Below are 48029 nucleotides of genomic sequence, written 5' to 3' on the forward strand. Positions count from 1 at the left end.
TGCCGAGGCCGCGGATGGCCTGCAGCGACCGGTGCAGATGCGGACCTGCCTCCGCATGCACGGTGATGTGGTCGCAGCCGGCTTTCGCGAAGGCCTCGAGGTAGGGGTCGCAGGGCGAGATCATCAGATGCGCGTCGAAGATCTTCTTCGTGTGCGGGCGCATCGCCTTGATGACGTCGGGGCCATACGAGATGTTGGGAACGAAGTGTCCGTCCATCACGTCGAGATGGATCCAGTCGGCGCCGGCGGCGTCCACCGCGCGCACCTCCTCGCCGAGCCTCGAGAAATCCGAGGCCAGGATCGAGGGCGCGATGGCCAGGGGGCGAGGGGGGAAGGCTTGGGTCATGGCGCGTTTCCCGTGGCGGACGGACGACGAATGGCCTCGCCTAACATGGGCCTCCGTGGCGGGCAATGCAGGAGGGGCGGGCTTTCTGTGGGCGGAAATTTCTGCCGCCGGCGGCATGAATTGCCGATGTTCCACCGGCCTGCAAAGCCTGCTGGACGCGGATTTCATTGAGCTTTTCGCGATGGCACGTCGCTTGCTGATCTCACCTGACAGAACATTGGCCGCGGCATGCCGCATCGGTTGGAGTTTGTGCAATGTTGTTTGCCCTTGGCGCCGTATCGAGTGCGCTCGGCGCGATCCAGTCGCTGACGAACTCGAAATCGTCGTCGGCGACGCAGAAGACGGGATCTTCCCAAGGCGCAACCAATCCGTTCGCAATCGACAGCGGCAGCAACACGACCAGCGGCGCGACCTCATCGGTCAATTCGGGCAGATATCCGCAGATTTCGGCGGAGACGATGAACGCGCTGTTCGCGGCGCAGAGCCAGTCGGCGGACACGAGCGGCGCGACCAACTCATCCTCGACGGGGTCGACGTCTTCGGTATCGAAGAGTCGCGAGGATGCGCTGAAGGACCTGTTCTCGCAAATCGATGGGGACGGCGACGGGAAGATCACCAAGTCCGAATTCGAGGACGCGCTCGGCGCGGGCGGCACCAATCTGGCCAAGGCCGACGAGGTGTTCTCGAAAATGGACGCGAATGCGGACGGCGACATCAATCTCGGAGAGATGACGAAGGCGCTGCGGGGCGGTCACGGCCATCACGCGCAGGGTGCCGGCGGCTCGGGCGGCGGTTCGGAGTCCTCGTCGCAATCCGGCGGCGGCTCGACGTCGACCACGACGACCAATGCCGATGGCTCGACCACCACCACCGTCACCTACGCCGACGGCTTCAAGATGTCGACCACGGTGCCTGGCGCCTCCAGCAGTTCGAACGCCAACGGCGGCGGTAATTCGCCTTATGACTGGTTCGGGCAGATGATGCAGCGTCAGGCGCAGGCTTCCGCGGGATCGGCGGGTTCATCGATGTCGATGAGCGTGTGAAGGCGCCCCGAGGCTAACCGGCATACTTATGCGTGATGTCACGGTAGACATAGTGGTCGCGGATCTCGCGATTGAAGTACGTCCCCTTTGAGCGCGCTTGCCTGAATGCGGCGGCGACCTCGGGCGGAACGTCCTCGTAGACGTAGAGCCGTCCGCTGACGAAAGTCACCTTCAGCTCGCGCGTGTCTGGCGCATATCGAAAGAAGCGGATCACGGACGACGGCATGGCGGAACAGCTCAGTCCGCCGGGACAACGCCGTGTCCGCCGTTTCGTTTTTCGTCAGGTTGTTGTTTACGCATGATCCTTTCGGAAAACCGCTCGCACTTTTCCGGATCATGCGTTAGCCGAACTTGTCCTTCCACGCCGGCAGTGCACCGGGGAACGGTAGCGCGGTCGCGTTGTACACGCCGCTTGCGATCGCGCGTGCGACCACGTTGGCGGCGACCATGCCGAGCTCGGTGAGGCCGACCAGCGGCTCGATCGGCTTCTCGCAGGTGGCCGCGGCAAACAGAACGTCGCCGTCGAGCGGAGCGTGCACCGGATAGATCGCGCGGGCGAAGCCGGTATGCGCAATCATCGCCAGCCGTTTGGCCTGGGCTTTGGTCAGCACCGCATCGGTCACGACGGCGCCGATGGTGGTGTTCTCGCGCGAACTCGGCGAAGGGCCGCCCTTGATGCGCATGAGCAGCATGTCCTCGGTGAACTTGTCAGGCAGGCCCCGTCCACCGAACTCGCCGTCCACCTCGAACGGCGCCGCCCAGAACCACGGACCGTTGCCGACGGTGACGCTGCCGACGGCGTTGACGGCGACGATCGCTGCGACCTTGATTCCGCTCGGCGTCACGGCCGACGCCGAGCCGAGGCCGCCCTTGAACGTCGCTGTGGTGGCGCCGTAGCCAGCGCCGGCGTTGCCGAGCGCGAAGCCCGCGCTGGTGGCAGCGGCAGCCGCGGCGTAGCCGAGGTCGCGATAGGGCGAGAAGCGCCCCCAGGCCTTGTCGCCGCCGTTCAGCAGGTCGAACAGGATCGCCCCCGGCACGATCGGGATCAGCGCCTCGCGAATCCGGTGGCCGCGGCCCTGCTCGGCGAGCCAGGCCTGCACGCCGCCGCCGGCATCGAGGCCGAAGGCGGAGCCGCCCGACAGCGCGATGGCGTCGATGCGTTCGACGGTGTTGGCAAGGTCGAGCAGTGCATCCTCGCGTGTGCCGGGGCCGCCGCCGCGAACGTCGATCGCGGCGACCGCGGGAGAATCGAACACGACCGCTGTCGCGCCGGAACCGACTTTCGCGTCTTCGGCGTGGCCGACCCGGACGCCCGCGATATCGGTGAGAAGGTTTTTCAAGATGGCCTCGTCATTGGAGCAATTCGCGATCTGCGATAGCGCAGTGATGCCGTGGGCTCAACCGGCGAGCGCGGTCCTCAGCATCCTGGCAAGCTCGGACTTGCGGTAGGGCTTGACCAGCAGCAGCACGCCGGAATCGAGCCGGCCGTGATGGACGATGGCGTTCTCGGTGTAACCCGAGGTGAACAACGTCTTCAGGCCGGGGCGGCGCCGGGCCGCCTCGTCAGCCAGCTGGCGGCCGTTCATGTTGCCGGGCATGATGATGTCGGTGAAGAGCAGGTCGATCTCCTTGTCGCTGTCGACGATGGCGAGGGCTTCGGCCGCGTTGGCGGCTTCGAGCGCGGCATAGCCGAGGCTCTTGACCTGCGTCACCACATACTGCCGCACCAGCGCGTCGTCCTCGACGATCAGGATCCTCTCGTTGCCGCCGGCGATGGGCGCATTCTGCAGCGCCTCGAACTCGGTCTCCTGGACGCCGTTGCAGCGCGGCAGGTAGATCTTCACGCTCGTGCCGTGGCCTTCCTCGCTGTAGATCTTGATGTGGCCGCCGGACTGCTTGACGAAGCCGAACACCATGCTCAGGCCGAGGCCGGTGCCCTTGCCGACCTCCTTGGTGGTGAAGAAGGGATCGAACACCCGGTCGATCAGCTCCGCCGGGATCCCGCTGCCGGTGTCGCTGACCGCGATCATCACGTAGTTGCCGGCGACGACGTCGGGATTCATGCTGGCATAGCCGTCGTCGAGGAAGACGTTGCGGGTCTCCAGCACCAGGGTGCCGCCGTCTGGCATGGCATCGCGCGCGTTCAATGCGAGATTGAGGATCGCGGTTGACAACTGGCCCGGGTCGACCAGCGTCGGCCAGGCATCCTCGGTGAGCTGCGGCATGATGGTGATCTGCTCGCCCAGCGTCGGATGCAGCAGCTTGGCGGCTTCGAGCGCAAGCGCATTGACATCGATCTCGCGCGGCTGGAGCGGCTGCTTGCGGGCGAAGGCGAGCAGATGCCTGGTCAGCTGCGCGCCGCGCTCGGCGGCGTCGTCGATCAGCTTGGTGATGGCGGCAAGCTCGGGCCGGTCGGCGACCGCGTCGCTGAGAATGCCGATCGTGCCGGTGATGACCGTCAGCACGTTGTTGAAGTCGTGGGCGACGCCGCCGGTCAGCTGGCCGATGGAGTCCATCTTCTGGACGTGCCTGAGCTGCGCCTCGGCGGCCTGCTTCTCGGTGAGGTCGCGGCCGATGAAGAAATGCCGCTTCACCGGCTCGGACCAGGTGCCCATCCAGTGCAGCGTGACCTCGTGACCGTCGTAGTGATAGCAGCGCGCCTCGAAGCTCCGCTTGATCGCGCCGCGGCGCGCCGCGCGCATCTCCTTCCGCGTCTTCTCGAGGTCATCGGGGTGAACGAACTCGGTCGCGCTGCGCCCGATCAGGTCTTCCGGGCTGAAGCCGAGGATGTCCTTTACGCTCGGGCTGACCTGGACGAAATTGCCGAAGCCGTCGGTGACCAGGATCAGGTCCTGCGAAGTCTCGAAGATGCGCCGGCGCTCCTCGGTCTCGCGGCGAAGCTTCTCCCGCGCCTCCTTCTCCTCGGTGATGTCATGGGCGATCTTGGACGCGCCGATGATTTCTCCGTTGTCCGATTTCAGCGGAGAAACGTTCAGGACGACGTCGAGCGCGCGGCCGTCCTTTCGAATTCGAACGGTCTCGTGCTGGGCGATCGTCTCGTTGCCGGCAATCCGGTTGAGGATGCTCCAGACCTCGGCCTTGCGGTCCGGCGGCACGATGATGTCGATCGGCTTGCCGACCGCCTCGGCGGAGGAATAGCCGAACAGACGTTCGGCGGCCTTGTTCCATCCGGTGACGATGCCGTCGAGCGTCTTGGTGATGATGGCATCGTTGGAGGACTCGACCACCGCGCTGTAGAGGGCGAGACGCTTGACGTAATAGTCGCGCTCCGAAGCCGATTGCTCGCGCAGCTTGCCGACGAGGCCGACCGTGCGGGTCTGGAGGCGGACATTCTCCACCAGGAGCACCGCCAGAACGAATGTCGCCGCGCCGAGACCGTAGAGCCGGCCGGCATAGAAGCCGAGATCGAACCGCGCGACATTGACGATTGCGGACAGCGCGATGTCGAACAGCCAGGCAAACATCACGACCATGAGCCAGACGTCGACGACCGAGTGCGGCCTGCGGAACCAGAGCGAGACGAGCGCGGCGAAGCTCAGCGACCACACGAGGGATACGACGCCCATCATGGTCGGCGTGTAATGGCCGTCGCGCAGCAGCACCGGCAAAAGATCGTGCTGGGCGGTGACGATCCAGGTGAAGGCGGCAATGGCGGCGATCACGCCGAACACGCTGGCGCAGATCGCGCCGCGCGTTGTGATCCGGATCCTGGCACCACCGTCGGCATCCTTCAGCCAGGCATAGCCCAACACGCAAAGCGGGAAGCCGGCGTGCCAGATCATGTAGAGCCAGACCGTGGTCTGCCGGCCCGCGCCGAACAGCCCGGTGGGTGTGAACAGCCCCGGGAAGGTGAGGGCATGGACCAGCGCCGCCGCGGCAGTGAACAGATAACCTGTGGCGAGCCACAGCAGCGCACGGGTTCGCAGCACCGCGAATTGCGTCATCAGCAGCACTGCCGTGACGATGTCGCTGACGGCGAGCGCCGACTGATAGCTCGCGACGAAAGCCGGGACGGGTGGGAGCGGGATACCTGCAAAAGGCACCGCGATTGCGAACAAGACCGACGATACGCCGATGATCGCTAACGCCGCGGCGCGGTCGGTCGAGGTCGCCGGCAAGGTGGAAAGAAAGGTGCTTCGGTCGATCGATGCAGGCACGTCCACCTCTCGGGGGTCGGTCTTGAGCAGGTCGGTTTTGAGCATATCCGCTGGTCTCATTCGGCCGGCCGCCTGTTCATGGTAGCGGGTTCTGGGAGCGCATCGCGAACGGAACGCGCTTCGACTCAACCGAAGGTTACAGCTTTCTTAATCTCGGCGGGAACACGGAATGGCGATCGGGTAAGGAGCGCTTTACGGGGGGGTGTCATAATGCCCCGCCGCTGCGGCGGGTTCCAGATTTGAATTGGGCGATTTGACAGCGATATCGAAAGTTTTCCCCATGCCTCGCGTTCTCATCATCGACGACCAGAAGGACGTCCGCGCGATGGTCGCAATCGTGCTTCGGGTCAATCATTTCGAGGTCGTCGAAGCCGAGAGCGGAGCAGCCGGGCTGAAAGCTTTCGCTGATGGCCCTTTTGACGTGGCGATCGTCGACATCTTCCTCGGCGATACCAGCGGCGTCGACGTCATCTCGTCCCTGCGCGAGCGCGCGCCTGCGCTTCCCGTCATTGCGGTGTCGGGGATGACGACCCTCGACTTCATGGAACAGTCGCCCCACCTCGCCAACGTGGTCTGCCTGCAAAAGCCGTTTCGGCCGAACGATCTCCTGCAAGCACTGCGGAAGGCCCAGTCGGCGGCGGGCGACGAGCTGCCCGCAGCCGTGTGAGCCCGCCGCAAGAACAAACGCCCCGGCGTAAGCCGGGGCGCGATGGTGGTGGGATGGCGGCCAAAGGCCCGCCCAGCGGACTTAGGTCCCGTTGCCCTTGATCTCGGCGTAGCCGCCCTTGGCGTCCCATTTGTAGACGACGTAGTCGATCTGCTTGATGTCGCCCTTGGCGTCATATTCGATCGGGCCGATCACGGTGTCCCATTTGCCGGCCTTCATCGCCTCCATGACCTTCTTGGCGTCGGTGGTGCCGGCCTTCTTGACCGCCTGCGACCACACTTGCATCGCTGCATAGGTGTACAGGGTGTAGCCCTCGGGGTCGATGTTCTTGGCCTTGAACGCCTCGACGATCTTCTTCGCGGTCGGCTTGTTGCGCGGGTCGGGGCCGAAGGTGAACAGCGTGCCTTCGCCGGCAGGGCCGGTGATTGAGGCGTACTCCTTGTCGGCGAGCGCGTCGCCGGCCATCAGCACGGTCTTGAGGCCCTGGTCCCGCATCTGGCGCAGGATCAGGCCGCTCTCCTGATGATAGCCTCCGACATAGACCAGATCGATGTTGTCGCGCTTCAGGCGCGAGACGATCGCGTTGAAGTCCTTGTCGCCCTTGTTGTAGGACTCGTACATCTTCTCGGTGACGCCGGCCTTGTTGAGCGCCTTCTTGGTCTCGTCGGCAAGACCCTTTCCGTAGGTGGTCTTGTCATTGAGGATGGCGATGTTCTTGCCCTTGTAGTTCTTGGCGATGTACTGCGCAGCAATCAGGCCCTGCTGATCGTCACGGCCGCAGACGCGAGCGACGTTCCAGAGCTTGCGCTCGGTGAACAGCGGGTTGGTCGAGGCCGGCGTGATCTGGAGCACGTTGCCGTCGGCATAGGCTTCCGAGGCCGGGATCGACGATGACGAGCAATAGTGCCCGGCCACGAACGGGATTTTCGCGCCGGCGATCTTCTCGGCGATCGATCGCGCCTGCTTCGGGTCGCAAGCGTCGTCTTCAACGGAGAGCGCGAGCTTCTTGCCGTTGACGCCGCCAGCGGCATTGATATCGGCCACGGCCATCTCGGCGCCGTTCTTCATCTGGCGGCCGAAGGCGGACTCGCCGCCGGTCATCGGGCCTGCGACTGCGACGGTGACATCCTGCGCGAATGCCGCGCCCGACAGCGCGAGCGATGCGCCGAATGCCAGACCGATGAGCTTCAGTGATTTCATGAGATACCTCGCGGGTGGTCGCCTGTGGAAGTTGCCGGGAATGCCCGGTTCAAACCGGCGCCATTCTTGAATGATTTCGAGGAGAAGTCACCGGCAAAATACGGGCATATGCGGAGATATCTCGCCGCATTCGGCCGCACTTGCCGGCACGGGCTCGGTCAGCCGTGGCGGCCGCCTTCCAGATAGGCGGCGCGAATCTCGGGGCGCTGCAACAATTCGGTGCCGGTCCCGGCCAGCGTGATCAGGCCGTTGACCATGACGTAGCCGCGGTGGGCGAGCTTGAGGGCATGGTTGGCGTTCTGCTCCACGATCAGCACCGTCAGCCCGTCCTGGCGGTTCAGGGTGCGGATCGCGTCGAAGATCTGGCGCGCGATCAGCGGCGCGAGGCCGAGCGAGGGTTCGTCGAGCAGCAGGAGGCGCGGGCGGCTCATCAGCGCGCGTCCGATCGCCAGCATCTGCTGCTCGCCGCCGGAGAGCGTGCCGCCGCGCTGGGTGTAGCGTTCCTTCAGCCGCGGAAACAGCGAGAACACGCGCTCGAGCGTCGCCGCGCGTTCGGCCTCGGTGCCGCCGGTGGCATCGGCCCCCATCTGCAGGTTCTCCGCCACGCTCATGCGCGGAAAGATGCGGCGACCCTCCGGCGATTGCGCGATGCGCAAGTGCGCGATCTCGTGGGTGGGCACGCCGGTGATGTCGCGGCCTTCGTAGAGGATCTGGCCGGCGCGGGCGCGCGGCTTGCCGAAGATCGTCATCATCAGCGTCGATTTGCCGGCGCCGTTGGCTCCGATCAGGGCCACGATCTCGCCGGCATTGATCTCGACGTCGACGCCCTTCAGCGCCTCGATCTTGCCATAGGCGGCGCGAAGACCGCGGATCGCAAGCAGGGGGGACGTCACGACCCGCTCTCCATCACGGCCACAGCCTCGTCCTCGTCGGTGCCGAGATAGGCGGCGATCACCTTGGGATCGTCGCGGACCTCGCGCGGCGTGCCTTCGGCGATCTTGACGCCATGGTCCATCACCACGATGTGGTCGGAGATTTCCATCACCACCGACATGTCGTGCTCGATCAGCAGGATCGAGGTGCCGAGTTCGTCGCGGATCGAGAGCAGGAGCTCGCTCAAGGCCGCGCTCTCGCGCGCATTGAGGCCGGCTGCGGGTTCGTCCAGGCACAACAGGGCGGGCTCGGTGCACATTGCGCGCGCGATTTCCAGCCGGCGCTGGTCGCCATAGGCGAAATTGCCGGCGGCGTCATCGGCGCGGTCGAGCAGGTTGACCCGCCTGAGCCAGTCGGTGGCGAGATCGATCGCGCGTTTTTCGGCGTCGCGGTAGGCAGGAACGCCAAGGAGACCGAGGAGGGTGAATCCGGAGGCGCGCATCAGCGCGTTGTGCTGCGCCACCATCAGGTTTTCCAGCGCGGTCATGCCGGGAAACAGGCGGATGTTCTGGAAGGTGCGCGCGACCTTGGCCTGCTTGGCGATGCGGAAATCGTTGAGCCGCTCCAGCGCGAACACCCCGCCGTCGTCGTGGGCGAGACGGATGCTGCCACCGCTTGGCTTGTAGAAGCCGGTAATGCAGTTGAAGACCGTGGTCTTGCCGGCGCCGTTGGGCCCGATCAGCGCGGTGATCTTCTTCCGCTCCGCCGAAAATGACAAGTCCTGCACGGCGACGATGCCGCCGAAGCGCATGGTGAGCCGGTCGACGCCAAGAATCTTGTCGTTCATCTTGTCGGCGCTCATCCGTTCCCTTCCTTGACGAGATCGGAGGAGATCGTCTGCGCCTTGGTCAGATACACGGTGGGTGCGCGATGGCCGATCAGGCCGCGTGGCCGCCAGACCATGATCAGCACCATGGACATGCCGAACACGAGCATGCGGTAGTTCTCGAGGCCGCGGAACAGCTCGAAGCCGCCGATCATGGCGAGCGCGGCAAGCGCCACGCCGAGCTGCGAGCCCATGCCGCCGAGAACGACGATCGCGAGCACCAGCGCCGATTCCTGGAAGGTGAAGGATTCCGGGCTGATGAAGCCCTGGCGCGTCGCGAAGAACGCGCCGGCGAAGCCGCCGAACATGGCGCCGGTCGCGAACGCCGTGAGCTTGGTGGTCGTGGTGTTGATGCCGAGCGCGCGGCAGGCGACCTCGTCCTCGCGCAAGGCTTCCCAGGCCCGGCCGATCGGCAGGCGCCGCAGCCGGATCGTCACCCAGTTGGTGAGGAGGGCCAGCGCCAGGATCAGGTAGAACAGGAAGATGATGCGGTGGGTCGCCGAATATTCGATGCCGAGCCTGGCGGCGAGCCCTTCGTCGCTGTTGTCGAGGGGGATGCCGAAGAAGGAGGGGCGCGGAATGCCGCTGACGCCGTTGGGGCCGCCGGTGAGCTCCTGCCAGTTGATGATGACGAGGCGGATGATCTCGCCGAAGGCGAGCGTCACGATGGCGAGGTAGTCGCCGCGCAGACGCAGCACGGGAAAGCCGAGGAGGACGCCCCAGAACGCCGCGAGGATGCCGGCGAGCGGCAGGCAGATCCAGAACGACCAGCCGAAATTGGTGGCGAGCAGTCCGTAGGAATAGGCGCCGACCGCATAAAAGGCGACGTAGCCGAGATCGAGCAGGCCGGCGAGCCCGACCACGACGTTCAGGCCCCAGCCCAGCATGACATAGGTGAGCACGAGGATTGCGAGGTCGAGGATGTAGCGCTGGTTATAGAAGATCACGGGTACCAGCAGCGTGAAGATCAGGAGCGCCGGTGCAAGGTAGCGGCCGATGAAGGAGATGCTGCTTTGCACCGCGGGCGGGACCAGCCTCTCGGCGCCGGTCGGACCGATCCACCGCCGCAGCAGCTCGATCACGATCGAGCCGCCGAACACCACGGCGACCAGCGAGGCGAGCTCGCCGAAACGCGTCCAGTAGGTGAGCTGGCCGTCGGAGCCCGCCTCGGTGCGGACGCCGACCATCAGCGAGAACAGCACCAGCGCGATCAGCGCGTTGATCACGGCCGTTTTCAGGAGGGCTGGGATGCCCGTTGCGGATTTGGCCGTCTCGGTCGAGGGAGCTGTCACGCGGCCGGTCCGTCAGACTTTTTCGACTTCGGGGCGGCCGAGCAGGCCGGTCGGCATGAAGATCAGCACGACGATCAGGATCGAGAACGCCGCGACGTCCTTGTACTCGACCGAGAAATAGGCCGACCAGAACGTCTCGATCAGGCCGATCGCGAGTCCGCCGAGCATGGCGCCGGGCAGCGATCCGATGCCGCCGAGCACGGCCGCGGTGAAGGCCTTGATGCCGGCGACGAAGCCCATGAAGAAATCGACCAGGCCGTAATAGAGCAGGTACATCAAGCCCGCGACCGCGGCCAGCGCGGCACCGATCACGAAGGTCATGGAGATGGTGCGGTCGACGTCGACGCCGAGCAGCGCCGCCATGGTCTGGTCCTGCTCGCAGGCGCGCATGTCGCGTCCGAGCCTTGTGCGCGACACCAGCCAGGTGAAGATCGCCAGCAGCACGATGGTGGTGATGACCACGATGATCTGGATGTTGGAGAGCTGGATGACGAAGCCGTCCGCGCTCTCGTGCAGGGTATAGCCGCCGGTGATGACGGGCGGGATCGGCTTGACGCGCGCGCCCTGCGCGACCTGCGAATAATTGGTCAGCACGAAGGACATGCCGATCGCCGACAGCATCGGGGCGAGACGGAAGGAATGGCGCAGCGGCCGGTAGGCGATGCGTTCGATGGTCCAGCCGTAGAGCGCGGTGATCGCCATCGAGACCAGGAGCACGACCAGCAGGATCACGGGGATTGCGGTCAGGCCGAACGAGATCAGGATCAGGAAGGTGATCAGCGCGATGAAGCCGCCGATCATGAAGACGTCGCCATGGGCGAAGTTGATCATGCCGACGATGCCGTAGACCATCGTATAGCCGATCGCGATCAGGCCGTAGATCGAGCCCAGGACGAGACCGTTGATGAGCTGCTGGGCGAAATAATCCATGGGCTGCCGTTACCAAACCTGACGCGGCTCGAAGGAAGCTCTTCGAGAGAGTTCTCAAGTTTCTTCTCGGGCCCCGGCAGCCCTTGAGCATTCGTGGTTTTGTAACAGGAGGGAACTGGCGGCCGCAACTGGCCAAGCCTCGACACAAAGGCTTGTACAGAGATCATTTGACGACCGGGTTCCCCGTTGTGGAAGGAACCGGGTTCCCAGGCAACCAAGGTGCATGCTGGGCGTTGCTTCTTTCCTGTCGTCCAACAAGGGAGTTTCCCGAATGACGAAGCAGCAGAACCAGAATCCGGGTCAGCAGAATCAGAACCCCGGACAGCAGCAGGGAGGCGGCCAGAAACCCGGCCAGCAGCAGCAGAACGACCCGATGCGCCAGGGCGATCGTCCCGGCCAGCAACAGGGCGGCCAGCGCGGTCAGGAGTAGCGAGTTTGCGTAGGGAAAGCCCCGCCGAAAGGCGGGGCCTTTTCCTTGATGGGGCGGCCCCGCCGGGCAGTTAAGGTAAACAAAGGGTTTAAATTGCCGCCACAGTCGGATGCGAGTTAGCTCCGCGAAGCCGCCGTCTTCGCCGAAGGCGTCGGCAAACCAGGCAGGAAGCGGCATGTTCAGGAATTGGCGGATCGGTTCGGTCAACGGCGCGCTGCTGGCGGCCTATTTCATTCCGGCCTGGGCACTTGTCGCCTTCAACATCGTGGTCTCGCCGGTGCATGGTCTCTATGAGCGACCGAGCGTCGCAGTGGCGTTGTTTCTCAGCGACCATCTCGACATGGCGGGGATGAGCACGGTGCGGGCAGCCTGGTTGCTGGCCCTCGGCCGCCTGACCGTGGTGGCGTTCTTTGCGATCTACCTCGTGCTTCTGTGCATCCCCCGTGTCCGCAGGAGCAGCGGCAGCGACGAAGCGCTCGGCATTGCGCTGGCGATCGGCAGCCTGATCTCCTTTGCCAGCATGGTGATGGCCTCGAAGGTCGGCGAGATGGCCGCACTGCGACTGCACGCCACCGAGCTCCTGCTCTTGCTCGGTGCCGCCATCGTGGTGGTGATCGAGAAGCCGGCGGCAGCGCCGAAGAGGGTCGAGACCGCCGCGCCGCCAAGTCTTCAGCCGCCAAGTCTTCAGCCGCTAGGTCTTGAGCAGGCCGAGCTCCTGCACAATCGCTGAAGCTTCCTTCACGGCGTGGTTCGCGGCCGGCACGCCGCAATAGATCGCCTGCTGAAGCAGGATTTCCTTGATGTCGTCGGGCGTGAAGCCGCCCTCGGCGAGCGCCGCGCGCACATGCAGGCGGAACTCGTCCCACTGCCCGAGCGCCACCATGGTGCCGATGACGAGCACCCGCCGCGTGCGTTCGTCGAAGTGCGGCCGCGTCCAGATCTCGCCCCAGGCGTGGCGCGTGATCATGTCCTGGAAGTCGGTGTTGAAGGCATTGCGGTTCGCGATCGACTTGTCGACCCAGGCATTGCCGAGCACTTTTCGGCGCACGTTCATGCCGGCATCGCGGCGCTTCTGGTCGTCCATTGTGTTTCTCCTCTCGTCATTGCGAGCGCAGCGAAGCAATCCAGTGTCTTTCCGCGGAGGAATTCTGGATTGCTTCGCTGCGCTCGCAATGACGCGTTGTGAGATCAGCGCTGCGTCAAGAACCCCACCACCGCATCCGTGAATGCGTGCGGCTGCTCGACGTTGGAAATGTGGGCGGCGTCGATGATGGTCATGCTCGCGCCGGGTATCTTTGAGCGGATCAATTCACCGGCCGAGATCGGCGTCGCCTGGTCGTGGCGGCCGGCGATCACCAGCGTCGGGCTCTTGATCCTGGGCAGCAGCTCACGCTGGTCGAGCGTCGACAGCGCCTCGCAGCAGGCAAGATAACCCTCGACCGGGGAAGCAAGCAGCATCGACTTCATCTTCGCGGTGATCGCGGGCTCCCGCTCGCGGAAATCCTGGGTGAGCCAGCCCGCGATCACGGCATCGGCGACCGCGGCGATGCCGCCCTTCTTCACGGCCTCGATGCGTTCCAGCCATCTGGTCGGCTCGGCATAATAGCAGGAGGTGTTGGCGAGGATGATCTTGCCGAAGCGTTCCGGCGCGTTCGCGCCGAGCCATTGCCCGACCATGCCGCCCATCGACAGGCCGCACCAGTGCACTTTCTCGATGTTGAGATCGTCGAGGATCGCCAGCACGTCGCGGCCGAAGCGCTCCATCGAGTAGGGGCCGGGCGGAACGTTGGACTTGCCGTGGCCGCGGCGGTCGTAGCGGATGACGCGGAACACCTGCGTCAGCGCCTTCATCTGCGGCTCCCACATCTGCAGCGTGCAGCCGAGTGAATTGGAGAGCATCAAGGTCGGTCCACCGTCGCGGCCCTCGACGGAGACGTTGAGCAGGCATCCGTCGGCATCGATCATGGGCATGCGGCGTCTCCGTATCTATTCGCGCTCAAGGCTGTCGAGCAGGCGGTCGATCAAGGCCTGCGAGGCCCCTTGATAGGCCATCGGCTCGAACAATGCCGCAATTTTTTCCGGCGAAAGGTGCGCGGTCACCCGCGAATCGGCCGACAAAATCTCGCGGAGATGCTTCCTCTCGGCGACCGCACGCTTGCTCGCAGCTTCAATGAGATGATGCGCATCGCTCTTGCCGATCGTCTCGGCCAGCGCGAATGTGACGGCTTCGGCCATGATCAGCCCCTGCGTCGCATCGAGATTGCTGCGCATGCGCGCGGCATCGACGTCGAGGCCCTCGGCGATGTCGACGATGGCGGCCAGCGCCCCCGAGGTGACCAGCATCAATTGCGGTAGCGTCGGCCATTCCGCGTGCCAGGGGCCGGCGCTGCGCTCGTGGTCCTGCACCTGTGCGGCGAAAATCGTCGCGGCGAGCTGCGGGGCCATGGTGGCGGCGCCCAGCGCGCTCGCGGCAGCGACCGGGTTGCGCTTATGCGGCATGGTCGAGGAGCCGCCGCGGCCTTCGCCGGCGGGCTCGAACGCTTCGGCAACGTCGGTCTGCATCATCAGCGAGACGTCCCGTGCGATCTTGCCGCAGCTGCCGGCGAGAATTGCGAAGCAGGATGCAGCCTCGGCGATGCGGTCGCGATGGGTATGCCAGGGCGCCTCGGGCAGCGGCAGATCGAGCTCCTGCGCCAGCCGTTCGGCCACCGCGAGCCCCTTGGCGCCGAGCGCTGCGAGCGTGCCGGCGGCGCCTCCGAATTGCAAGGCAAGGCCCTCGCGGGACAGCCGCCGCAGGCGGCAGCGGGCGCGGGCAAGGCTCGCGGCATATTCGGCGGCCTTCAGCCCGAACGGCATCGGCAGCGCATGCTGGAGCCAGGTCCGCGCCACCATCGGGGTGTTGCGATGGCCGCGCGCCAGTGCGGCAAACCCCTTGATGGCGCGGCTGAGGTCCACGTCCAACGCATCGATGGCGGCGCGCAGCGTCAGCATCGTTGCGGTGTCGATGACGTCCTGGCTGGTCGCGCCCCAATGCACGTAGCGCGCGGCCTCCGCGTCCGCCTTGCCGACATTGGCGGTCAGCGCCTTGACCAGGGGAATCGCGAGATTTCCCGATCGCGTCGCAGCCTCGGCCAGTGCGGCGATGTCGAAGGATTCGGCCTTGCACGCGGCCTCGATCGGGCCGACGGCGGATGCCGGAATCACAGCCGTGGCGGCCTCGGCGCGGGCCAAGGCTGCCTCGAAATCGAGCATGTTCTGCAGGGTAGACCGATCGTCGCAGACCGCGCGCATGGCAGCGCTCGACAGCATCGGCGCGAGCAGGGGGGAGAGGGATGTGCTCATGTTGCGCGCGACCTAATCATCATGGCCCGGCCGTGCCAATCCCCAACCGCCCGCACAGGTCTTTTTGCAGTTGCGAATATGCATTGCACGTGACCGGACCACGCCCTTTCCTTTGCCGCGTGCCTGCGTTACTTGATCGGCACTATAGTTAGGCGATCCGGGAGGCACCTCATGGCCATGACGATGAACGGCGAAGTCCAGCTCGCGGCGCCGCGCGAGGCCGTGTGGGCCAAGCTCAACGACCCCGAGGTGCTGAAGGCCTGCATCCCCGGCTGCGAGGAGCTGGAGAAGACCGACGATGGCGGCTTTCGCGCAACGGCGAAAATGAAGGTCGGTCCGGTGTCGGCGCGCTTCAAGGGCAAGGTCACGCTGTCCGATCTCGACCCGCCGAACGGCTACAAGATCTCAGGCGAAGGCGAGGGCGGGGTGGCCGGCTTCGCCAAGGGCGGCGCGGTGGTCAAGCTCGCGGAGAAGGACGGCGGCACGCTGCTCTCCTATGACGTCGAGGCGCAGATCGGCGGCAAGTTGGCGCAGCTCGGCCAGCGCCTCATCAACGGCACCGCCAAGAAGCTGGCCGACGAATTTTTCGCGAACTTCGCCAAGGCGGTACAAGGCTGACACCTATCGCTTTCGGCATGGCGCCTTGTGTCCCGGGCGATGTTGCCCCCGGGCATATTGGCCCATATGATGGGTTGGAATAATTATAAGAACCGCTTCGACGGGACCCGTCGGGGTGCTGATAGAGAGTGCTTATGGCAAAGATCTCCCTCATCGTGAACGGCAATCCAGTCACGGCCAACGTCGATCCCCGCACGCTTCTGGTGCAGTTCCTGCGCGAGAACCTGAAGCTGACGGGCACCCATGTCGGCTGCGACACCTCGCAGTGCGGCGCCTGCGTCGTGCATCTCGACGGCAAGGCCGTGAAGTCCTGCACCACGCTCGCGGTGATGGCCGATGGCCACGAGATCAAGACGATCGAGGGGCTCGCTGCCGACGGCGCGCCGCTGCATCCGATGCAGGAGGCCTTCCGCGAGCACCATGGCCTGCAATGCGGCTTCTGCACGCCGGGCATGATCATGACCGCGATCGACATCGTGCACCGCAAGGGGCACGAGCTCGACGACCACACGATTCGCGAGGAGCTCGAAGGCAATCTCTGCCGCTGCACGGGCTACCAGAACATCGTCGCCTCGATCGCCGCCGGCGCGAAGGCGATGGCGAAATCCGACCTCGCGTAACGCGCATCCCGCGATCAGGACATTCAGATGTACGAATTCAAATATCATCGCCCTGGGACCGTCCGCCAGGCGGCCAACCTCCTGGTGAAGAACGAAGACGCCAAGGTGATCGCCGGCGGCCACACGCTGATTCCCGTCATGAAGCAGCGCCTCGCAAGTCCTCCGCATCTGGTCGACCTCTCCCATATCGAGGGGCTCAACGCGATCGAGATGAAGGGCCGCTCGCTGGTGATCGGCGCCACCGCCAAGCACGCCGAGGTCGCGACCTCCGCCATCGTCGGTGAGGCGATCCCGGCGCTCGCGGACCTCGCCGGCCAGATCGGCGATCCGGCCGTGCGTCACAAGGGCACGATCGGCGGCTCGCTCGCCAACAACGATCCGACCGCCGACTATCCGGCCGCGGTGCTTGCGCTGGGGGCCACCATCGTCACCAACAAGCGCCGCCTCAAGGCGGAAGAGTTCTTTCAGGGCCTGTTCACGACGGCGCTCGAAGCCGACGAGATCATCACCAAGGTGATGTTCCCGCTGCCGAAAAAGGCAGCCTACATCAAGTTCCGCAACCAGGCCTCTCGCTACGCGCTGGTCGGCGTGTTCGTGGCGCGGCGTCCTTCGGACGTGCGCGTGGCCGTCACCGGCGCGGGCTCCGAAGGCGTCTTCCGCGTCACCGCATTCGAGGAGGCCCTGAAGAAGCGCTTCGCCTCGAAGGCGCTGGAAGGCATCGCGGTGCCGGCGGAAGGTCTCAACAGCGATATCCACGGCAGCGCCGAATACCGCGCGCACCTCATCGGGGTGCTGACGCGGCGCGCTGTCGACGCCGCCAACGCCAAAGCGTGAGGTGACCTCACGCTTTGGCCCCAAACTTGTCCCGATGAGGGCGTAGTAAGACTGGCTTTCTCATGACTTCAGCGCCCAACTCGTCCGGTGCTTTGCCGGCATCGGTCGATGCGATGCTCGAACTTCTGACGTCGCGGGGCTACCTCGCCGAGCGGTCGCTGGCGACGGTGACCTACCTCTCCTTGCGCATGGGCAGGCCGCTGTTCCTGGAGGGCGAGGCCGGCGTCGGCAAGACCGAGATCGCAAAGGTGCTCTCGGCGGCGCTGGGGCGGAAGCTGATCCGACTCCAGTGCTATGAAGGCCTCGACGTCTCCTCCGCGGTCTACGAGTGGAACAGCGCCGCGCAGATGATCGCGATCCGGATGGCGGAAGCCGCCGGCGACACCGATCGCGACCAGCTCGCGAGCGACATCTTCGCCGACCGCTACTTGATCAAGCGGCCGTTGCTTCAGGCGCTGGAGCCCGACGTGGCCGGCCCGCCGGTGCTTCTCATCGACGAGCTCGACCGCGCCGACGAGGCGTTCGAGGCCTATTTGCTCGAAATCCTCAGCGACTTCCAGGTGACGATCCCCGAATTCGGCACCGTGAAGGCGCCGCATCCGCCGATCGTCATCATCACCTCGAACCGCACCCGCGAAATCCACGACGCGCTGAAGCGGCGCTGTCTCTATCACTGGGTCGACTATCCCGCCGCCGAGCGCGAGCTTGCGATCGTCAAGTCGCGCGTGCCCGGCATCTCCGCGAAGCTGTCGCAGCAGGTCGTGCGCTTCGTGCAGGCGCTGCGCAACCAGGACTTCTACAAGTCGCCGGGTGTCGCCGAGACCATCGACTGGGCCACCGCTCTGTCCGAGCTCGACGCCCGGTCGCTGACCCCGCAAGTGGTCGGCGACACGCTCGGCGCGCTGCTCAAGTATCAGGACGACATCACCCGGATGCAGGGCGATGCCTTGCAGAAGGTGCTGAAGGAAGCGACGAGCGAGAATTGATTTTCCGTCATTCCGGGGCGCGCGCAGCGCGAACCCGGAATCCATTGGGCCGCAGAGTTGGTGGATGGATGGATTCCGGGTTCGCGCCAAGGGGCGCGGCCCGGAATGACGGTTGAGAGTGTTGCACCCATGGCCATCAACCACCTGGCGCCCGAGCAGACCGAACAGTTCGCCGACAATATCGTCGGCTTCGCCCGCGCGTTGCGCGCCGCCGGCATGCCGGTCGGGCCCGGCGCGGTGATCGATGCCATGAGCGCGCTGCAGGTGATCGACATCGGCAACCGGTCTGACGTCTTCACCACACTGGAGGCGATCTTCGTCAAGCGCCACGAGCATGCGCTGGTCTTCAGGCAGGCGTTCAACCTGTTCTTCCGCGCCTCGGAAGAATGGAAGCACATGCTGGATTCGGTGCCGCTGCCGGAGCAGGCCAAGAAGAAGCCGCAGGCGGGCGCGCGCCGCGTGCAGGAGGCGATGTCGCAGCCGCGCATGACGGAGACGCCGCAGCACCAGGAGCAGGATCTGCGCCTGTCAGTCTCCGACAAGGAGATCCTTCAGAAGAAGGATTTCGCGCAGATGAGCGCGGCCGAGATCAGCGAGGCGCTCCGCGCCGTCGAGCGGATGCACCTGCCGCAGGCCGAGCTTCTGACGCGCCGGCAGCGGCCCGACGCCCGGGGCATGCGGCTCGACCTGCGCCGCACGCTGCGGGCATCGCTCCGCACGGGCGGCGACATCATCGACATTCATCGCCTCGGGCGGATCGAGAAGCCGGCGCCGATCGTCGCGCTGCTCGATATCTCGGGCTCAATGAGCGAATACACCCGCCTGTTCCTGCATTTCCTGCACGCGATCACCGACGCGCGCAAACGTGTCTCGGTGTTCCTGTTCGGCACGCGCCTGACCAATGTCAGCCGCGCGCTGCGGCAGCGCGACCCCGACGAGGCGCTGGCGAGCTGCTCGGCCTCGGTCGAGGATTGGGCCGGCGGCACGCGGATCTCGGCCTCGCTGCACAACTTCAACAAATTGTGGGCGCGCCGCGTGCTGAGCCAGGGCGCCATCGTGCTGTTGATTTCGGACGGGCTGGAACGGGAGGCCGATTCCAAGCTCGCCTTCGAGATGGACCGGCTGCACCGGTCCTGCCGGCGCCTGATCTGGCTCAACCCGCTGCTGCGGTTCGGCGGCTTCGAGGCCAAGGCGCAGGGCATCAAAATGATGCTGCCGCACGTTGACGAATTCCGCCCGGTACATAATTTGAGTTCGATCCAGGAGCTGATCACCACGCTCTCCCGGCCGCTGCCGCCGCATCACCGCAGCCTGATCCGCTCCGCAGCTTGAGAGGCCCACCATGCTCGATCGCGACGAGGATATTCTGAAGGCGGCGGAGGACTGGCAGAAGGCCGGCCGTGGCGTCGCGCTCGCCACCGTCGTGGAGACCTGGGGTTCGGCGCCGCGCCCGGCGGGCTCGAGCCTCGTCATCAACGACGAGGGGACCTTTCTGGGTTCGGTGTCCGGCGGCTGCGTCGAGGGTGCCGTGGTGACCGAGGCCATGGATGTGATCCAGAGCGGCAAGCCGAGGATGCTGGAGTTCGGCGTCGCCGACGAGACCGCCTGGAATGTCGGGCTGTCCTGTGGCGGTACCATCCGCGTCTTCGTCGAGAAGGTCGGTTAGCCGTGAAGCTCGAGATTCTGCACGAACTCAATGCCGAGCGCGCCGCGCGCCGGCCTGTGATCCTGGTGACCGACACCGAGAGCGGCGAGCAGCGGCTGGTGAAGGCGAAGGATTTCGCCAAGGATCCCTTGCGCACTGAGCTGGAAAAGCAGCTTCGCATGGGCAAGAGCGCCAGTGTCGAGGCCGGCGACAAGAAGCTGTTTCTCAACGTCTACGCGCCGACGGCAAAGCTCGTCATCGTCGGCGCGGTCCATATCAGCCAGGCGCTGGCGCCGCTGGCGCGCTCGCTCGGCTACGATGTCACCGTGGTCGATCCGCGCACGGCCTTTGCAAGCCCGGAGCGCTTTCCCGACATTCCGCTGATCGCCGAATGGCCGGACACCGCGCTGCCACCGCTCAACGTCGATGCCTACACCGCCTTCGTCGCGGTGACGCACGATCCCAAGATCGACGACCCCGCGCTGTTGCACGCTTTCGAGCGCAACTGTTTCTATATCGGCGCGCTCGGCTCGCGGAAGACGCATGCCAAGCGGGCCGAACGGTTGCGGGCGCAGGGCTGTCTCTTATACACATCTCCGAGCGCCAAGGAAAGCGACATCGGACGCATCCACGCGCCTATTGGCCTTCCGATCGGTGCGGTCTCGCCGTCCGAGATCGCGGTGGCGATCATGGCCGAGATCACGGCCGTGCTTCGGCTGCCGCCGAAAGAAAAAGAAGAAGCGGCATGAAGTTCGGCCCGGCCAGCCCCAGGGATGCGATCGGCGGAGTGACCGTCCACACCCTGCGGCAGGGTCCGCTGGTGCTGAAGAAAGGCACGACGATCGGCCCCGCCGAGGTCGAGGCGCTGGAGCGTGCCGGCGTCAAGGACGTCGTCGTGGTGCGCATGGAGGCGTGCGACGTCTCCGAGGATGTCGCCGCCGCCAGCATCGCGCTCGCCGTCGGCGGCGAGGGCATTCATGTCGAGCGCGCCTTCACCGGCCGCGCCAATCTGTTTGCGGCCCGTCCGGGCGTGCTGGTGGTCGACCGCGCCGCCGTCGACCGCATCAACAATGTCGACGAGGCCATCACCTTCGCGACGCTCACCGCGTTCAAGCCGGTGGTCGAGGGCGAGATGGTCGGCACCGTCAAGATCATCCCGTTCGGCGTCGAAGGACGTTTGCGCGATGCCGCCGTTCAGGCCGCCGGCAAGGACGTCCTGAAGGTCGCGCCTTACGTCATCAAGCGCGTCGGCGTGGTCTCGACGCTGCTGCCGGGCCTGTCTTCCAAGGTGATCGACAAGACGCTGCGCGTCACCGCCGAGCGGCTCGCGCCGGCCGGCGCCGGCATCGTCGCCGAGCGGCGTGTCCCACACGAGGAGCAGGCGCTGGCGGCCGCGATCAGGGAAGTGCTGGGGCTCGGTGCCGAACTCGTCATCGTGTTCGGCGCATCCGCCATCGCCGACCGGCGCGACGTCATCCCGGCGGCCGTCACCGGCATCGGCGGCGAGATCGAGCATTTCGGCATGCCGGTCGATCCCGGCAATCTGCTTCTGATCGCCCGCGCCGGCGGCGTCCCGGTGCTGGGCGCGCCGGGTTGTGCACGCTCCCCGGTCGAGAACGGGTTTGACTGGGTCCTGATGCGGCTCCTCGCCGGCATCAGGGTGACGCGGTCCGAACTGATGGGCATGGGCGTCGGCGGCCTCCTGATGGAGATCGTGACCCGGCCGCAGCCGCGCGCCAAGCCGGAAACCGAAGGCAACCGCCAGGTCGCGGCCATCGTGCTGGCCGCGGGCCGCTCCACCCGCATGGGCGGGCCGAACAAGCTGCTCGCGGAGCTCGACGGCAAGAAGCTGGTGCGGATCGCGACCGAACAGGCGCTGGCCTCCAAAGCGTCCGAGGTGATCGTCGTTACCGGGCATCAGGCCGAGCTGATCGAGCAGGCGTTGCACGGCCTGAAGGTGAAATTCTTCCGCAATCCGGATTTCACAGGCGGCATCGCCAGCTCGGTCAAGGCCGGCATCGCCGCCGTGCCCGAGGCGTGCGACGGCGCCGTGGTGTGCCTCGGCGACATGCCGCTGATCGACGCCGGCCTGATCGACCGCCTCATTGACGGCTTCGCGCCGGACCGCGGCAATCTCATCGTCGTGCCCGTCAGCGAAGGCCGTCGCGGCAATCCCGTGCTGTGGTCGCGCCGCTTCTTTAGGGAATTGATGACGCTCGACGGCGACGTCGGCGCGCGGCATTTGATCGCCAAGCACGCCGAGGCCGTCGCCGAAGTGCCTGTGGACGGCGAGAGCGCGTTCCTCGACATCGACACGCCGCAGGCGCTGGAAGCGGCAAGAGGCGGGTGAAATCCACCTCGCAGTTTCAACCCTCCGTTCACCATCTGGAAACGACCGCCGCTTAGAGTCGCCTTCACCTGCCTTGGGGGGAGGGGTTTTTCCATGGCTTCGAACGTCGTCGCGCGCCGTTGCGCGATGTTTTTCTTTGCGCTGTCCGTCTGTGTCGCCGGTGCCCGTTACATCACTGAAGCCCATGCTGCCGGCGCCTTTGCGGTCGGCAAATGCGGCGCCTATGGTCAGGCCTATGATTACGGCCACGAGCACGAGGCGCGCGCTGCGGCGCAGAAGCAGTGCAAGGGCGATTGCACGACCGTCACGATGAAGCGCGCCTGCGCTGCGATGTCGGTCGATCTTTCGAATCCTTGCGGCGCCTATGGCTATGCCGTGAAGCCGAAGATATCGGCCTCGCTCAATGCCGCCACGCGCGAATGCTACAAGTACGGCGGCAAGGAATGCGTGATCCGCGCCTGGGCCTGCGACGCCAAGGGTTGATTCTTGGAGCGTTGATTCCTCTTGCTGTCATTCCGGGGCGATGCGTAGCATCGAGCCCGGAATCCACTCGTGCACTTGCTGGGTAGCGCGATGGATTCTCAGGTGCGCAATTGCGCACCGTAGCTCGCGCCGAGTGGCGCGCCCCGGAATGACACTGAGGAACCATATGCAGTTCGACACCAAGATCGCCGTGGTGATCCGTACCGATCTTCAGACCTGGCAGAAGCTCAACGTCGCTTCGTTTCTCACCAGCGGCATCGCCGCCGCCTTTCCGGAATGCATCGGTGAGCCCTATGAAGACGCCTCGGGTACGACATATCACGCGCTGATCGGCCAACCGATCCTGATCTACGGCGCCGACGGGCCGGCGCTGTCGCGCGCGCTCGATCGCGCGCTGACGCGTGCTGTAAAGCCGGCGGTGTACACCGAGGACATGTTCAAGACCACGCACGATGCCGCCAATCGCGAGGCGGTGAAAGCGGTGGCACGCCCCGACCTCAACCTCGTCGGCATTGCCATGCGCGCCGAGCGCAAGGTGATCGACAAGATCGTCGATGGATTGAAGTTCCACAGTTGATCCCGCTTCGCGTAGCGCGTCATCGCAACGTCATGATTGCGATCGGCCTGCGCAAACTTTGGGCTGTTTGACGCCCGTCAAAGGAGCCGGGTCCGCCATCGCTAGTCTGCGCCCAGGATGCAAGGGAGCAGATCGATGCCCACCATGAAAGCTGCAATCGTCAGACAATTCGGCAAGCCGCTGGTGATCGAGGACGTGCCGGTTCCGCAGCCCGGCCCCGGTGAGGTCCTGGTCAAGGTCAAGGCCTGCGGCGTCTGCCACACCGACCTCCATGCGGCGTCGGGCGACTGGCCGGTGAAGCCGGTGCCGCCCTTCATCCCCGGTCATGAGGTGGCCGGCATCGTCGCTGCACTCGGACCCGGCGTGAAGAATCTGAAGGTCGGCGATGCCGTCGGCGTCGCCTGGCTGCATGACGCCTGCATGGCTTGCGAATATTGCGAGACCGGCTGGGAGACGCTCTGCGAGCACCAGCACAATACCGGCTATAGCGTGAACGGCGGCTTCGCCGAATATGTCATCGCCTCGGCCGCCTTCGCTGCAAAACTGCCGGCGACGGTCGATTTCGCCGCCATCGCGCCGATCCTGTGCGCCGGCGTCACCACCTACAAGGGTTTGAAGGAGACCGAGGCCAAGCCCGGCGAGTGGGTCGTGATCTCGGGCGTCGGCGGGCTCGGTCACGTCGCAATCCAGTACGCCAAGGCGATGGGGCTCAAGGTCGCGGCCCTCGATATCGCCGAGGACAAGCTCAAGCTCGCACGCGAGACCGGCGCCGACCTCGCCGTCAACGCGCTCGCGGACGGCGCGGTGGATCAGGTGCTGGCGGCGAGCGGGGGAGGGGCGCACGGCGTGCTGGTGACGGCGGTGTCGACCGCGGCCTTTGCGCAGGCGCTGAAGATGGTGCGCCGCAAGGGCACCGTCAGCCTCGTCGGCCTGCCGCCAGGTGAATTCCCGACACCGATCTTCGACGTCGTGCTCAAGCGCATCACCGTGCGCGGCTCCATCGTCGGCACGAGGCGTGACCTCGACGAAGCCATCGCGTTTGCCGCCGACGGCAAGGTCAAGGCCGAGGTGACGAAGGTACCTCTCGCGCAAATCAACGACGTCTTCGACCGGATGAAGGCCGGCAAGATCGACGGCCGCATGGTGCTGGACTTCGCCTGAGGCTTCATCCCGGCGGCATGCCCGCGAACGTCGTGAGGCTGGGGTCGAGATGATCCCAGCCGAGCCCGCGTGCGGCGTAAGTGACCACCTGCGGTTTGTAGCGGGCGGGCTCGTCGAGGCTCGCCGCGCGGATTGTGAAAATGTCGGGCATTGCGGAGAAGGTCAGGTAGACCGGCACGCCACATCGCGCGCAGAAACTGCGCGTCTTCACGTTGCCGCTGTCGGCGGTCATGTCCCAATGCTTCGCTTCTCCGGTCAGCGAGACGCCAGCGCGCGCGAAAGTCGCGTACGAGCCGTGGCCGCTGCCGCTCTCCTGCTGGCAATCCCGGCACTGGCAGTGATTGCTGAATAGCGGCTCGCCGGAAATCGAATAGCGGATCGCGCCGCAGGCGCAGCCGCCGGTATAGGGCTTGTCCATCACGCGGCCTCCTTACTTGTCTTCGCCGGCGACGGCGTCGAGCCGCTGCACAACCTTGACCCAGCCGTCACTCATGTTGCGATAGGCGGTGTCGTTCTTCGGCGTCACGAAGCCCGAATGCACCACACGCACGCGCGTGCCTGCTTCAACCGGCGTGAGCGACCAGGTGACGATAGTGTCGAGCGCCGAGCCGTAACCGGTATTGCTCTCGTCGCCACCCTTCCAGGCATAGACGAAGCGCTGGTTCGGCACGACCTCCAGAACGCGGCAATGGATCGTGCCGTCCCAGGCGCCCGCCGGGTTGGTCTTGAACGTGAAGGTGTTGCCTTCGACGGCCTCGAAGCCGGTCGGTGGCATCAGCCAGCGCGCAATCAGCTGGGCGCTGGTCAACACCTTCCAGATCGTCGCGGTTGCGTGAGGGAAGACTTCGTCGATGACGATGTCTTTGGTTTGGTCTGGGGCTCGAATGTTGGAAGCAGCAGCACTCACGGATCGATCTCCTTCAAGAGGTCACGCAGGTTCTGGAAGCGCTCGCGCCAGAACACGCCGTAATGGTCCATCCAGGTGACCAGGGGCTCGAGCCCTTGCGGCGCGGCGCGGTAATAGACGTTGCGGCCCTCGGCGCGCTCGGCCACGAGACCGGCCTGCTTGAGGGACTTCAGGTGCTGCGAGATCGCACCCTGGGTGACGCCGCTGCCGCGCGTCAGCTCGGCGACGCTGATCTCCGTGCACTCGAACACGCGCTCGAATACGGCGCGGCGGGTCGGATCGGCGAGGGCGCGCATCACGGTGGTGACAGGACTTGGGGCGGCTTCAGTCATGAAGTTAAATTAGTGCGTGCTAATGCATTAGTCAATACTAATTTGTTTCTGCGAGCCAGAGTTCTGGCTAGATTGACTATGACTGACTAGTCAGTCATATCATTGCGAATGATTAGGAAGCCGACGAAGGGCGCCTTGCCGCCAGCAGCTCGCGCCAGTGCGAAGGGCCCTGTGCCCGCTCGCAGCGAAGAGGCGCCTGCCTCGAACCGCGCGAGGCGTGCGGCGGAGCGGCGCGCGGCGATCGTGGAAGCGGCGATGGAGGAATTCATCGCGCGCGGCTTTGCAGCGACGCGGCTCGACGACATCGCCAAGCGCGCCGGCGTGGCAAAGGGCACGATCTACCTGCACTTCAAGGACAAGGAATCGATGTTCGAGGAGTTGGTGCGCATCGTCATCGTTCCTGTGGTCGCGCGGCTGGCGACGCTGCCGCCGCCGGCAGGCTCGGTGCGCGACCTGATCGAGGCGTTCGCAGGAAACTTCCTGAAGGAGGTCATCGGCACGAGGCGCGGCGACCTGGTGCGCCTGATCGTGGCGGAGGGCCCGCGCTTTCCGTCCGTCGCCGACTTCTACTACCGGGAGGTCGTCTCGCGCGGGATCGCCGCCATGCGCGCTCTGATCGAACTCGGCATCGCCCGCGGCGAGATCCGGCAGAAGGACCTCGCGCGCTATCCGCAGATCCTGGTCGCACCCGCGATGATCGCGGTGATCTGGCAGAGCCTGTTTGCGCGGCACGCGCCGCTGGACGCGCAAGAGATGCTGCGCGTCCATCTCGATTTGATTTTTGGCGAACGGAGGACGACATGACGTCGTCGCAAGCAATTTCTGTATTGGCATTGGTCGCCGTGCTCGCAACCGGCCTTGCCGGGTGCAAGGAAAGACGCGATCCCGGCTTCCAGGGCTGGGTCGAGGCCGACATGATCTTCGTCAGCCCGGACGAAGCGGGGCGGGTCACCAATCTCAACGTCCGCGAAGGCGACGAGGTCAAGGTCGGCGATCACCTCTATTCCGTCGATGACGATCTCCAGCGCGCCGATCTCAACCAGAACAAGGCGACACTCGCGAACGCGCAGCAGACCTATGACCGCGCGGCCTCGCTGAGCAAGACCGGCTCGGGCACGCAGGCCAATCTCGATTCCGCCGTGTCCGCCTTGCGCGTCGCGGAAGCGCGGGTGGTGACGTCGGAGACGCGGATGGCGCGCCGCAAGGGCTTTGCGCCGGTCGCCGGCACCATCCAGCAGATCTATTTCCGCGAGGGCGAGATGGTGGCGGCGCAGCGGCCGGTGCTCTCGATCATGCCGCCGGGCAACATGAAGCTGCGTTTCTTCGTGCCGGAGACCGAATTGCCGAAGCTCGCGATCGGCGACACGGTGCGCGTCGCCTGTGACAATTGCGCGGCCGATCTCACCGCAAAGATCTATTTCATCGCGACCTCGGCCGAATACACCCCGCCCGTCATCTACAGCCTCGAGGAGCGCAGCAAGCTGGTCTACCTGATCCAGGCGCGGCCCTCGCGGCCCGACGCCCTGCGGGTCGGACAGCCGATCGACGTCTATCTCAATCCCAAAATTTCCGAGATCAAGACACCGGTGGCGGACAAGCGATGAGCAGCGGCAACGGCATCGCGATCGACGTCAAAGGCCTGACGAAGTCATTCGGCGGCCGCGAGGTCGTGCACGATCTCTCGATGCAGGTGCGGCGAGGCTCGATCTACGGATTCCTCGGACCCAACGGGTCGGGCAAGACCACCACGATCCGCATCCTCTGCGGCCTGCTCACGCCCGATAGTGGCGAGGGCACCTGTCTCGGCTACGATATCCGCCGCGATGCCGAGAAGATCAAGCGCCAGGTCGGCTACATGACCCAACGCTTCAGCCTGTACCAGGATCTCTCGGTGCGCGAGAACCTCGAATTCGTCGCGCGCCTCTATGGCGTCACTGACGCGCGCGGCGCCGCACGCGACATGATCAAGCGGCTCGGACTCTCCGGCCGCGAGGAGCAGCTTGCGGGCGAGCTTTCCGGCGGCTGGAAGCAGCGGCTGGCGCTCGGGGCCTGCACGCTGCCCAATCCACAATTGTTGCTGCTGGACGAGCCCACCGCCGGCGTCGATCCCAAGGCGCGGCGCGATTTCTGGAACGAGATCCACGCCCTCGCCGCCGAGGGCCTCACCGTGCTGGTCTCGACCCACTACATGGACGAGGCCGAACGCTGCCACGAGATCGCATACATCGCCTACGGCCATCTGCTGGCGCACGGCACGGTTGAAGAGGTGATCGCGACATCCGCGCTGACGACCTACACCGTCACGGGCGAAGGCCTGAACGAGCTTGGGGCCTCGCTCACGGGCAAGCCCGGCATCGACATGGTGGCGCCGTTCGGGACCTCGCTGCATGTTTCCGGCCGCGACGTCGCGGCGCTCGAAGCCAGCATCGCGCCCTGGCGCGAGAAGCGGGGCCTGCGCTGGCAGAAGTCGCAACCTTCGCTCGAAGACGTGTTCATCGAGCTGATGGTGCGCTCCAAGGACAATTTCCAATGAGCGCAGTCGACCATCGCGCACCGCGACACGAAATCCGCGAGCGCTTCGGCTTCCTGCGGCGCTCCTATGCGATGCTGATCAAGGAATTCATCCAGCTTAAGCGCGACCGCGTTTCGTTCGCGATGATCGTGATGCTGCCGGTGATGCAGCTCATGCTGTTCGGCTATGCCATCAACACCACGCCGCGCCATCTGCCGAGCGCGGTGCTGCTCCAGGAGGACTCCGACCTCGCGCGCTCGATCCTCAAGGCACTGGAGAACACCGCCTATTTCCGCTTCCTCTACGAAGTGCACGACGTCGACGATTTCGACAACCTGCTGAAATCCGGCAAGGTGCTGTTCGGTGTCGAGATCCCGCGCGGCTTCGAGCGGGCGGTGCGGCGCGGCGACAAGCCGGCGCTGCTGGTCGCCGCCGACGCCACGGATCCGGTCGCGGCGAGCGCGGCGATCGGTTCGCTCGGCATGGTCGTGCAGACCGCGCTCAAGCACGATCTCTACATCGGCGATCCCCCGGAGATGCCGTTCGAGATCCGCGCACATGCCCGCTACAATCCGGCAGCTAGCTCCAGCCTCAACATCGTGCCGGGGCTGGTCGGCACCATCCTCACCATGACCATGCTGATCTTCACCGCGCTGTCGGTCACGCGCGAGGTCGAGCGCGGTACCATGGAGAGCCTGCTCTCGATGCCGATCAGGCCGGTCGAGGTCATGCTCGGCAAGATCATCCCTTACGTGCTGGTCGGATTCGTCCAGGCCTTCCTGATCATCAGCATTGGCGTCGGACTGTTCGGCGTGCCCGTGCTCGGCAACCTCGTCCTGCTGGCACTGCTCTCGACGCTGTTCATCACCACCAATCTGTCGATCGGCTACACCATCTCGACCCTGGTGCAGAATCAGCTCCAGGCCATGCAGATGTCCATGATGTTCTTCCTGCCGAGCATCTTGCTGTCCGGCTTCATGTTCCCTTTCGCGGGCATGCCGTCCTGGGCGCAATATCTCGGCGAGGGCCTGCCGCTCACCCACTATTTGCGAATCGTCCGCGCAATCATGCTGAAGGGCGCGACGATGGAGAATTTGCGCTTCGACACGCTGGCGCTGGCCGCGCTGATGCTCCTCGCGATGACCGTCGCCGTGACGCGCTTCCGCCGCACGCTGGATTGAGGCACAATATCTCCTTGAGAGTCATTCCGGGGCACGCGAAGCGTGAACCGGGAATCTCGAGATTCCGGGGGAATGATGGTCAGGTTTGCGAGCAGGAAAGCGCGGCAGCACGCCGTTCTATCGAAGGATTTCGAGCGTGAGCTGACGCGCGAGGTGCTGCGCACCGAGCTGCTGCGGGTGCGGGCGCTGATCATGACCGGGTGCGTCATGATGCTGTTCTTCACAGCGGTCTATCTGATCGACCCCGCTGTGGTGAACCGGGTCTGGCGCGGGACGGAAGGGCTCATCGAGGTCTACGGCCTTCTCGTCGGCTTCATCCTGTTCGAGGTCTGGGTCCATACCCAGATCAGGAAGAATCTTCGCCTCGATCGCGATCTGCCGGTGATCCGGCGCTACATCGGTACGCTGATCGAAACATCGCTGCCGACGGTGATTCTCATCCTGCAAATCCGGACGATGGGCGCGAGCCAGGCGCTCGGCTTTGCCGTGCCGATGATGTACTTCATCTTCGTGATTCTCTCGACGCTGCGGCTCGATTTCTGGCTCTCCACGTTCACGGGCTTCGTGGCTGCAGCCGGACTGCTGATCGTCGGAATCTACTACAACGCGGCGAGCGAAGCCGGCGACCCCCTGATCTACTTCCACGCGGTCCGCAGCGTCGTCATCCTGATCTGCGGCGTGCTGGCCGGCGCAGTCGGCGCGCAGCTGCGGCGGCAATTTGCTGCGAGCATCGCGGCGGCCACAGCGCGCGACCGGGTGACCAATCTGTTCGGCCAGCACGTCTCTCCTCAGGTGGTCGAGCGGCTGATGGCGGCGGGAACGAGCGCAAGCGGTGATATCCGCCGCGTCGCGGTCATGTTCGTCGATTTTCGCGGCTTCACCGCCGGCGCGCAGTCGCGCACGCCACAGGAGGTGGTCGACCGGCTCGACGGCGCCTTCGCCGTGCTGGTCGACATTCTCGACCGCCAGGGCGGCATCGTGAACAAATTTCTGGGCGACGGTTTCCTCGCGCTGTTCGGTGCGCCGCTGGAAGCCGCCGACGCTGCGCAGCGTGCAGTCGCCGCCGGCCGCGAGATGCTGAGGGCGATGGATCGCATCAACGCAGAGACCAGCTGGCCGCTGCGGATCGGCATTGGCATCCATTTCGGCGAGGTCGTCGCCGGCAATATCGGCTCGCCCCGGCGCAAGGAATACACCGTGATCGGCGACACCGTGAACTTCGCCTCGCGCCTGGAGGCGCTGAACAAGGAGTTCGGCTCGCAACTCCTGATCTCCGCGTCCGTGCGCGAGGCGCTGGGCGACGACGGCAACGACGCCGTCGCCCTCGGTGAGGTCGAGGTGCGCGGTTACGAGCGTCCCGTGGCGGTGTTTCAACTGGGGTAGGACGCATCATGCTTCCATCATCGGCGATTGCTCCGAATGCTCCGAATTTTGGGGCATGACGAGCGATGTCGCATGCTTGTAGACTGCTGCGCGATGCGGCCGGTCGCGGCCGTACTTGCATGAGGAAGAGACGATGCAGCGCCGTTACGTCACCGTGGACGTATTCACCGACCGCGCTTTCGGCGGCAACCAGCTCGCCGTGGTGCTCGATGCCGGCGGCCTGTCGACGGCGCAGATGCAGGCGATCGCCACCGAGTTCAACTATTCCGAGACGACCATCGTGTTGCCGCCCCGCGACAAGGCCAACGATGCCGAGGTGCGTATCTTTACCCCCGTCAGGGAGCTTCCCTTCGCGGGTCACCCCAATGTCGGCACCGCCTTCGTGCTGGCGACGATCGCGAAAGAGTCGAAGCCGCGGCTGCTGTTCGAGGAGAAGGCGGGTCTGGTCCCGGTCGATATCGTGCGGGAGCAGGGCAGGGTGATCAGCGCCGAGCTCACCGCGCCGCAGCCCCTGGCGAGGCTTGCACATCTTTCCCCGGCCGACGTCGCCGCCTGCATTTCCCTGGCGGCGGATGACATCAAGACCGATCACCATGCGCCGCAAGTCGTCGGCGTCGGAACGCCGTTCGTGGTCGCGGAGGTGCGATCGCGCGAAGCCGTCCGCCGCGCCAAGCCTGACGCAGCGGCGTTTGGCCGGATGCTGCCGCGCGACGGCGCTTTCTCGGTCTACTTCTACACGCGCGACGTGCCGGCAGCGGAAGCGCCCTGCGAGCGTCAGGCGCGGATGTTCTTTCCCGGCGCGAGCGGCCTGATCGAGGATCCCGCTACTGGCAGTGCGACGGTCGCCGCTGCCGCGCTGTTCGCCGATCTCGATCCCACGCGTGACGGCGAATTGAAGCTCACCATTGGCCAGGGCTTTGACATGGGCCGTCCGAGCATTCTCCTGACCCGCGTGCGCAAGCAGGACGGCAAGATCGTCTCCGCCCATGTCGGCGGGAGCTGCGTGCAGATGATGGAGGGGACGTTCAAGCTGGCGGGCGAGGGGTAGGCTGTCATTCCGGGGCACGACGAGGTTGCGTCAGCATGACGGCTACGGCGGCGGCTACACCTGCCGTCCCGCCAAATTCTTCACCGCCACCCCGTCGCGCTCCTCGATGATCTCCGCGATCATCTGGCGGTGGCAGTGGGTGTGGTCGCGCTCGTAGCAGAGCAGGCACACGGGGCCGGCCTTCTTCACCAGCGCCGAGAGCTCGTCCATCTCTTCCCGCGCCTGCGGCGTTTTCAGGTGCTTCGCGTAGATTTTCTCCAGCACATCGTACTGCCCGCTGCGGGCGGCGAGGCGGCCCTCTTTCGGCGTGCCGAGCGCGGCGAGATGGACGTAGGCGATGCCGCGCTCGTCGAGGCCTGCCGAAAGCTGCTTCTTTGAAAAGCCCGGTCGGCGCGACGACGTCACCGCGCGCACGTCGACCACGAGCTTGACGCCGGCTTCTTCCAGTTCGTCCAGCACGGCCTTGGGCGGCGTCTGCTCATAGCCGATGGTGAAGAGCTTCCTCGCCTTTGCCATGGAGCCCTCAGCTCACCCGCGCGATCAGTTCCATGGCGCCGTGCGGCGCACGCACCTTGCCCTCGTGAATGACGTAGGCGAACACGTCGCGCGGTTCCTTCTTCGGCTTGGACTTGTCTACCTTCGGCAGGTCGTCCGGTTCGCTGCCCGAAGCCCAGTCCTGGAAGCGCTTGGCCCAGGCATCGAGCTGCTTCGGCGGATAGCAGGTCTTGATCTCGTCATTGCCCTTCTGGAGCCGCGCATAGACGAAATCGCCGGCGACGTCTGCGATGGCCGGATATTTGCCGTGCTCGGCGAACACCACGGGCGTCTCGAACTCGCGGATCAGCGCGACGAAGTCAGGCGTGCAGAAGCTGTCATGGCGGACCTCGACGACATGGCGTAACGCGCGCCCGTCGAGCTTGCGCGGCAACAGCTCTAGGAACTTGCCGAAATCGGCCCCGTCGAATTTTTTGGTTGGCGCGAACTGCCACAACACCGGTCCGAGATGATCGCCGAGTTCCAGCACGCCGGAATCATAGAATCGCTTGATGGAGTCGCCGGCCTCCGCGAGCACGCGCCGATTGGTGGCGAAGCGCGGTCCCTTCACCGAGAACACGAAGCCATCAGGGACTTCGCTCGCCCATTTGCGGAAGCTCTCCGGCTTTTGCGAGCCGTAATAGGTGCCGTTGATCTCGATCGAGGTCAGCTTCGAGGCCGCATAGGACAGCTCCTTCGCCTGCGTGAGCTTCTCCGGATAGAACACGCCGCGCCAGGGCTCGAAGGTCCAGCCGCCAATGCCGATGAAGATGTTGCCGGATTTTCTTGACGCGGTTTTTGATTTGGCCACGGGATGATCTCGCATCGACAGGAGGAGCCTCATCCTAGTCAAACCAGTTGTGATTGGCCAGTTGCGCCGTCCCCTCTAAGCTCGCGAGGGGGCCCGCGAAGAAGGAGACCAAGATGCGGATGCTGATGGTGGGAGCGGCGCTCGTCATGATGACATCTGCTGCCATGACACGTTCAACCTTGGCGGATGACGACGACGCGAGAAGCGCACAAAAGCTCGCCCAGCAGGGCCGCGACGATTACTGGCATTGCCTCGCGCGGGAATATTCGCGCGACGCCAATCAGGGCCTGTCGGAGCAGGGTTTCGGCCGCTCGGTTGCGGGCGCCTGTCCATCGGAGCGACAACATTACCGGGTCGCGCTGCTCGATTATCTCACCACGCAGTATCCGACCATCGATTCCGGCGCCCATCTCGCCACCGCGAACAGGGCGGTGGAGGCGGCGCAGAAGGACATCGTGACGGCCTTCGTCAAGCGCCGGTCGCCCGCCAGATAGCGAGCAGGGAGTGGCGAGGAGCGAAGAGGGGCAGGAGGCCGGTTTCCCCATTCGCTACTCGCCCATTCCGCAGCTCTTCCGGGCGCGCGCTCATCTGTGGTATCAGCGCGCATCGGGAGCAGGGAAGGACTTGCATGTCGTCTGAGTCGATGGGGGGCATTCTGGGGGCGATCGTCGCGGCGATCGTGCTTGCGGCTGCCGTCGTGTTCGGGCCGATCGGTCAGTACGGCAAGCCGCCCAAGCCGGCGAAAGTCGAGCCGGCTCCGGCCGCGGCGCCGGCGGTCCCCGCCACGCCTGCGCCGCGTGGGCCGATCATTCGGGAAGTGCCCAACCAATAGGGCGCGAAAATGAGGTTTCTGCCCCCTTGCGAAGCGGTCTTGCCGCCCCCATCTAGCCTGTAACGGTGACGTTGAGTTAAGAACTCCGTCGCTGGGACGACCTTGGAATAGCTCAGACCTGCGCCGGATGTACGCGCGGTCCGCCGTTCCGGGGTCGTTGGCATTTTAGGGCCCCTTTTCGGCCGTTCCCCTGAGACCCCGGCTTGGCAGCGCAGGACGCGGCGGATATACGCTGCCGTCATGAACGAAGCGATCAGACCGGGCGCCGACATCCCGCTGCAGGCTCAAGAGGGGCCGGAACTGTCGGTCATCGTCCCGACCTTCAACGAGCGCGACAACGTCACGGTGCTGTACCGGCGGCTGGAGGCGACGCTCGCCAACGTCGCCTGGGAAGTCGTGTTCGTCGACGACAATTCGCCCGACGGCACCTGGGACGTCGTGCGCGCGCTGGCGCAGCGCGACAGCCGCGTGCGCTGCATCCGCCGCATCGGCCGTCGCGGCCTCTCGGGCGCCTGCATTGAGGGCATCCTCGCCTCGAGCGCTCCCTATGTGGCCGTGATCGACGCCGACCTTCAGCACGACGAGACGCAACTGCCGAAGATGCTGTTGCTCCTCGCCAGCGATCAGGCCGACCTCGTGGTCGGCAGCCGCTACATCGAGGGCTACAAGAGCGAAGGCTTCAACAAGCAGCGCGCCGGAGCCAGTGCGCTAGCGACCGAGTTCGCCAGGAAAATGCTGCGGGTCGAGATCGCCGACCCCATGAGCGGCTTCTTCATGATCCGCCGCGACCGTTTCGAGCAGCTCGCGCCGAAGCTCTCCGTGCACGGCTTCAAGATCCTGCTCGATGTCGTCGCGACGGGGCACGGCAGCTTGCGGGCGGTCGAGGTTCCCTACACCTTCGGCGCCCGCCAGCACGGCGAGAGCAAGCTCGATTCCATGGTCGCGCTCGACTTCCTCGGTCTGGTACTAGCCAAGCTGACCAACGACATCGTCTCGCTGCGCTTCATCCTGTTCGCCATGGTCGGCGGCATCGGCCTCGTGGTGCATCTCGCCACGCTGTTCATCGCCCTTCAGCTGTTCAACGCGCCGTTCGCGGAGGCGCAGGCCGCCGGCGCCATCGTCGCCATGACCAGCAATTTCATTCTCAACAACTTCCTCACCTATCGCGACCAGCGGCTGAAGGGCTTTGCGCTGCTGCGCGGCCTGATCGCCTTCTACATCGTGTGCAGCGTCGGCCTGCTCGCCAATGTCGGCGTCGCCTTCTCCGTGTACGACCAGGAGCCGATCTGGTGGCTTGCCGGCATGGCCGGTGCGCTGATGGGCGTGGTGTGGAACTACGCGATGTCCGGACTGTTCGTCTGGCGCAAGAAATAGCGCGTGATGGGCGGAGCCGACGGGCGGATCGTCCGCAACACCGCGCTGCTGATTCTCGCGCTGGTCGGATTGCGGCTCGTCGCGGCCGCCTTCACGCCGATCACGTTCGACGAAGCCTATTACTGGATGTGGTCGAAGAGCCTCGCCGGGGGGTACTACGACCACCCGCCAATGGTCGCCTATGTGATCCGCGCCGGCACCATGATCGCGGGCGACACCGAGCTCGGAGTCCGTCTCGTCTCGATCCTGCTGGCGCTGCCGATGAGCTACGCCGTCTATCGCTCTGCCGCGATCCTGTTCGGCGGCGTGCGTGTGGCCGCGACCAGCGCCATCCTGCTCAACGTCACGATGATGGCCTCGGTCGGCACGCTGATCGTCACGCCCGATGCGCCGCTGCTGGTCGCCTCCAGCTTCGTGCTGTTCTTCCTCGCCAAGGTGCTGGAGACAGGTCGGGGGCCCTGGTGGCTCGCGGTCGGCGCGGCGGTCGGCGCGGCGCTGCTGTCGAAATACACCGCGATGTTCTTTGGGCTCGCGATCCTGATCTGGCTCGCTTCCGTGCCGAAGCTCAGGCGCTGGTTTCTCTCGCCCTGGCCCTATCTCGGCGGTCTCGTTGCCCTGGCGCTGTTCTCGCCGGTGATCGTCTGGAATGCGGACCATCAATGGGTCTCGTTCGCAAAGCAGCTCGGCCGCGCGAAGATCGAGGACTTCCGGCCCGTCTTCATCGCCGAGCTGATCCCCACCCAGATCGCGTTCGCGACGCCGCTGGTCTTCATCCTCGGTGCGATGGGCCTGCACACCTTGACCTGGCAGCGGGCCGGCGCACTGGCCTCGCGCGTGCTGATCGAGACGATGTTCTGGACCATCGTCGCCTATTTCGTCTGGCATTCGCTGCATGCGCGTGTCGAGGCCAACTGGTTCGCGCCGGTCTATCCGCCCTTCGTCGTCGCTGCGGCCGCGGCTGCCAACCTCGCGCAATGGAAGCCGCGCCAGCGGCGCCTCGTCGACTTCTGCCTGCGCTGGGCGGCGCCCGTCGGTATCGTGATGTTTGCAGCGTTGATCGTTCAGGCCAATACCGGCTGGCTCTCGGGCTATCGCCGTGATGCCACGGTGCGCAGCGTCGGCGTCGGCTGGCGCGAGCTTGCCGCCGAGATCGAAGCGCTGCGCGTGCGCAGCGGTGCGACCTGCGTGCTCGCCCAGGACTACGGCACCACGGGCTGGCTGGCCTTCTATCTGCCGCGCGGCACCTGCGTAGTGCAGCAAACCCAGCGCATCCGCTGGGTCAACATGCCCGAGCCCGACCCCAGGCTGCTCGCCGGCAAGCTGCTCTATGTCGACGAGCTGCGCAGCGGGGGCCATCCCGCTCTCAACGCTCTCTTTGCGCAGGTGACGCAGATTGCGCAATTGCAGCGCAAGCGCGGACCGCTCGTGGTCGAGACCTACGGCATCGATCTTCTGGAAGGCGCCAAGGGCGACGTGCTGGATCGCTCGCCGCCGCCGGAAGCGCGGTAGTTCATGAAGCGCGGTAGTTCATGGCGGCCTGCGCCGCGGCGACGGCGCAGTGTTGGGACGAATTGACGGCTGTTCAGTCGACCGTCTCTGCCTTCGTCGTGTCCTGCCTCGGCCCATCCCGGTCGTGCCAGAACCAGACGGTCACGACGCCCGAGCGGCCACGGACCTGGGCGAGCAGGGGGCCGGTCAGAACGCCGGCGGGCGTGCCGTGGAAGTCGGCCGCGTCGAGCAGCGTATCGCTCAGGGCGAGCCGCGCGCCGTTCTGGGCGGCGACCTCCATCAGCCGGCTCGCGACGTTGACGGTGTCGCCCGTCGCCGTGATGTGCTGATGGCTCTCGCCGAGGCGGGAGGCGACGATCTCGCCGAAATGCGCGCCGATCTTGAAGCCGAGCTGGTCGCCGATCGCGGTCGGCAGCGAGTCGATCCAGCGCTCCACGCTGCGATGCAGGTCGATCGCGCATGTCAGCGCGCGCGCCGCGTCGTCGGGCATCGCGCGCGGCAGTCCGAACAGGATCATGGCCCCGTCGCCAAGAAATCCGGTGATCATGCCGCCGCAATCCACCGCCGTCTTCTCGATCTGCGCGTGGAATGCCTTCAAGAAGTCCCGAAGCACGTCCGGATCGGTGCGTTCGCTCAGCCCCGTGAAGCCGGAGAGATCGATGAAGACCACGGCTGCGTGCTGGCGGACGGGTTTTGACAGGAAATCGGGATCGCGCGCCAGCCACTCCTGCACGGCGGGGGCCTGGAATTGCGCGAGCGATCGGCTCTTGGCCGCGAAATATTGCGTGCGGCGGCTTCCCGCCCACAGCTGCACGCCGGCAAAGATCGCGACCGGCGGAACGGCAGCCACGAGCGTCGTCGCGGCGTTCAGCCAGACGCCGTGCGTGAACGCGAGCACATTGAGCCCGGCCCAGGCGATCATCACCACTGCCGCCGCAACGATGCCGAGCGCGCTGCGCCGCCAGGCGAGCAGCCCGACCAGTAGCATCGGCAAGAGGATCGCAACGACCGCATCGGCGATGCGGACCCTGCCGTCGCGTACGATGCCGTCGCCGGCGACGAGATGGGTGATTGCGGTCGAGATCACCTCGACGCCGGGCATCAGGGAATCGAACGGCGTCGGGTAGACGTCGCCGCCGCCGGCGACCGAAGCGCCGATCACGACGATCCGGTTCTCGATGGCGGCTCGGTTGAGCGTGCCGTCGAAGATGCTCTGCGCGCTGACGGTGCGAATGGTGCGGCGCGGGCCGTAATAGGTGATCGGCAGCGCGAAATCGGTGTCGGTCGGCACGGCGCGGTCGCCGAGCATGAGACGATCGGGTGCGATCGTCAGCGGCTGGTCGAGTGCGCGCGCCGCCACGCGCAACGGGAATGACAGCTCGACCTTGTCTCGGGTGCGGAACAGCATCGGCACCGAGAGCGGCGAGCCCGATTGTCCCGTCGCGACGTTGACGACGCCGACCTCGGCGTGATCGGAGAATGCGGGCAATGGCTGCAGGAAGCGCTCGGCCTGCGGGAGAACGGCGAGGGGACCTTCGCTGCTCGGATCCACGGTTTCGCTGGCGGAGGGGAAGATCGCCGCGGCCGCGAGCACCATCGGACCGGTGGCGAGCGTGTTGGCGAGCGTGGCATCGCCGATCGCAGCGCTGCGGTCGACGAGCAGGAGATCAATGCCGATGACTTTCGGCTTGAATTGCACGATGGCGTCGACGACGCGCGCAAGATCCGCGCGCGGCATCGGATAGCTGCCGCCGCGCTTCACCACGGTATCGTCGATCGCGACGATGGTGACGAGATCGGGCGGCTGCCGCACGCCGCGGACCTGGGTCCGCCAATCCGTCAGTGTCGCCTCGAGCCGGTCGAGAAAGCGCAGATGGCCATTGGCGTGCGCGGCATAGATGCCCGCGCCCCACAGCGCGGTGAGAACGAGTGCCACCAGGATCTGGACGCGTCGGCTACGCATGCGGTCGTTTTTGCAATCTCTTGATGGTCTAATATTCTCGTCCGGGTCCAATCGACCCGGTCTATTGTCCAAGCCTTGCCATCAGCGCATCGACACGGGGCTGGCCCCAGGTCTTGACGGTCAATGGGCCGGTTGCCTCGACATCGACGCCTTCGCCCGGTCCAAGCACGACGCCGCGTCCACGGGCCCTGCGGCTCACGCCGACACGGCCGTCGGCGACGAACACGGAGGTCTTGGCGTCAGCGACATCGACCGCCCATTTCGTGCCGCGTACGGCTGCGATCGCCTGCGGGGTGAGCACCTTGAAGGGACTGCCGCCGGGCTTCTTGGGCACCTCGATCAGCAGCGCTTTGCTGCTCAACTCCACGGAGTCTATATGTCCGTCGCGGTTGGCGTCTTTTAGTTCAAATCGGGCGCCATTTTCCGAAACGATCGTGATGCCGTTCCCGCAGCGCCAAACTTGCGTGCCCGCAGCCGACGGCGACGCCGTGCAGCCCGCATTGGCGCCAGGCTGTGCGGCTGCAAAGCCGGTCAATGACGATGATAACGCGAGGGCACAAAACCCGGCGCGCGAAAAGCCTCTCATGCCAGCCTCCGTTTGCGTGCTCGGCACAGTTCAAGGCGATGTTGATACGGTACCGTATCACACGCGGAGGCTGCTGAAAAGTGCCGGGTTGGTAGCTATTTTATCGCGGTGGCGATTTCCAGGCCGGCGCGATCAACTTTCGGTCACGGCGCCGTGCCGCGCGAGGCAGTGTGGTGCGCGGGCTGTTGCCGCATGGGCCGGCTGGCGCGGAGTCCACCAGCCTCGCGCAACGCTCCCGCGCTACGGTCAGGGCCAGTTTGAGGACCACGAAAATGACGTTGTCGAGTGCGTCATGGATGCGGCCGCAAACGTCGAAGAGTCCACGCAAACCGGGTCGAGAAACATGGTTAACAGACGCGCCTAAGTCCGTAGTTTTGCGAGCTTTTTTCTCGAAATGGGACAGCGTTAACGCATTGCCCCACATCCGCCCGAACTTAATCCGCATTTAACTAAAAGTCGCCTTAATGACGCTCCGACCCTCTGCGAGATGCTGTTCCCGGATCGTGACCAGCGGCACTTCGAAGGGGGACTGAGTGACACCGTCCTGGACGCAAGGCGAATGAGTACGAGTATCGCTGCGCAAAGTAACGCGGCACGGAAGTCCAATCTTCGGAAGCCTTCCCGGAAAATGACCGCCACCAATTGGCTTGGCGCCGCCGCGATCGGCTGCGTCGTGACGGGCGCCGGCTGGATCGTCTACAGCAACGTCCTCGGCGCGAGCGTCTATCCCACCGTCGGCAGCATCGGCTACGACGAGCCAGTGGTCAGGCGCGCGCCCAGGGTCGTGCTGCGCGAGGCCGGCGAGGCCATCAAGGAAACCTTCGCGCTGCTGCCCGACCGCTTGCAGGTGGCCGCTCCCATCTCGCGCGAGATGTTCAACGAGCGCTTCGCCGCGGCTGCGACCCCGGGCGTGGCATCCAATGCGGCGAGCGCCGAACCTGCCGCTTCCGCAACCAGGGTTGCCGACGCCCGGGAGACCGCGAAGCCGGGCGTGATCGCGAAGGTCGCCGAAGTCCTGAAACCGCAGGGGCCGGCAAGGACCGGTGATGCTGCCAAGGCCAAGCGCACTGACACAATGCAGCTGGCCTCGGCCGATCCGGCCCAGATCGTGCCGGCGCCGGAGGCGAAGCCTAAGTCGTTCGCCGATCGCGCCAAGGCCGCAGTGATGTCGATCACCGGTCCGCGCCAGTCGATGGTGGAAAAGCTCTGGGGCAAGCGCGAGCCGTCCGGCGGTCTGCTTGCCTACGCCTCGGCCGACGCCAGCGTGACCGCGGCCATCGCGCCGAAGGAGCAGAACCCGATGTTCGGTGGCGCGCCGCCCTACGAGCGCGACACCGCGGTCTACGACATCACCGCCAAGACGGTGTATCTGCCCGACGGCACCAAGCTCGAGGCGCATTCGGGCCTCGGCTCCAATCTCGACGATCCGCGCTCCCAGCGCCTGCGCATGCGCGGCGTGACGCCGCCGCACATCTACACGCTGAAGCCACGCGAAGCGCTGTTCCACGGCGTGCCGGCGCTGCGCCTGACCCCGATCGGCGGCGAGAGCGCGATCTACGGCCGCGACGGCCTGCTCGCGCATACCTTCATGCTCGGGCCGAACGGCGATTCCAACGGCTGCGTGTCGTTCAAGGACTACTACGCATTCCTCGACGCCTACCGCAACAAGGGCATCCGCAAGCTCGCGGTGCTGGCGCGGGTGGAGTGATCGCACCTCTCCATCGATGACGAAAAGGGCCGCTCGCAGCGGCCCTTCTCTTTTCGCGTCGCGGGCGCACTTCAGCCCGGCCAGCTCTGTCCGCCGCCGTCGATCCTCAGCACCTGGCCGGAGACGAAGGTACCCATGGGGCCGGCGAAGAACTCGATGACGCGCGCGACCTCGTCCACGGTGGCGATGCGGTCGAGCGTGCCGCTTTCGACCATCCGGTTCGGGTCGACCGCGCGGGTACCGAGGAAGCGGCCAGTGCGGGTATCGCCAGGCGCGATGCAGTTGACCGCGATATCGTAGGGGCGGAGCTGGTCGGCGAGACATCGCGTGTAGTGGGTCACCCCGGCCTTTGACACCGCATAGATCGAGCCGTTGGTGCGCCCCTTGAACGCCGCGACCGAGCCGAGCGTGACGATGCGGCCGGATCGCCGCTCCATCATGCCCTTCGCGACCGCCTGGCAGGTGAGGATGGTCGAGAGCAGATTGCGCTCCAGCACCGCGCGCACGTCTGCCTCCTTGATATTCACCGCATCGTTCGGATCGGGCTTGCCGCCGGCAGCCGCGATATCGCCGCCGGCATTGTGGACGAGGATGTCGATCGGCCCGAGGGCGCCCTCCGTCTCGGCAATCACGCGCGCGATGTCCTCGCCCTTGGTGAGGTCGCCGAGCACACGCTTGCTGCGGACCCCGAACGCCTGGCCGATCTCCGCCGCCACCGCTGTAAGCGTCGTGCCCTCGCCATATTCCGCCGGCCCGTTCTCGCGCATGCCGTGGATAGCGACATCGGCGCCGAGCGCGGCAAGCTTCTCGGCAAAGGCGCGGCCGAGCCCGCGCCCGGCGCCGGTCACCAGCGCGACCTTGCCTGCAAGCATCTTCGTTCCCTCACCTGGCTTCATGATCTTTCCTGTTGCGGTTTGTCAGTTGGTCGCGACGCGGATTGATGTCATGGGCGCGCCCGCGCAACGCCGGCGCGATCATGGCACGATCAGCGCGCAAACGAAAACCAGGGCCGCAATTGCGCGATACGTTGCGCAACGCCTGGGGTCGACCGGGCCTTCACGCCAGCGCCTCGCCGCGTGCGATGATTGCGAAGCGGTCCGACAGCTCGGCCAGCGCGACCTCGTGGACGGTCCGGGCGTCCAGCGTGCCGCCGAGGCCGTCGGGCAGATCCCGCGTGGCGCAGGAATCCGCATGGATCGTCGTGCGAAAACCGAGATCGAGCGCGGCACGCGCGGTGGAGCTGACGCACATATGCGTCATGAAGCCGGCCAGCACGATATTCTTGCGTCCGCTCGCGGCGAGCTGCGCTTGCAGGTCGGTGCCGGCGAAGGCGTTCGGCAGCTCCTTCTCGATCACGAGCTCCTTCGCACGGGGACCAAGCTCGGCGACGATCGCGCCGCGATCGGCGGAGCGATCGAACAGGCCGCCGGCCTTGCCGCGATGGGCGATGTGGATGATCACAGCGCCACTCTCGCGTGCCCGCGCCAACAGGGCGGCTGCCCGGACGATCGCAGGTTTGGCGTCGGGCAGGGCGAGGGGACCTGCCAGATATTCGTTCTGGATGTCGATCAGCACCAGCACGGCTTCGCCAAGAGGCGGCGGGGTGAGGTCGGCACCGGCGAGCTGCAGCAGGGTCTTTACGGACGTCATGATTTCATATCTCCAGGGTGACACTGCCCAATCATAGCTGCGGAGCCGCCTGCTGATATGCAGGGATATTGCAGCCGATGGCTGCGATATTGCAGGCCGTTGCCGGCCGGTATAGGCTGGAAGGCATGAACTGGGACGACCTTCGCATCATCGCTGCGGTCAGGGACGAGGGCACCTATGCCGGGGCCAGCGCGCGGCTGCGTATCGACGAGACCACGGTCGGGCGCCGGCTGTCGCGTATCGAGCGCGCGCTCGGCCTGCGCCTGTTCGAGGCTGCCGACGGCGTTCGCAAGCCGACCCGGAGCTGCGAGGCGGTGCTCGCGCATATCCAGGCGATGGCCGCGCATGCCGCCGAGATCGGTCGCGTCAGTCAGAGTCTGCCGGGCCCGGTGGGACACCTGCGCATCGCCTCCACCAATGCATTCGCGGACGAGGTTCTGGCACCGCATGCGAGCGACTTCCTGCGCGCCAATCCCGGCCTGACGCTGCAATTTCTGACCTCGAGCGAGAATGTCAGGTTCTCGCGCTGGGAAGCCGATCTCGCGATCCGCCTGCGCAAGCCCGACAAGGGCGATTTTTCCATTTTGAAGCTCGGAGACATCCGTATCTATTATTTCGAGCCGGTCGCGATCGAAGGCGAGCCGGCGCTGTGCGCCTATCCGGACGAGCTCGGCGCCATTCCTGAGATGCAGTTTCTGCGCACGAAGAAAATCCGGCCGCGCTGCGTGACTGACAATGTCCGCGTCATCCGCACGCTGATCCGCTCGCACCAGGCCGCGGGCGTGCTGCCGGAGCACAGCTGCACCGACTTGCTCGGCGACCGCCGCCTGCGCGCCACGCTGCTGCCGAAACGGCGCGACGTCTGGCTGCTCGTGCAGAACCATCTCAAGCGCGATGCCGCGACTCGCGTGACGATCGACTGGGTGCGGTCTTGTTTCGAGCAAATGTCGCCTGCCTGACGCGACATCGCTTGGGGTTCATGGTGTCGCTGTGCGTAACGTGCGACGAAAAATCTTCTCGTGGCATCTTGCAACCCGAAGATGCTTCGTCTATTAGCGCGGTCCTTCGCTAGGCCATGGGTTCGGGCTCTCTGAGATCCCGACTGGCGCGTGCCGGTCTCCGGTTTCGTGTTCCGCCGAATGAAGGAGAAACGCAGGACGTAGCTCATGGAGAGCGTCGGGCTGAACACCCGAAGGCATCGGTTCGATTCCGGTCTCTTGCACAAAGGATAGCTCAGTTTGGTAGAGCAGATGACTGTTAATCATCGTGACGCGGGTTCGAATCCCGCTCCAGCGCTCCGTTTCAGCCTGAAAAGCTGATACCTCTGACGAGGACCGGACGCGCGCTTCAGTCGCAGTCCGGCCGTGTTGCCGCAAGGCTTTCCGTCCGAACCTAGACACTGTGAGACCGGCTCTGCGCCGCGGGTAGATACCGCTTGCGCCGATGCCGGGTGGCTCCGCATGACCGCTCGACACGCGTCGGGCGATCGCGCGCGTGCGCCCGTCATCGTGCAAGCTCAAGCCTCGGCCCGCCGATTTCCCGGGAAGCGTCGTCCGCGTCCTCACGTCCTTTGCGAATGCAACCCGCTATCCGGCCGTGTCCGGCCGGAGGCAACATGATGGAGGCGTGTCATGACCTGGCACTTGCTGGCGCTGAACGTGACGGTGAAGGATGGCGAACGTGCGTTGCTCACGCGCAACGGACAGCTCGTGCGCGTGCTCGCGCCCGGCAGGCACCGCCTGTTCGATCCCCTGCACGAGCTGAAGGCCGAGGTGATCGACGTTGTGCGCAGCGAATTCCCCGCGGATCGCTACGCGGTGCTGAAGGCCGCGCGGCCTGATCTGGCCGCCGAGCTGTTCGAGGCGGTCGAGACCAGGGCGGACGAGATCGCCATCGTCAGCCTCGACGGCCGTCCCGTGCACCTGATGACGCCCTGGCAGGTGCGCGTCTACTGGAAGGTCGCGACCCGCATTGATGTCGAGCGCATCGATGTGTCCAGCGATGTCCGGGTCGACGCGCGGCACCTGACCATGATCGAGCGCAACCGCTCGACCGTCGTGATGGAAGCGGTGGTCGAGAACCACGAGGCCGGTCTGCTCTATGTCGAGGGCCGGCTGGTGGAGCGGCTCGCGCCCGGCCGGCACGCCTTCTGGACCGTCGGCCGCAAGATCGAGGTGAAGCGCCTCGACCTGCGGCCCCAGGCGGTCGAGATCACCGCGCAGGAGATGCTGACCAAGGATCGCATCGCGCTGCGGGTGACGCTGACGGCGTTCCGCAGGATCGTCGATCCTGAGCGGACGGTTGCGACCGTGCCCGACGTGGATGCGTGGCTGTACCGCCTGGTTCAGTTCGCGATCCGCGAGGCGGTCGCGGGCCGGACGCTGGACGAGGTGCTGTCTGCGAAGGCGGCGCTGGATGCGGAGCTGCGCGACTACGTGCGGGCACGCGTCGCGGAGTCCGGCGTGGAGGTGACCGAGCTCGGCGTCAAGGACGTGATCCTGCCCGGCGAGATCCGGGAGCTGGTGAACAAGGTGGTGGAGGCGGAGCGGGTCGCGAAGGCGAACCTGATCCGCCGGCAGGAGGAGACCGCGGCGACGCGTTCGCTCCTGAACACCGCCCGCCTGATGGAGGAGAACCCTCTGCTGCTGCGGCTCAAGGAGCTGGAGTCGCTGGAGCGGCTGGTCGAGAAGGTCGGCCGCATCGACCTCCATGCCGGCGACGGCGAGGGCCTCGACGCCCTCCTGACCCGGCTCGTGCGCCTGAAGGCGCCCGAGAGCGCATGAAACCGAGGGGCCGCCTACGGGCGGCCCTTCATGTCTCCAATGCCGATTCGCGCGGTGAACGCGGCGCCGCGCCTGTGCGACCAAAAGTTCGGGGACGGGATTGCCTTCCTGCTGGCCCCAATCGCCAAGAGCCATCGAGACCGACCATGACCACTCTTCAGGACACCATCCGCCCGTCGGCGCCGAGGCGCGAGTGGAAGGTCATCGTCATCCTGATCCTGCTGATCCCGGTACTTTGGGCGCCGCTCCTGTCGGTCCGCTTCCTTCTAGTGCAGCCTTTCAGTATTCCCTCAAACTCGATGGCGCCGACTCTGACGGTCGGCGACTATGTGTTTGCCGCCAAATCCGCCTATGGCTACGGCCGCTATTCCTTTCCCTTCGCTTCAATGTTCATCTCGCGCCGCGTGCTTGCGGCCGAACCGGCCTATGGCGACATCGTCGTCTTCCGGACGCCGGAGGACACTTCGGTCGATTACGTCAAGCGTGTCGTCGGGCTGCCGGGCGACCGCGTCCAGATTCGAAACGGCGAATTGTTTCTGAACGACAAGCCGGCGATGCGCCTTGCGATGACGGACGAGGCCGCCGATTCGGCGTGTAGCGTCGACACCGCTGAAAAGGTCCGGCGCTGGCGCGAGGTGCTGCCGAACGGGGTCAGCTACGTCATCTACGACTGCGTCGAGAGCGGCTATCTCGACAATACGAAGGTCTTCACCGTGCCTTCAGGCCATGTCTTCGTGCTCGGCGACAACCGCGACAATTCCACCGACAGCCGCATGGCCACGATCGGCTTCATCCCGATGGACAATCTCGTCGGCAAGGTCACCCGGATCATCTGGTCGGTCGACGAAGAGGGTGAACTCCGGCCGGAGCGGATCAAGAAAGTGAAATGATGGGGGACGAAGTCCCCAAAACAAAAACCCCGGCATCGCTGCCGGGGTTTCGCATTTCTCGACTTTGCCTGAACGGCTGGATCAGAAGTCCATGCCGCCCATGCCGCCGCCCGGGGGCATCGCCGGGCCGGCGCCGCCCTTCTTGGGCAGCTCGGCGACCATGGCTTCCGTGGTGATCAGGAGCGCGGCAACCGAAGCTGCGTTCTGGATCGCGGTACGGACCACCTTGGTCGGGTCGATGATGCCCTTCTTGACGAGGTCGGCATATTCGCCGGTCTGGGAGTCGAAGCCGTAATTGTAGGCCTTGTTCTCCAGGATCTTGCCGACGATCACCGAGCCGTCTTCACCGGCGTTGATCGCGATCTGGCGGGCGGGAGCCGACAGCGCCTTGCGCACGATCTCGACGCCGGTCTTCTGGTCGTCGTTCTTGGTGCGCAGGCCCTTGAGCTGCTCGGAGGCACGGAGCAGGGCGACGCCGCCGCCCGGAACGATGCCTTCCTCGACAGCCGCGCGTGTCGCATGCATCGCGTCATCAACGCGATCCTTGCGCTCCTTCACCTCGATCTCGGTCGCGCCGCCGACGCGGATCACCGCGACGCCGCCAGCGAGCTTGGCGAGACGCTCCTGGAGCTTCTCACGGTCGTAGTCCGAGGTGGTCTCCTCGATCTGCGCCTTGATCTGGGCCACGCGCGCCTCGATGTCGGCCTTCTTGCCGGCGCCGTTGACGATCGTGGTGTTCTCCTTGTCGATCATCACCTTCTTGGCGCGACCGAGCATGTTGAGCGTGACGTTCTCGAGCTTGATGCCGAGGTCTTCCGAGATCGCCTGGCCGCCGGTCAGGATCGCGATGTCCTGCAGCATGGCCTTGCGGCGATCGCCGAAGCCCGGAGCCTTGACGGCCGCGACCTTCAGGCCGCCACGCAGGCGGTTCACGACCAGGGTCGCGAGGGCTTCGCCTTCGACGTCCTCGGCGACGATGACCAGCGGCTTGCCGGTCTGCACCACGGCCTCGAGCAGCGGGAGCAGCTCGTTCAGCGAGGAGAGCTTCTTCTCGTTGATGAGGATGTAGGCGTCGTCCATCTCAACGCGCATCTTGTCGGCGTTGGTGACGAAGTAGGGCGAGATGTAGCCGCGGTCGAACTGCATGCCCTCGACGACGTCGAGCTCGGTCTCGAGCGACTTGGCTTCCTCGACGGTGATGACACCCTCGTTGCCGACCTTCTTCATGGCGTCGGAGAGGAACTTGCCGATCTCCTGGTCGCCGTTGGCCGAGATGGTGCCGACCTGAGCGATCTCCTCGTTCGAGGTGACCTTCTTGGAGTTCTTCTGGAGGTCCGCAACGACGGCCTCGACCGCGAGGTCGATACCGCGCTTGAGGTCCATCGGGTTCATGCCGGCGGCGACCGACTTGGCGCCTTCACGCACGATCGCCTGGGCCAGCACGGTGGCGGTGGTGGTGCCGTCGCCGGCCGCATCAGCGGACTTGGAGGCGACTTCGCGCACCATCTGCGCGCCCATGTTCTCGAACTTGTCCTCGAGCTCGATCTCCTTGGCGACGGTGACGC

At 65.5% G+C, this 48029-nt stretch carries 51 protein-coding genes and 2 tRNA genes (1 of these 53 only partly in view); 30 read left to right on the plus strand and 23 right to left on the minus strand.

Translation table 11 applies throughout. The features are described from left to right. Positions 1-346 carry the 5' end (the start) of a ribulose-phosphate 3-epimerase gene (rpe, locus tag AX729_RS11465; protein ID WP_061023033.1) on the minus strand. The gene continues 356 nt to the left of window position 1, outside the view, so only the first 346 of its 702 coding nucleotides appear in the window; it begins with the start codon at positions 344-346; the stop codon falls past the left edge of the window. 254 nt (positions 347-600) lie between these two features. On the opposite strand from rpe, the gene AX729_RS11470 reads away from it, so the two are divergent. Next, positions 601-1389 (plus strand): EF-hand domain-containing protein, encoded by a 789-nt coding sequence (locus AX729_RS11470; protein WP_061023036.1) that lies wholly within the window; start codon positions 601-603, stop codon positions 1387-1389. A gap of 13 nt (positions 1390-1402) precedes the next feature. Here AX729_RS11470 and AX729_RS11475 read toward each other — a convergent pair whose 3' ends face one another. The 3 genes from AX729_RS11475 to AX729_RS11485 form a co-directional block, all read right to left on the minus strand. Continuing rightward, positions 1403-1615: a KTSC domain-containing protein gene (locus AX729_RS11475; protein ID WP_061023038.1), complete on the minus strand. Its 213-nt coding sequence runs from the start codon at positions 1613-1615 to the stop codon at positions 1403-1405. Between the two features lie 115 nt (positions 1616-1730). Beyond that, positions 1731-2729 (minus strand): P1 family peptidase, encoded by a 999-nt coding sequence (locus AX729_RS11480; RefSeq protein ID WP_061023040.1) that lies wholly within the window; start codon positions 2727-2729, stop codon positions 1731-1733. A gap of 57 nt (positions 2730-2786) precedes the next feature. After that, positions 2787-5612: a PAS domain S-box protein gene (locus AX729_RS11485; RefSeq protein ID WP_156456879.1), complete on the minus strand. Its 2826-nt coding sequence runs from the start codon at positions 5610-5612 to the stop codon at positions 2787-2789. Between the two features lie 235 nt (positions 5613-5847). On the opposite strand from AX729_RS11485, the gene AX729_RS11490 reads away from it, so the two are divergent. Continuing rightward, a complete protein-coding gene (locus AX729_RS11490; protein ID WP_061023042.1) occupies positions 5848-6234 on the plus strand; it encodes a response regulator in 387 nt (128 codons plus the stop codon). 81 nt (positions 6235-6315) lie between these two features. On the opposite strand, the gene AX729_RS11495 is transcribed toward AX729_RS11490, so the two are convergent. The 6 genes from AX729_RS11495 to AX729_RS40445 form a co-directional block, all read right to left on the minus strand. Continuing rightward, positions 6316-7434 carry a branched-chain amino acid ABC transporter substrate-binding protein gene (locus tag AX729_RS11495; protein ID WP_061023045.1) on the minus strand — a complete coding sequence of 373 codons (1119 nt, stop codon included), beginning with the start codon at positions 7432-7434 and terminating at the stop codon, positions 6316-6318. Positions 7435-7592: 158 nt separating this feature from the next. Continuing rightward, positions 7593-8327, minus strand: coding sequence for an ABC transporter ATP-binding protein (locus AX729_RS11500; protein ID WP_061023047.1), 735 nt, complete (start codon positions 8325-8327; stop codon positions 7593-7595). Further along, positions 8324-9169 carry an ABC transporter ATP-binding protein gene (locus AX729_RS11505; RefSeq protein ID WP_283807792.1) on the minus strand — a complete coding sequence of 282 codons (846 nt, stop codon included), beginning with the start codon at positions 9167-9169 and terminating at the stop codon, positions 8324-8326. Before AX729_RS11505 ends, AX729_RS11500 begins: the two co-directional genes overlap by 4 nt. Beyond that, complete coding sequence (gene livM, locus AX729_RS11510; protein WP_061023049.1) at positions 9166-10485, minus strand: high-affinity branched-chain amino acid ABC transporter permease LivM; 1320 nt, start codon at positions 10483-10485, stop codon at positions 9166-9168. The genes AX729_RS11505 and livM overlap by 4 nt, the downstream gene beginning before the upstream one ends. Positions 10486-10497: 12 nt before the next feature. Further along, positions 10498-11415 (minus strand): ABC transporter permease subunit, encoded by a 918-nt coding sequence (locus AX729_RS11515; RefSeq protein ID WP_061023052.1) that lies wholly within the window; start codon positions 11413-11415, stop codon positions 10498-10500. 163 nt (positions 11416-11578) lie between these two features. Further along, positions 11579-12052 carry a hypothetical protein gene (locus AX729_RS40445; RefSeq protein ID WP_197433577.1) on the minus strand — a complete coding sequence of 158 codons (474 nt, stop codon included), beginning with the start codon at positions 12050-12052 and terminating at the stop codon, positions 11579-11581. On the opposite strand from AX729_RS40445, the gene AX729_RS11520 reads away from it, so the two are divergent. Continuing rightward, a complete protein-coding gene (locus AX729_RS11520) occupies positions 12021-12575 on the plus strand; it encodes a hypothetical protein (RefSeq protein ID WP_061023053.1) in 555 nt (184 codons plus the stop codon). The two genes, AX729_RS40445 and AX729_RS11520, sit on opposite strands and share 32 nt — an antisense overlap. Here AX729_RS11520 and AX729_RS11525 read toward each other — a convergent pair. The 3 genes from AX729_RS11525 to AX729_RS11535 form a co-directional block, all read right to left on the minus strand. Continuing rightward, positions 12537-12929 (minus strand): carboxymuconolactone decarboxylase family protein, encoded by a 393-nt coding sequence (locus AX729_RS11525; protein ID WP_061023055.1) that lies wholly within the window; start codon positions 12927-12929, stop codon positions 12537-12539. The genes AX729_RS11520 and AX729_RS11525 overlap by 39 nt on opposite strands. A 104-nt stretch (positions 12930-13033) precedes the next feature. Continuing rightward, positions 13034-13816 carry a 3-oxoadipate enol-lactonase gene (pcaD, locus tag AX729_RS11530; RefSeq protein ID WP_061023056.1) on the minus strand — a complete coding sequence of 261 codons (783 nt, stop codon included), beginning with the start codon at positions 13814-13816 and terminating at the stop codon, positions 13034-13036. 15 nt (positions 13817-13831) lie between these two features. Continuing rightward, positions 13832-15187, minus strand: coding sequence for a 3-carboxy-cis,cis-muconate cycloisomerase (locus tag AX729_RS11535; RefSeq protein ID WP_061023058.1), 1356 nt, complete (start codon positions 15185-15187; stop codon positions 13832-13834). A gap of 171 nt (positions 15188-15358) precedes the next feature. Here AX729_RS11535 and AX729_RS11540 point away from each other — a divergent pair, with 171 nt between their 5' ends. The 11 genes from AX729_RS11540 to adhP all read left to right on the plus strand — a co-directional run bounded on the left by AX729_RS11540 (position 15359) and on the right by adhP (position 24461). Next, on the plus strand, positions 15359-15805 hold the full coding sequence (locus tag AX729_RS11540; RefSeq protein WP_024340831.1) for an SRPBCC family protein: 447 nt from the start codon (positions 15359-15361) through the stop codon (positions 15803-15805). 134 nt (positions 15806-15939) lie between these two features. Further along, complete coding sequence (locus AX729_RS11545; RefSeq protein WP_061023061.1) at positions 15940-16425, plus strand: (2Fe-2S)-binding protein; 486 nt, start codon at positions 15940-15942, stop codon at positions 16423-16425. 27 nt (positions 16426-16452) lie between these two features. Next, positions 16453-17259 (plus strand): FAD binding domain-containing protein, encoded by an 807-nt coding sequence (locus tag AX729_RS11550; RefSeq protein ID WP_061023062.1) that lies wholly within the window; start codon positions 16453-16455, stop codon positions 17257-17259. 62 nt (positions 17260-17321) lie between these two features. Next, positions 17322-18245, plus strand: coding sequence for an AAA family ATPase (locus AX729_RS11555; RefSeq protein ID WP_061023064.1), 924 nt, complete (start codon positions 17322-17324; stop codon positions 18243-18245). A gap of 129 nt (positions 18246-18374) precedes the next feature. Continuing rightward, entirely contained in the window at positions 18375-19577 is a 1203-nt protein-coding gene (locus tag AX729_RS11560) for a vWA domain-containing protein (RefSeq protein WP_061023066.1), read from the plus strand. 10 nt (positions 19578-19587) lie between these two features. Beyond that, positions 19588-19911: an XdhC family protein gene (locus tag AX729_RS11565; protein ID WP_007602422.1), complete on the plus strand. Its 324-nt coding sequence runs from the start codon at positions 19588-19590 to the stop codon at positions 19909-19911. Between the two features lie 2 nt (positions 19912-19913). After that, a complete protein-coding gene (locus AX729_RS11570) occupies positions 19914-20639 on the plus strand; it encodes an XdhC family protein (protein WP_061023067.1) in 726 nt (241 codons plus the stop codon). Further along, entirely contained in the window at positions 20636-22240 is a 1605-nt protein-coding gene (locus tag AX729_RS11575; protein WP_061023069.1) for an NTP transferase domain-containing protein, read from the plus strand. Before AX729_RS11570 ends, AX729_RS11575 begins: the two co-directional genes overlap by 4 nt. A gap of 93 nt (positions 22241-22333) precedes the next feature. Then, positions 22334-22723 carry a DUF4189 domain-containing protein gene (locus AX729_RS11580; RefSeq protein ID WP_061023071.1) on the plus strand — a complete coding sequence of 130 codons (390 nt, stop codon included), beginning with the start codon at positions 22334-22336 and terminating at the stop codon, positions 22721-22723. A gap of 166 nt (positions 22724-22889) precedes the next feature. Continuing rightward, positions 22890-23300 (plus strand): DUF2000 family protein, encoded by a 411-nt coding sequence (locus tag AX729_RS11585; protein WP_061023073.1) that lies wholly within the window; start codon positions 22890-22892, stop codon positions 23298-23300. A gap of 135 nt (positions 23301-23435) precedes the next feature. Further along, complete coding sequence (adhP, locus tag AX729_RS11590) at positions 23436-24461, plus strand: alcohol dehydrogenase AdhP (protein ID WP_061023075.1); 1026 nt, start codon at positions 23436-23438, stop codon at positions 24459-24461. A gap of 4 nt (positions 24462-24465) precedes the next feature. On the opposite strand, the gene AX729_RS11595 is transcribed toward adhP, so the two are convergent. From AX729_RS11595 to AX729_RS11605, 3 genes are read right to left on the minus strand one after another with little or no spacing between them, the layout of a single operon-like run. Continuing rightward, a complete protein-coding gene (locus AX729_RS11595; protein WP_061023078.1) occupies positions 24466-24879 on the minus strand; it encodes a GFA family protein in 414 nt (137 codons plus the stop codon). Positions 24880-24891: 12 nt separating this feature from the next. After that, a complete protein-coding gene (locus AX729_RS11600) occupies positions 24892-25368 on the minus strand; it encodes an SRPBCC family protein (protein ID WP_061023080.1) in 477 nt (158 codons plus the stop codon). Further along, the gene (locus tag AX729_RS11605; RefSeq protein WP_061023082.1) at positions 25365-25700 is read right to left on the minus strand and encodes an ArsR/SmtB family transcription factor; all 336 of its coding nucleotides are present in this window, start codon (positions 25698-25700) and stop codon (positions 25365-25367) included. Before AX729_RS11605 ends, AX729_RS11600 begins: the two co-directional genes overlap by 4 nt. A 108-nt stretch (positions 25701-25808) precedes the next feature. On the opposite strand from AX729_RS11605, the gene AX729_RS11615 reads away from it, so the two are divergent. From AX729_RS11615 to AX729_RS11640, 6 genes are all read left to right on the plus strand, one after another. Beyond that, positions 25809-26504 carry a TetR/AcrR family transcriptional regulator gene (locus AX729_RS11615; protein ID WP_156456881.1) on the plus strand — a complete coding sequence of 232 codons (696 nt, stop codon included), beginning with the start codon at positions 25809-25811 and terminating at the stop codon, positions 26502-26504. Then, the gene (locus AX729_RS11620; RefSeq protein WP_061023088.1) at positions 26501-27304 is read left to right on the plus strand and encodes an HlyD family secretion protein; all 804 of its coding nucleotides are present in this window, start codon (positions 26501-26503) and stop codon (positions 27302-27304) included. The genes AX729_RS11615 and AX729_RS11620 overlap by 4 nt, the downstream gene beginning before the upstream one ends. Beyond that, positions 27301-28233, plus strand: coding sequence for an ABC transporter ATP-binding protein (locus AX729_RS11625; RefSeq protein WP_061023090.1), 933 nt, complete (start codon positions 27301-27303; stop codon positions 28231-28233). Before AX729_RS11620 ends, AX729_RS11625 begins: the two co-directional genes overlap by 4 nt. Further along, positions 28230-29393: an ABC transporter permease gene (locus AX729_RS11630; RefSeq protein WP_061023091.1), complete on the plus strand. Its 1164-nt coding sequence runs from the start codon at positions 28230-28232 to the stop codon at positions 29391-29393. Before AX729_RS11625 ends, AX729_RS11630 begins: the two co-directional genes overlap by 4 nt. Before the next feature lie 75 nt (positions 29394-29468). Beyond that, positions 29469-30776, plus strand: a complete 1308-nt coding sequence (locus AX729_RS11635; protein WP_061023128.1) for an adenylate/guanylate cyclase domain-containing protein — start codon at positions 29469-29471, stop codon at positions 30774-30776. Positions 30777-30909: 133 nt separating this feature from the next. After that, positions 30910-31824 (plus strand): PhzF family phenazine biosynthesis protein, encoded by a 915-nt coding sequence (locus AX729_RS11640; RefSeq protein ID WP_061023130.1) that lies wholly within the window; start codon positions 30910-30912, stop codon positions 31822-31824. Between the two features lie 54 nt (positions 31825-31878). Here AX729_RS11640 and AX729_RS11645 read toward each other — a convergent pair whose 3' ends face one another. Then, entirely contained in the window at positions 31879-32340 is a 462-nt protein-coding gene (locus AX729_RS11645) for a DUF488 domain-containing protein (RefSeq protein ID WP_061023093.1), read from the minus strand. Positions 32341-32347: 7 nt separating this feature from the next. Next, complete coding sequence (locus tag AX729_RS11650) at positions 32348-33184, minus strand: DUF72 domain-containing protein (protein WP_156456882.1); 837 nt, start codon at positions 33182-33184, stop codon at positions 32348-32350. Positions 33185-33282: 98 nt separating this feature from the next. On the opposite strand from AX729_RS11650, the gene AX729_RS11655 reads away from it, so the two are divergent. From AX729_RS11655 to AX729_RS11670, 4 genes are all read left to right on the plus strand, one after another. Beyond that, positions 33283-33663: a hypothetical protein gene (locus AX729_RS11655; protein WP_061023095.1), complete on the plus strand. Its 381-nt coding sequence runs from the start codon at positions 33283-33285 to the stop codon at positions 33661-33663. A 134-nt stretch (positions 33664-33797) separates the two neighbouring features. Continuing rightward, a complete protein-coding gene (locus AX729_RS11660; RefSeq protein WP_061023096.1) occupies positions 33798-34001 on the plus strand; it encodes a hypothetical protein in 204 nt (67 codons plus the stop codon). A gap of 240 nt (positions 34002-34241) precedes the next feature. Beyond that, positions 34242-35375, plus strand: coding sequence for a glycosyltransferase family 2 protein (locus AX729_RS11665; protein ID WP_061023097.1), 1134 nt, complete (start codon positions 34242-34244; stop codon positions 35373-35375). 6 nt (positions 35376-35381) lie between these two features. Further along, positions 35382-36884 (plus strand): glycosyltransferase family 39 protein, encoded by a 1503-nt coding sequence (locus tag AX729_RS11670; RefSeq protein ID WP_061023099.1) that lies wholly within the window; start codon positions 35382-35384, stop codon positions 36882-36884. A 73-nt stretch (positions 36885-36957) separates the two neighbouring features. Here the strand turns inward: AX729_RS11670 and AX729_RS11675 are convergent, their stop codons facing one another. Then, the gene (locus AX729_RS11675; protein ID WP_061023101.1) at positions 36958-38847 is read right to left on the minus strand and encodes a CHASE2 domain-containing protein; all 1890 of its coding nucleotides are present in this window, start codon (positions 38845-38847) and stop codon (positions 36958-36960) included. Between the two features lie 61 nt (positions 38848-38908). After that, positions 38909-39433 carry a FecR domain-containing protein gene (locus AX729_RS11680; RefSeq protein WP_061023103.1) on the minus strand — a complete coding sequence of 175 codons (525 nt, stop codon included), beginning with the start codon at positions 39431-39433 and terminating at the stop codon, positions 38909-38911. Positions 39434-40061: 628 nt separating this feature from the next. Here AX729_RS11680 and AX729_RS11685 point away from each other — a divergent pair. Further along, positions 40062-41141, plus strand: coding sequence for a DUF2778 domain-containing protein (locus AX729_RS11685; protein ID WP_061023105.1), 1080 nt, complete (start codon positions 40062-40064; stop codon positions 41139-41141). A 71-nt stretch (positions 41142-41212) separates the two neighbouring features. Here AX729_RS11685 and AX729_RS11690 read toward each other — a convergent pair whose 3' ends face one another. Together AX729_RS11690 and AX729_RS11695 are read right to left on the minus strand one after the other, a co-directional pair. Continuing rightward, on the minus strand, positions 41213-42037 hold the full coding sequence (locus AX729_RS11690; RefSeq protein ID WP_061023107.1) for an SDR family NAD(P)-dependent oxidoreductase: 825 nt from the start codon (positions 42035-42037) through the stop codon (positions 41213-41215). 160 nt (positions 42038-42197) lie between these two features. Beyond that, a complete protein-coding gene (locus AX729_RS11695; protein WP_061023109.1) occupies positions 42198-42791 on the minus strand; it encodes a cysteine hydrolase family protein in 594 nt (197 codons plus the stop codon). 125 nt (positions 42792-42916) lie between these two features. Between AX729_RS11695 and AX729_RS11700 the strand changes: the two genes are divergently transcribed. From AX729_RS11700 to lepB, 5 genes are all read left to right on the plus strand, one after another. After that, the gene (locus AX729_RS11700; RefSeq protein WP_061023134.1) at positions 42917-43750 is read left to right on the plus strand and encodes a LysR family transcriptional regulator; all 834 of its coding nucleotides are present in this window, start codon (positions 42917-42919) and stop codon (positions 43748-43750) included. Positions 43751-43943: 193 nt separating this feature from the next. After that, positions 43944-44013, plus strand: a tRNA-Phe gene (locus AX729_RS11705). Positions 44014-44017: 4 nt separating this feature from the next. Further along, positions 44018-44083 (plus strand) — tRNA-Asn (locus AX729_RS11710). A 339-nt stretch (positions 44084-44422) separates the two neighbouring features. Then, positions 44423-45574 carry a slipin family protein gene (locus AX729_RS11715; RefSeq protein ID WP_061023110.1) on the plus strand — a complete coding sequence of 384 codons (1152 nt, stop codon included), beginning with the start codon at positions 44423-44425 and terminating at the stop codon, positions 45572-45574. Between the two features lie 146 nt (positions 45575-45720). Further along, positions 45721-46464: a signal peptidase I gene (gene lepB / locus AX729_RS11720; RefSeq protein ID WP_061023112.1), complete on the plus strand. Its 744-nt coding sequence runs from the start codon at positions 45721-45723 to the stop codon at positions 46462-46464. Positions 46465-46545: 81 nt separating this feature from the next. On the opposite strand, the gene groL is transcribed toward lepB, so the two are convergent. Then, on the minus strand, positions 46546-48029 hold a 1484-nt coding region (gene groL, locus AX729_RS11725; RefSeq protein WP_061023114.1), incomplete at its 5' end, for a chaperonin GroEL.

Source organism: Bradyrhizobium sp. CCH5-F6 (assembly GCF_001556045.1).
Taxonomy (GTDB): Bacteria; Pseudomonadota; Alphaproteobacteria; order Rhizobiales; family Xanthobacteraceae; genus Bradyrhizobium.

What these genes read in the sequence shown, in the direction of transcription:
- AX729_RS11470 (WP_061023036.1), top strand. Translation starts at nt 601, where the DNA reads ATGTTGTTTGCCCTTGGCGCCGTATCGAGTGCGCTCGGCGCGATCCAG.
- AX729_RS11475 (WP_061023038.1), bottom strand. Translation starts at nt 1,615, where the DNA reads ATGCCGTCGTCCGTGATCCGCTTCTTTCGATATGCGCCAGACACGCGC.
- AX729_RS11485 (WP_156456879.1), bottom strand. Translation starts at nt 5,612, where the DNA reads ATGCTCAAAACCGACCTGCTCAAGACCGACCCCCGAGAGGTGGACGTG.
- AX729_RS11490 (WP_061023042.1), top strand. Translation starts at nt 5,848, where the DNA reads ATGCCTCGCGTTCTCATCATCGACGACCAGAAGGACGTCCGCGCGATG.
- AX729_RS11495 (WP_061023045.1), bottom strand. Translation starts at nt 7,434, where the DNA reads ATGAAATCACTGAAGCTCATCGGTCTGGCATTCGGCGCATCGCTCGCG.
- AX729_RS11505 (WP_283807792.1), bottom strand. Translation starts at nt 9,169, where the DNA reads ATGAGCGCCGACAAGATGAACGACAAGATTCTTGGCGTCGACCGGCTC.
- AX729_RS11515 (WP_061023052.1), bottom strand. Translation starts at nt 11,415, where the DNA reads ATGGATTATTTCGCCCAGCAGCTCATCAACGGTCTCGTCCTGGGCTCG.
- AX729_RS11520 (WP_061023053.1), top strand. Translation starts at nt 12,021, where the DNA reads ATGTTCAGGAATTGGCGGATCGGTTCGGTCAACGGCGCGCTGCTGGCG.
- AX729_RS11525 (WP_061023055.1), bottom strand. Translation starts at nt 12,929, where the DNA reads ATGGACGACCAGAAGCGCCGCGATGCCGGCATGAACGTGCGCCGAAAA.
- pcaD (WP_061023056.1), bottom strand. Translation starts at nt 13,816, where the DNA reads ATGCCCATGATCGATGCCGACGGATGCCTGCTCAACGTCTCCGTCGAG.
- AX729_RS11535 (WP_061023058.1), bottom strand. Translation starts at nt 15,187, where the DNA reads ATGAGCACATCCCTCTCCCCCCTGCTCGCGCCGATGCTGTCGAGCGCT.
- AX729_RS11540 (WP_024340831.1), top strand. Translation starts at nt 15,359, where the DNA reads ATGGCCATGACGATGAACGGCGAAGTCCAGCTCGCGGCGCCGCGCGAG.
- AX729_RS11545 (WP_061023061.1), top strand. Translation starts at nt 15,940, where the DNA reads ATGGCAAAGATCTCCCTCATCGTGAACGGCAATCCAGTCACGGCCAAC.
- AX729_RS11550 (WP_061023062.1), top strand. Translation starts at nt 16,453, where the DNA reads ATGTACGAATTCAAATATCATCGCCCTGGGACCGTCCGCCAGGCGGCC.
- AX729_RS11555 (WP_061023064.1), top strand. Translation starts at nt 17,322, where the DNA reads ATGACTTCAGCGCCCAACTCGTCCGGTGCTTTGCCGGCATCGGTCGAT.
- AX729_RS11560 (WP_061023066.1), top strand. Translation starts at nt 18,375, where the DNA reads ATGGCCATCAACCACCTGGCGCCCGAGCAGACCGAACAGTTCGCCGAC.
- AX729_RS11565 (WP_007602422.1), top strand. Translation starts at nt 19,588, where the DNA reads ATGCTCGATCGCGACGAGGATATTCTGAAGGCGGCGGAGGACTGGCAG.
- AX729_RS11575 (WP_061023069.1), top strand. Translation starts at nt 20,636, where the DNA reads ATGAAGTTCGGCCCGGCCAGCCCCAGGGATGCGATCGGCGGAGTGACC.
- AX729_RS11580 (WP_061023071.1), top strand. Translation starts at nt 22,334, where the DNA reads ATGGCTTCGAACGTCGTCGCGCGCCGTTGCGCGATGTTTTTCTTTGCG.
- AX729_RS11585 (WP_061023073.1), top strand. Translation starts at nt 22,890, where the DNA reads ATGCAGTTCGACACCAAGATCGCCGTGGTGATCCGTACCGATCTTCAG.
- adhP (WP_061023075.1), top strand. Translation starts at nt 23,436, where the DNA reads ATGCCCACCATGAAAGCTGCAATCGTCAGACAATTCGGCAAGCCGCTG.
- AX729_RS11595 (WP_061023078.1), bottom strand. Translation starts at nt 24,879, where the DNA reads ATGGACAAGCCCTATACCGGCGGCTGCGCCTGCGGCGCGATCCGCTAT.
- AX729_RS11605 (WP_061023082.1), bottom strand. Translation starts at nt 25,700, where the DNA reads ATGACTGAAGCCGCCCCAAGTCCTGTCACCACCGTGATGCGCGCCCTC.
- AX729_RS11615 (WP_156456881.1), top strand. Translation starts at nt 25,809, where the DNA reads ATGATTAGGAAGCCGACGAAGGGCGCCTTGCCGCCAGCAGCTCGCGCC.
- AX729_RS11620 (WP_061023088.1), top strand. Translation starts at nt 26,501, where the DNA reads ATGACGTCGTCGCAAGCAATTTCTGTATTGGCATTGGTCGCCGTGCTC.
- AX729_RS11625 (WP_061023090.1), top strand. Translation starts at nt 27,301, where the DNA reads ATGAGCAGCGGCAACGGCATCGCGATCGACGTCAAAGGCCTGACGAAG.
- AX729_RS11630 (WP_061023091.1), top strand. Translation starts at nt 28,230, where the DNA reads ATGAGCGCAGTCGACCATCGCGCACCGCGACACGAAATCCGCGAGCGC.
- AX729_RS11635 (WP_061023128.1), top strand. Translation starts at nt 29,469, where the DNA reads ATGGTCAGGTTTGCGAGCAGGAAAGCGCGGCAGCACGCCGTTCTATCG.
- AX729_RS11640 (WP_061023130.1), top strand. Translation starts at nt 30,910, where the DNA reads ATGCAGCGCCGTTACGTCACCGTGGACGTATTCACCGACCGCGCTTTC.
- AX729_RS11645 (WP_061023093.1), bottom strand. Translation starts at nt 32,340, where the DNA reads ATGGCAAAGGCGAGGAAGCTCTTCACCATCGGCTATGAGCAGACGCCG.
- AX729_RS11650 (WP_156456882.1), bottom strand. Translation starts at nt 33,184, where the DNA reads ATGCGAGATCATCCCGTGGCCAAATCAAAAACCGCGTCAAGAAAATCC.
- AX729_RS11655 (WP_061023095.1), top strand. Translation starts at nt 33,283, where the DNA reads ATGCGGATGCTGATGGTGGGAGCGGCGCTCGTCATGATGACATCTGCT.
- AX729_RS11660 (WP_061023096.1), top strand. Translation starts at nt 33,798, where the DNA reads ATGTCGTCTGAGTCGATGGGGGGCATTCTGGGGGCGATCGTCGCGGCG.
- AX729_RS11665 (WP_061023097.1), top strand. Translation starts at nt 34,242, where the DNA reads ATGAACGAAGCGATCAGACCGGGCGCCGACATCCCGCTGCAGGCTCAA.
- AX729_RS11670 (WP_061023099.1), top strand. Translation starts at nt 35,382, where the DNA reads ATGGGCGGAGCCGACGGGCGGATCGTCCGCAACACCGCGCTGCTGATT.
- AX729_RS11675 (WP_061023101.1), bottom strand. Translation starts at nt 38,847, where the DNA reads ATGCGTAGCCGACGCGTCCAGATCCTGGTGGCACTCGTTCTCACCGCG.
- AX729_RS11680 (WP_061023103.1), bottom strand. Translation starts at nt 39,433, where the DNA reads ATGAGAGGCTTTTCGCGCGCCGGGTTTTGTGCCCTCGCGTTATCATCG.
- AX729_RS11685 (WP_061023105.1), top strand. Translation starts at nt 40,062, where the DNA reads ATGACCGCCACCAATTGGCTTGGCGCCGCCGCGATCGGCTGCGTCGTG.
- AX729_RS11690 (WP_061023107.1), bottom strand. Translation starts at nt 42,037, where the DNA reads ATGAAGCCAGGTGAGGGAACGAAGATGCTTGCAGGCAAGGTCGCGCTG.
- AX729_RS11695 (WP_061023109.1), bottom strand. Translation starts at nt 42,791, where the DNA reads ATGACGTCCGTAAAGACCCTGCTGCAGCTCGCCGGTGCCGACCTCACC.
- AX729_RS11700 (WP_061023134.1), top strand. Translation starts at nt 42,917, where the DNA reads ATGAACTGGGACGACCTTCGCATCATCGCTGCGGTCAGGGACGAGGGC.
- AX729_RS11715 (WP_061023110.1), top strand. Translation starts at nt 44,423, where the DNA reads ATGACCTGGCACTTGCTGGCGCTGAACGTGACGGTGAAGGATGGCGAA.
- lepB (WP_061023112.1), top strand. Translation starts at nt 45,721, where the DNA reads ATGACCACTCTTCAGGACACCATCCGCCCGTCGGCGCCGAGGCGCGAG.